Source organism: Leucobacter sp. GX0328 (assembly GCF_053567315.1).
On the sequence record NZ_JBSGPC010000004.1, the window covers coordinates 1 to 56380 of the forward strand.

Sequence of the window (56380 nt, forward strand, 5' to 3'; positions counted from 1 at the left end):
ACCCGGGCCCTGAGGCGCGTGATCGGAGGTGGTGAACATGCTTCCATTGTCCCAGTTCCCACCGACATCCGCACCCCGAAAAATGCTTCTGATCAGGAATTGTGGATAACTCGCCCGATTCAGGCGAATCCGCCCGAAACGCCACCCTGTGGAGGAAGAAGGTCGACCTCCCGGTCGCGGGGTGCGAAGATCCCTGTATGAACACGCGAACCGGCCACCCCTCCGAAAGCGAGCAGATGCCGACGACCGTTGCGCGGGCGATGGCGATCGCGCGGGCGGCTCACGCCTCGCAGCGCGACAAGCAGCATCGCGACTACTTCGACGCGCATCTCACCCCGATCGCGCACGGCGCAGAAGCGCTCGCGACCGCGATCGACGCCGCGAACGCACCGCACCTCGTGGCGGCCGCATGGCTCCACGACGTCGTCGAAGACACCCCGTACACGCCCGATGCGCTGACCGCGCAGGGCATCCACCCGAGCGTCGTCTCCGCCGTCGATTCAGTGACGCGCCGCAACGGCGAACCGTACCCCGATCTCATCACGAGATCGTGCGCGCACCCGCTCGGGCGCCTGGTGAAGCTCGTGGACAACTCGTGGAATCTCGTCTCGAACCCCGACCTGGCCGTGATCGATCCCGAGCGCGCCCGAGCGCTCCGCGAAGAGCGGTACCTCCCCGCGCGCGCCCGTCTGCTCGCCGCAGCCGACCTGACCGAGCGCTCGCCCGCCATGCTCCGCGTACGGGATGCCCTGGTCGGCGAACGCGAGCGCCTCGCACGGTGACCCCGCACGCGAGAAGCTCAGAGCACGCCTCCCGGGCATCCTGCCAGAATGGAACCATGGACCGCGCATTCTTCATGCCCCACGCGCTCGAGGTCGCCCCGCGCCTGCTCGGTTCGGTGCTGCGACTCGACTCCGCGGAGGGGACGGTCGCGATCCGCATCACCGAGGTCGAGGCCTACCACGGCGTCGGAACCCCGGGGCCGTACGACGCGGGCTCCCATTCGAAGGATCGGCGCACCGAACGCAACGCCTCCATGTTCGGCCCGCCCGGACATGCCTACGTCTACTTCAGCTACGGCATGCACTACGCGGTGAACCTCGTCTGCTCCCCCGAGGGCACGGCATCCGGGGTGCTGCTGCGTGCCGGCGAGGTCGTCGAAGGAGCGCCGCTGGCGTTCGAACGCCGCTCGGTGAAGCGCCGCGCGACACCGGTGACGCCCCGCATGCTCGCACGCGGCCCCGGTAATCTCGCCTCCGCACTCGGCATCACGCGCACCGAGCACGACGGCCTCGACCTGTTCGCTCCCCCGTTCACGCTCATCGCACGCGACGGCGAGCCTCCCGCGGTGATGTCCGGCCCGCGCGTCGGCGTCGCGGGTGCCGCCGGCGGCCCCGAGTTCCCGTGGCGCTTCTGGCTGCCGAACGAGTCGTCCGTCTCGGCGTTCAGGCCGGGAAGAGGCGCGGTGATCAGCCCTTCATCGCGACCCCGCGACGCCAGTACCCCATGAATGCGACCTGCGCGCGCGGAATCCCGAGATCCTTCACGAGGTGCCGCCGCAGTTTCGTGACGACCGCGCTCTCGCCGGCGATCCAGAAGGCGTCGTCCGAATGCGCTGCGCCAGGCGCATCCGGCTCATCGACCGTTTCCCCGGCCCCGGAGTAGCTCGGAGTCTCCCAGAGCAGATCCTCGCTGCTCGCACTCGCGGGCCGCGAGGCGTCGGCAGCACCCGGTGAGCGCACCCGATCGGGTGCGACCCCGAGGTGTTCGAGCACCGCCGGCAGCAGACGAGAGCCGTGCGCTTCGCCCGCGCGTGCGAGCCAATGCACCGCGATGCCGACCGGGGCGTCGATCGCGAGGGCGTCGGCGCGCTCCGGCACCTCGATGAACGCCGCGCCGACCGCGTCGCGGGGCAGGTCTTCGAGTATGCTCGCGATCGCCGGGGCCGCGGTCTCATCGCCGGCGAGCAGCAGCCGCCCCGTGCGCTCGGTGTCGAATTCGATGCCGCCGCCGTCGAACCGGCCTCTGCGCGGCGCGACGAGCAGCAGTTCGTGGCCGGCTTCGGCGGCATTCGCCCATGATGAAGCAGGCCCGGTCTCGCCTTCGACCAGATGCAGCACGAAATCGACGACGAGGCGGGTCGTGCCGTCGGGCTCCACCCGCACTTCGCGGATCGAGTAGGTCCGCATCGTGCCGCGCTCGGCCTCGGGCACCGCAAGCCAGGCCGCGTACCAATCGGTCGTGTCGGGCGGCAGTACGGGCGCTCTGCCCGCGGCCGCCGGGAACACGAGTTTGATGCGCTGGTCGAATGTTCGGCCCGGATTCCCGATGCCGCGCAGGGCGTCGCCTGCGAGCACGATTCGCACGAAACTCGGTGACACGCGTTCGACCGCGTCCACGTGCACAACCGCGGCGACGAACGGCGGGGTCTTCTCGAGCATGGTCGCTCCTTCCTCTGCAGGGATCACTCGGCCGACGACCACTCGGCCGACGACATTTCGGGGCGGTACTCTCCGATCGGGATGACCAGCGGAGACGCCGAGACCGGGTCGGGGATGACTCGCGCTTCGAGGCCGAACACCTCGCGCACGAGCGCTTCGTCGAGCACGCTGCGCGGGTCTCCCGCCGCGCGTACCGAGCCGTCGCGCAGCGCGATCAGTTCGTCCGAGTAGCGCGCCGCGAGGTTGAGGTCGTGGAGCACCATGACGACCGTCGTGCCGCGATCGCGGTTGAGCGTGCGCACCAGATCCAAGATCTCGATCTGATGCGCCACATCGAGATAGGTCGTCGGTTCATCGAGCAGCAGTATCCCGGTCTGCTGCGCGAGGGCCATCGCGATCCAGACCCGCTGACGTTGTCCGCCCGACAGCTCGTCGACCGGACGGTCGACGAGGTCGCCGAGCCGCGTCGCCTCGAGCGCCGAGGCGACCGCGGCGTAGTCTGCGGCGGACCATCGGGAGAGCGCCCCCTGGTGAGGGTGCCGCCCACGGCCGACGAGGTCGGCGACGGTGATGCCCTCGGGCGCGATCGGGTGCTGCGGGAGCAGCCCGAGGCGCCGCGCCAGCGCCTTCGTCGGCAGCGCGTCGACGGCTCTTCCGTCGAGCAGTACGGAGCCGCGCGACGGTTTCAACAGGCGCGCGCACGAGCGCAGCAGCGTCGACTTGCCGCTGCCATTCGCGCCGACGATCGATGTCACGCGTCCGGCCGCGAAGGCGATGTCGAGATCGGCGAGGATCGTGCGTTCGCCGTACCCGACGCTGAGCGCCTCGGTGCGGAGCCCGGTTCGGGCTCCGGTTCGGTCGACGGCGTCTGAGGTCTTCGAGGGTGTCATGCGCGGGCCTTGCGATTCATTCGTATCAGGAGGAGGACGAGGTACGGGGCACCGACCGCGCCCGTGATGATGCCGACCGGATAGCGTTCGGCGAGGAGATGCTGCCCGATCAGATCGGCCGCGATCACGAGCAGCGCGCCGACGAGACCGGCCGCGAGCAGCGGCGACCGCGCGCTGCCGATCAGGCGCAGCGCGATCGGCCCGGCCATGAACGACACGAACATGATCGGCCCGCACGCCGACGTCGCGAAGGCGAGAAGCGCCACTGCGGTGACGAGCAGGAGCGCGCGGGTGCGCGCGACCGGAATGCCGAGTGCGGTCGCGGCGCTCGGCCCGAGACGGAGCACCTCGAGTCGCGCGGCCTGCAGCAGCAGGATCGGCACGAGCACGGCGACAGCACCGGCGAGCGGCAGGACGCGCTCCCAGGCCGCGCCGTTGATGCTTCCGCTCAGCCACTGCATCGCCCGTTGCATATCCCACTCGGCCGAACGCGCGACGAGGTACGAGGTCGTGCTCTGCAGCATCGCGGCGAGGCCGACGCCGATCAGTATGAACCGCGTACCAGCGAAGCCGCCGACGCCGGATACGGATGCCGCCTCGCGCCCGCCGAATCCGGAGACCGAGAAGATGACGGCCGCCGTGACGAGAGCACCGATGAGCGCGACGATCGCGGTGGCCGTGTCGTTCCATCCGAGTACGAGGATCGCGAGTACGGCGGCGGTGCCGGCGCCGGCGCTGATGCCGAGGACGTCGGGCGACGCCAGCGGGTTGCCGAGCATGCCCTGGAACGCTGCACCCGCCATGCCGAGCGCGAAACCGCCGAGCACCGCGAGCACTGCTCGGGGAAGCCGGAGCTCGAGCACGGTGAACGAAGCTCCGGGAACGGGCTCGCCGCTCAGCACCTCGACGAGCTCGGCCGGGCCGGTGAAGGTGCGCCCGAGCATCAGATCCGCTGCGAAGCAGAGCACGAGACCCGCGACAACGAACGCGATGCGGAGAGCATGACGGCGTCCATCGCGGCGCCGCACCGCGGCGAGATCCGCCAGAGCGACCGCGATGCTCATAGCGCGCTCACCCGCCCGCGTCGCACGATCCAGATCAGGAACGGGGCGCCGATGAAGGCGGTAATGATGCCGACCTCGATCTCCTCGGGACGGGCGATGACGCGCCCCAGCACATCGGCGCCGACGAGCAGGCACGCGCCCGCCGCCGCCGAGAACGCGAGCAGCCAGCGATGATCCGGCCCCGACAGCGTGCGGCACACGTGGGGCACCACCAGCCCGACGAAGGCGATGGGCCCGGCGACGGCGGTCGCGGCGCCGCAGAGCACCACGGCCCCGAGCGCCGCGACGAGGCGGGTGCGCCCGACCCGTTCGCCGAGCCCGCTGGCGAGGTCGTCTCCGAGGGCGAGCGAGTTCATGCCGCGCGCGAGCGCCGCGCAGACGATGGCGCCGGTGCAGATGAGCGGCAGCGCGAGCGCGACGCTCGACCAGCTCGCACCGCCGATGCTCCCGACGCGCCAGAACTGGAACGTGCGCAGCAGATCGACGCGCGGCAGCATGATCGCGGTCGTCAACGACATGAATGCCGCGGCGCATGCCGCCCCGGCGAGTGCGAGCTTCAACGGATCGGCGGCGCCGCCGATCGCGCCGATGGCGTAGACGAGGGCTGCGGCAGCGGCCGCTCCGGTGATCGCGATGAGCATGAGCGAGAACGGCCGATGCGCGCCGAAGAACGTGATCGCGGCGATGACCGCCAGAGTGGCGCCGCCCGAGATGCCGAGGATGCCGGGTTCGGCGAGCGGATTGCGCGTCACGGCCTGCATCGCGACACCGGAGATGGCGAGCGCCGCGCCGACGATCGCTGCGAGCACGGTGCGCGGGATGCGCTTCGCGACCGCGGCCTCGCCGAAGGAGCCCGCGTCGCCCCGCAGGCCGCCGAAGATCTCGCCGAGGTCGACGCCGCGCGCTCCGAAGGCGACGGATGCGATGCACAGCGCGAGAAGCAGCACGAGCAGCAGGGCGAACCAGGCGCTTCGGTGCAGCGCGCTCCGCTGCAGGGCATGCGACACGGACGGCGCGCTCCCACGGGAGGAACGCGCCGTACCGGCGTCGGCGAGCGTCACGCGCCGCTCTCGGCGGCGGCCTGCGCGAGCACCGCGAAGTACTCCCCGATGCCCCATCCGATCGAGAGCGGTGACGGGTTGGCGGAAGCGGCGAGCGGGGTGTCGTCTTCGAGGATCGCAATGCGCCCCTGCGCTACGGCAGGAATCTGCGAGATCAGCGGGTCGGCCTGGAGCTGCTCGACCAGATCGCCGTCGGCATCTCCGTAGGTGACGAACACATCGACGTCCGAGAAGCGGTCGGCGAGATCGGAGCTGTATTCGATGTAGAACTCGTCGGTGCCGGCCGTCTCCCGTTCGACGGCGTCCGGCTGCGGCAGACCGAGATCCGCGAGGAATCCGGGGCGCGTGTCGTGCACCGTGTAGAAGCCGATCTTCGAGAGATCCGATGGGTTCATGAATGCGAAGAGCGCCTTCGTGCCCGAGAGCTCGGTATGCTCGGCGAGCGCCTGCTCGGTCGTCGAGCGCAGCTCCGCCGTCAGCGCGGCGCCCTCGTCGGCGAGCCCGAGAGCCTCGGAGTTCAGCGCGATCATGTCTTCGAGGCTGGTGGCCCACGGAGTCTCGGGATACGCGACGACCGGGGCGATCTTCGACAGGGTCTCGTACTCCTCCGACGACAGGCCGGAGTAGGCGGCGAGGATCACATCCGGTTCGGTCTCGGCCACGGCCTCGAAGTCGATGCCATCCGTTTCGTCGAAGAGCACCGGCGTCTCGGCGCCGAGCTCGTCGAGCTTCTGTTCGACCCAGGGCAGCACGCCGTCGCCGTCGTCATCGCCCCAGGTCGCCTTGCTCATGCCCACGGGCACGATGCCGAGTGCGAGCGGCACTTCGTGATTCGACCAGGCGACCGTCGCGACGCGTTCGGGCTTCTGCGAGATCGTGGTCGAGCCGAGGGCGTGCTCGATCGTGATGGGGAACCCGGCCCCGCCGTCGCCGCCCGCCGGCTCGGCCGCCCCGGTCGATGAGCATGCGGAGGCGGCAAGCAGCGCGGCGGCCGCGATAACGGCGCCGCAGAGTCGTGAGAAACGCAATTCGTGATCCTTTCGAGAGCAGCCGCGGTGCGGCACGCGCACATGCGACACTTCATCACATGAGACTTAGGCACACCTAAGTTATCATCAGATGAATGGTCGAATGCAAGTGCCGCGCTTCGAGGCACCACGAAATCACCAACGGTCGCGACCCCGAACAGCGGGTTGCGAAGCGTGCGGCAGCCCTCGTCAGGCCGCTTCCGGAGCCGATCGATCGTCGAGGACGGTCTGGCCGGATTGCGGGTGGAACTTCGCGAGGCCGAGCACGCCGATCACCGCGATCGCGCCCGAGACGATGAATACCGCATATGCCCACGTCGGCGCGTATGCCGCCTCGTGCAGCACGATGATGCCGATCAGCACCGCCACGATGGGATCGATGACGGTCAGCCCCGCCACGACGAGGTCGGGAGGGCCCGAAGAGTAGGCGTTCTGCACGAACACCATGCCGAGCAGCGCCCCGACGACGAGTGCGAGCACGCACAGCCAGGTCAGCCACTCGATGTCGTGCTGCTGGAAACGGCCGATCACGGATTTCGCGAACGTCGCGACGAAGCCGTAGAGCACGCCCGCGCCGACGATGTAGATGAGCGCGATACCGCGATGCCGGAACAGGACGAACAGGAGGAGCGCGGCGAAGAGCACGATGGCGAACACGATCAGGATGGTGATGAGCTTCGCATCGGTCACCGGGCGATCCGAAGCCGTGAACGCGGCGACGCTGACGAAGACGACGATGCCGACCACCGCGAGCGAGATCGAGGCGCGTACGCGTTTGCCGAGGCGCACCCCGCTGATGCGGGAGTTCAGCACCGAGGTGATGACGAGCCCGACGACGCCGATCGGCTGCACGATGATGAGCGGCGACAGGGAGAGCGAACCGACCTGGAAGACAACGGCGAGACCGAGCAGCAGCGTGCCGATCACCCACGACGGGCGCCGCAGCATGCTCTTCAGGTGCCGCAGGGACAGCCCCGATCCGGCGCTGCGCCCGAGGAGGCGCTCGACCTTGTTGAGGCCGCGGGATTGGTACTGCGCCCCGAACGCGAGCAGCGCCGCACCGAGCAGCGCGAGCGGGATGCCGAGGAACTGCTGCGGGTTCAGCAGCTGCACGGACTCTGGCACGGCGATCAGCCGCCCTCGGGCCGTTCACCTCGCATGAGCGCGACGAGACGCGCCGCAGCGCGGGGAACCTCGTCGTTGACGATGATCTCGTCGAACTCCGACGCGGATGCGAGTTCGACCTTGGCGGTCTCGAGGCGGCGTGCGCGCTCCTCCGCCCCCTCGGTGCCGCGGCCGACGAGTCTCGACACGAGTTCGTCCCAGCTCGGCGGGGCGAGGAAGACGAGCCGCGCCTCGGGCATGCTCGCGCGGACCTGGCGCGCGCCCTGCAGGTCGATCTCGAGCAGCATCGGCTCGCCGCGCTCGGCGGCCTCGACGACCGGCCCGCGCGGAGTGCCATAGCGGAACTTGTTGTGCACGGTCGCCCACTCGAGCAGGTCGCCGCTCGCGAGCATGCGATCGAACCCCTCGTCGTCGACGAAGAAGTAGTGCTCGCCCTCGTGCTCGCCCGTGCGGGGGGCCCGGGTCGTCGCGGAGACCGAGAGGCGGACCTCGGGGTAGTGCTCGCGGATGTACGCCGCGACCGTGCCCTTGCCCACCGCGGTCGGGCCCGCGAGCACAGTCAGCGGCGGCCGCTCCCCCGACTCCGGGGCGCCGATGCGATCGCGCACGAAGGCTTCGAGCCGCTGTCGCTGGAGCTTGCCGAGCCCGCCGAGCCGCTTGCGATCGGATATCTCGAGCTTCTGCCTGATGCGTTCGGCCTTCACACTGCCGATGGCCGGGAACGAGAGCAGGTAGTCGGTGATGCGGAGGGTGGCCGCGGTATCACCGGGCACCAGCGACTGTTCGAGCACGCGCAGGGGCGAGACTTCACCGCCGCGCAGTCGCCGTTTGAGTTCGGCGCGCGCCCTGCGCGCCTCGACCGCCGCACGGTTCGCGGCGACCCGGTCGACGTCGGGCATGCCCTGCGCGGCCCCCTGCTTGCTGCTCATACGTATTGGCCTCCCAGCCGCCTGACCTAGTTCTCGAGCGCGATCGCCTCAGCGATCGCTGCTGCGCGGGAACGAATCCTGCCGGAGAGCCCCTCGGGCCCCCCGACGAGTATGCTGCGCGACTCGTTCGCGAGTACTGCGTCTCCGATCGTACCGAAGATACTCGCGGCATCCTCGATGCGCGCGCCCTGATGGCCGAATCCCGGTGCGAGCACCGGCAGCGCCGGGCCCGTACGGGGACGGGCGGTGTCGATCCCGAACTCCGGGAGCCGCAGCGTCGCCCCGAGCACGACTCCGATCGAGCCGACGGCCGCATCGGGATGCGCATCGGCGTTCCAGGCGTCGGCATCGTCCACGATCGCCGCTGCGACGGTACTGCCGTCGGCGCGCAGTGCGAGCTGGGTCCCACGTGCCTCCGGGTTCGACGTCGCGGCCAGCACGAAGAGGCCCTTGCCGTGCTCGCGCACGTACGGGAAGGCGCCGGCGAGCGTTCGGAACCCCATATAGGGCGCCGCGGTCAATGCGTCGGCCTCGAGCGGCGAGCCGGGCGAGAGCCACGCCTCCGCATACGCCGCGAACGTCGAGCCGATGTCGCCGCGCTTCGCATCGGCGACGACCATCAGCCCGGCATCCCGCGCATCCGCGAGCACGCGCTCGAGCGCCGCGAAGCCCTGCGAACCGAATCGCTCGAAGAACGACACCTGCGGCTTCACGCAGGCGGCGACCCCGGCTGCGGCCGCGACGACGTCGCGCCCCATGCGCTCGGCCCCGGCCGCGTCGGCCGAGAGGCCCCAGCTGTCGAGCAGCGGCGTATGGGGATCGATGCCGGCGCAGAGGTGCCGGCTCGCCGCGAATTCCGCGGCGAGCCGGTCGCCGAAGGAGGCCCGGCTCATGCCGAGGCCGCCTCCGCGCTCGCCGCGTCGCGGTCGAGCTGGTACTCCTGCAGCGACTTCACGTCGAAGCCGACCTTCTGCGCCGAGATCGCGCCGACCGCCGCCGAGAGCTCGGAGACCGTCGTGAAGATGGGCTTGTCGGCCGCGACCGATGCGGCGCGGATCTCGTACCCGTCGGCGCGGGCCGAGGAGCCCGACGGCGTGTTCACGACCATGTCGACCTCGCCGCGGTTGATCAGGTCGACGATGGTGTCACCCTCCGCCTGCGCCGAGTGCTTGCGCACCGTCTCGGAGTCGATGCCGTTGCGCGCCAGCACGACCTGGGTGCCCTGAGTGGCGAGGATGCGGTATCCGAGCTCCTGCAGGCGCAGCGCCGGCAGCACGATCGAGCGCTTATCGCGGTCGGCGACCGAGAGGAACACCGTGCCCGAGGTCGGCAGCTCGCTACCGGCCGCCGACTGGCTCTTCGCGAATGCGGTCGGGAAGTCGCGATCCATGCCCATGACCTCGCCGGTCGAACGCATTTCTGGCCCGAGCAAGGAATCGACCACGCGGCCGTCGTGCGTGTGGAAGCGCTTGAACGGCAGCACGGCCTCCTTCACGGCGATCGGGGCGTCGATGGCGACGCGCGAACCGTCGCGCTCGGGCAGGATGCCCGCATCGATGAGCTGCTGGATGCTCTCGCCGGCCATGATGCGGGATGCGGCCTTCGCGAGCGGGATGCCGAGCGCCTTCGACACGAACGGCACGGTGCGGCTCGCACGCGGGTTCGCCTCGAGCACGTAGAGCACGCCCTGCGCGATCGCGAACTGCACGTTGAGCAGACCCCGCACGCCGATGCCCTCGGCGATGCCGAGAGTGGCCTCGCGCACACGGCCGATCTCGGCGTGGCCGAGCGTGACGGGCGGCAGCGTGCAGCTCGAGTCGCCCGAGTGCACGCCCGCCTCTTCGATGTGCTCCATCACGCCGCCGACGTAGAGCTGCTCGCCGTCGTAGAGCGCGTCGACGTCGATCTCGATCGCGTCGTCGAGGAAGCGGTCGATGAGCAGCGGGTGGCCGGGGCCGACCAGCGCATGACCGGCGATGCGCTCGAAGTAGCCGTGCAGCGACTCGGTGTCGTAGACGATCTCCATACCGCGGCCGCCGAGCACGAACGACGGGCGCACGAGCACCGGGTAGCCAATCTCCTCGGCGACGCGGATGGCGCCCTCCTCGTCGATCGCGGTGCCGCTGCGCGGAGCGAGGATGCCCGCGCGGTCGAGGATCTCGGCGAAGGCGCCGCGCTCCTCGGCGAGATCGATCGCCTCGGGGGTCGTGCCCAGGATCGGGATGCCCGCATCCTTCAACGGCTGCGCGAGGCCGAGGGCCGTCTGGCCGCCGAGCTGCACGACGACGCCGACGACCTCGCCCGATGCCTGTTCCGCGTGGATGACCTCGAGCACGTCCTCGAGCGTGAGCGGCTCGAAGTAGAGGCGATCGCTCGTGTCGTAGTCGGTCGACACGGTCTCGGGGTTGCAATTGATCATTACGGTCTCGTAGCCCGCCTCGCTCAGCGCGAAGGAGGCGTGCACGCACGAGTAGTCGAACTCGACGCCCTGACCGATGCGGTTCGGGCCCGAACCGAGGATGACGATCTTCTTGCGGTCCGAGGGTTCGACCTCGGTCTCCTGGTCGTACGAGGAGTAGTGGTAAGGCGTGAGCGCCGGGAACTCGCCGGCGCAGGTATCGACGGTCTTGAAGACCGGGCGCAGTCCGAGACCGTGGCGGAGCCCGCGGATCTCGGACTCGCTGACGCCGCGCAGCTGCGCGATCTGCGCATCCGAGAAGCCGTGGTCCTTCGCCTCGTACAGCGCGTCGTAGCTAAGCTGCGACGCCGCTACGATGCGCTCGGCGACCTCGTTGATGAGCACGATCTGGTCGACGAACCAGGGATCGATGGCGGTCGCCTCGAAGATCTGCTCGATGGTCGCGCCGAGGCGCAGGGCCTGCTGGATGTCGACGATGCGGCCGTCGGTCGGGCGGCGCATCGACTCGAGCAGCTCCTCGACCGTGCGGGTCTCGGTGCCCCAGTGGAACGAGGTGCCGCGCTTCTCGAGCGAACGCAACGACTTCTGCAGCGCGGTGGTGAAGTTGCGGCCGATCGCCATCGCCTCGCCGACCGACTTCATGGTCGTGGTGAGCGTGTCGTCGGCGGCCGGGAACTTCTCGAACGCGAAGCGGGGCGTCTTCACGACGACGTAGTCGATCGCGGGCTCGAAGCTCGCCGGCGTCTTCTGCGTGATGTCGTTCGGGATCTCGTCGAGACGGTAGCCCAGGGCGAGCTTCGCGGCGATCTTCGCGATCGGGAAGCCGGTGGCCTTCGAGGCGAGCGCCGACGAGCGCGAGACGCGGGGGTTCATCTCGATCACGATGACGCGGCCGGTCTTCGGGTCGATCGCGAACTGGATGTTGCAGCCGCCGGTATCGACGCCGACCGAGCGGATGATGTCGATCGAGATGTCGCGCAGCTTCTGGTACTCGCGGTCGGTGAGCGTGAGCGCCGGCGCGACGGTGATCGAGTCGCCGGTGTGCACGCCGACGGCGTCGACGTTCTCGATCGAGCAGACGACGACCGAGTTGTCGGCCTGGTCGCGCATGAGCTCGAGCTCGTATTCCTTCCATCCGAGGATCGATTCCTCGAGCAGCACTTCGGTCGTGGTGCTGTAGTGGAGGCCGTCGCGCACGATGCGGACGAGCTCCTCTTCCGTGTAGGCGAAGCCCGAGCCGAGGCCGCCCATGGTGAATGACGGGCGCACGACGAGCGGGTAGCCGAGATCCTTGGCGTATTCGATCGCGTCCTCGACCGTGTTGGCGATGTACGACTTCGCGACGTCGGCGCCGCTCTCGATCACGAGGTCCTTGAAGATCTGACGATCCTCACCGCGCTGGATGGCCTCGGGACGGGCGCCGATGAGCTCGACGTCGTACTTCTCGAGGATGCCCTGCTCGTGCAGCGCCATGGCCGCGTTGAGCGCGGTCTGGCCGCCGAGCGTCGGCAGGATAGCGTCGGGCTTCTCCTTCGCGATGATGGTCTCGATCACCTCGGGGGTGATCGGCTCGACGTAGGTGGCGTCGGCGAAGTCGGGGTCGGTCATGATCGTCGCGGGATTCGAGTTCACGAGGATGACGCGCACGCCCTCCTCGCGGAGCACGCGGCAGGCCTGCGTGCCCGAGTAGTCGAATTCGCACGCCTGGCCGATGACGATCGGCCCGGAGCCGATGACCAGGACGGAGTTGATGTCTGAACGCTTGGGCATAGTGGGTTAGGCCTCCGAGCCGGTGGTGGCGGTAGCGCGGGCCTTGACCAGCTCGCGGAAACGATCGAACAGGTAGAAGGCGTCGTGCGGGCCCGCCGCCGCCTCGGGGTGGAACTGCACCGAGAAGGCCGGGATGTCGAGGCACTCGAGCCCCTCCACGACCTCGTCGTTCAGGCTGTAGTGGCTGACTTGCACGCGCCCGAAGCCCTCGGGCGAATCGGTCTCGCCGTCGATCGGCAGCGAGACGGCGAAGCCGTGGTTCTGCGCGGTGATCTCGACGCGGCCCGAGCGCTTGTCGAGCACCGGCTGGTTGATGCCGCGGTGGCCGAAGGGCAGCTTGTAGGTGTCGAAGCCGAGGGCCCGACCGAGCAGCTGGTTGCCGAAGCAGATGCCGAAGTAGGGCATCCCGTCGCGCAGCAGCTGGCGCAGCAGGGCGACCTGCGCGTCGCTCGCCGCGGGGTCGCCGGGGCCGTTCGAGTAGAAGAGCGCGTCGGGGGCGAGCGCCCGCAGTTCATCGAGCGTCGTCGAGGCGGGCAGCACCGTGACGTCGAAGCCGTGCTCCGAGAGGTACTGCACGGTCGCGCGCTTGATGCCGAGATCGAGCACCGCGATCGACCCGATGCGCTCCGTGTTCTCGGCGGCGGCGACTGCGTAGGCCTCGGGGGTCGTGACCGCGTCCGAGAGGTTCTTACCCGCCATGCCGGCCTGCTCGATGACGAGGCGCAGCTGCTCCTCCTCCGGCAGGTCGAGGTCGGCGCCCGAGAAGATGCCGGCGCGCATCGCGCCGGCCGAGCGGATGTGGCGGGTGATCGCACGCGTGTCGACGCCCGAGATGCCTACGACGTCGTCGGCCACGAGGTCTTCGTCGAGCGAGCGCTCGGCGCGGAAGTTCGAGACGCGGCGGGCGGGGTCTCGCACGACGAAGCCCGAGACCCAGATCTTGCGCGACTCCTTGTCGGTGTCGTTCACGCCGGTGTTGCCGATGTGCGGCGCCGTCATGAGCACGATCTGCCCCGCGTACGAGGGGTCGGTGAGCGTCTCCTGGTAGCCGGTCATGCCCGTCGAGAACACGACCTCGCCCAGGGTGCGCCCGGTGGCGCCGTAGGCGCGGCCTCGGTAGCGTGCGCCGTCCTCGAAGACCAGAACCGCTGCACCCTCGGGGCGTGCGGAAGCCGGCGGTACCGTCACTTCAGTGGTGTTCGTGGTCACGCATCCTCCTGGGTCGTGTGATGGGGTGTGGTGGGATCATGGGGTTCGGCGAGCTCGGCGACCGCGGTCGCGAATCTCAGCTGCTCGGCCGGGTCGTTGAAGCGGAAGCTCGATTCGACGTCGCGCGCCTCCGCGCCGGGGGTCGATGCGGAGGCCCCGGTACGCCAGCGCAGCAGCGAGAGCCCGTCGCGTTCGACGGCCTTGCCGATGCGTGCGTTCGTGGTGCCGCTGCCGATGATGCGCGCGGCCGCGATGCCGACCGGGTGCTCGCCGGTCACGGAGATGACGACGCCGTCGCGGTGCACTTCGACGTCGGCATCGCCCTTGTAGCGCAGGCCCGGCAGCGCGATGCGTTCGAGGGGCGCGTCGGCGAGGGTCGTGGAGACGTAGCCGGCACCCGGGAAGGTCGCGATGAGCTCGCCTGCCAGGACCGGGGCCTCGTCGAGCAGCGCGGCGTCGCGACGGGCGCGGGCGCGCCAGGCGAACCACATGCCGCCGAGCGCCGGGATGGCGAGCGCGCCGAAGACGAGGGCGAGCGCGTACGTGTTCATCGTGCCGCCGCCGCGTTCGCCGCGACCGCATCGCGCTCGACCAGGCGACCGTCGTCGAGGGTGAGGTACCCGTGGCGCACCGTGTACGCGACGCGTCCCGGCAGTTCCATGCCGAGGAACGGCGAGTTCACGCTGAGGCCCTCGAGGCGAGACAGGTCGAATTCGCTCGCGCCGCTCGGGTCGACGAGCGCGATATCGGCGACCTCGCCGACGGTGAGCGCGGTGGGGTGGTCCGCGAGGCGGCCGATCTCGGCCGGCTTCTGCGAGAGCAGCGTTTCGAGCGCCGCCCAGCTCACGTGCCCCTCATTCACGAGCGTGAGCATCGCGATGGGCAGGGCCGATTCGAGACCGACCATGCCGAACGCGGCGGCATCCCACTCGCATTCCTTGGCCTCGGTCGGGTGCGGCGCGTGGTCGGTGGCGATGATATCGATGAGGCCTTCGGCGACTGCGGCGCGCAGTGCCCGTACATCCTCCTCGCGCCGCAGCGGCGGGTTGACCTTGTACCGCGCGTCGTAGCTGCGCACGAGCTCCTCGGTCAGGATGAGGTGATGGGGCGTGACCTCGGCGGTGACCGCGATGCCGCGGGCCTTCGCCCAGCGGATCACCTCGATCGACCCCGCGGTCGAGAGGTGGCAGATGTGCAGGCGCGCCCCGATGTGCTCGGCGAGCAGCACGTCGCGCGCGATGATCGACTCCTCGGCGACGGCGGGCCAGCCCTTGAGGCCGAGTTCGCTGGACAGGGATCCCTCGTTCATCTGCGCGCCCTCGGTCAGACGCGGATCCTGCGCATGCTGCGCGATGACGCCGTCGAAGGTCTTGACGTACTCGAGCGCTCGGCGCATGAGCAGCGGGTCGTGCACGCACTTGCCGTCATCGGAAAACACGCGGACACCCGCGCGCGACTGCGCCATGGCGCCGATCTCGCTGAGCCGCTCTCCCGCGAGGTCTTCGGTGACCGCGCCGATCGGGCGCACCGTCGCGTAGCCCGCGGCATCGCCGAGGGCCTGCACCTGCTCGACGACACCAGCCGTATCCTGCACCGGCATCGTGTTCGCCATGGCGAAGACGCTCGTGAACCCGCCGGCGGCGGCGGCGCGGGTGCCGGTGAGCACCGTCTCGGACTGCTCGAAGCCCGGCTCGCGCAGGTGGGTGTGCAGGTCGACGAGTCCGGTCAGCGCGACGAGGCCGTCGGCGTCGATGACGCGCTCGTCGTCGCGCGCCTCGAGGCCGCCCTCAGACTGCGCGACGCGCTCGACGATGCGCCCCTCTGAGATGCGCAGGTCGACCGGGCCGGCGGTCGAGATATCGGCTCCGGGGGCGGTGAGCTCCGCCGCGATGCGCGCTCCGCGGATCAGGATGTCGGGGTTGCTCATGGAGTCCTCCTCGGGTCGGTCGGCGCTGCAGGGTCGGGGCGTTCGCCGGAGAGCAGCAGGTAGAGCGCGGCCATGCGCACGGAAACGCCGTTCGCGACCTGCTCGAGCACGGTCGACCGAGCGGAGTCGGCGGCCTTCGACGAGATCTCGAGGCCGCGGTTCATCGGGCCGGGGTGCATGACGATGGCGCGCTCCTCGAGCCCCGCGAGGCGCAGGTCGTCGAGGCCCCAGTTGCGGGCGTACTCGCGCTCGTTCGGGAAGAACGCGGCGTGCATGCGCTCGGTCTGGATGCGCAGCAGCATGACCACGTCGGGCTTCTCCTCGCGCAGCGCGGCGTCGAGCGAGTGGTGGATCTTCACGGGCCAGGCGCGCGCGCCGTACGGGAGCAGGGTCTCGGGGGCGACGAACGAGACGTTCGCGCCGAGCGCGTTCAGCAGCCAGAGGTTCGAGCGGGCGACGCGCGAGTGGGCGATGTCGCCGACGATGACGACCGAGACGCCGTCGAGATCGCGACCGCGGCTCTGCCCGCCGAAGAGCCGGCGGCGCATCGTGAACGCGTCGAGCAGGGCCTGCGTCGGGTGCTCGTGGGTGCCGTCGCCGGCGTTCAGCACGCCCGCATCGATCCAGCCACTGCGAGCGAGGCGGTCGGGCGCTCCCGATGCCGGGTGGCGGATGACGACGCCATCGGCGCCGATAGCCTGCAGGGTCTGAGCGGTGTCCTTCAGCGACTCGCCCTTCGAGACCGATGATCCCTTCGCGCTGAAGTTGATGACATCGGCCGAGAGCCGCTTGGCGGCCGCCTCGAACGAGATGCGCGTACGCGTCGAATCCTCGAAGAAAAGGTTCACCACGGTCTTGCCGCGCAGTGCGGGCAGCTTCTTCACGTCGCGCTGCTGCGTGGCGGCCATGTCCTCGGCGGTGTCGAGGATGAGGATGGCCTCGTCGCGGGTGAGGGTGCGGGTGTCGAGCAGGTGCCTCATGCGTCGTCGCCCTCGTTCCCCGAGCCGATGGTCACGGAATCATCGCCGTCGAACTCCTCGAGGCGCACCGAGATGCGCTCGTGCTTCGCGCTCGGGAGGTTCTTGCCGATGTAGTCGGCGCGGATGGGCAGCTCGCGATGCCCGCGGTCGATGAGCGACGCGAGGCGCACGGCGCGCGGGCGGCCGTGGTCGTTCAGGGCATCGAGCGCGGCGCGCACGGTGCGACCGGAGTAGAGCACGTCGTCGACGAGCACGACGGTGGCGTCATCGATGCCCGCGACCGGCATATCGGTCGGCTGCGGCGCCCGCGTCGGGTTCGTCGCGAGATCGTCGCGGTACATGGTGACGTCGAGGCTGCCGACCGGCACGTCCACGCCCTCGATGCGGGCGATGTGGGCGGCGATGCGGTGCGCGAGCAGCGTGCCGCGGGTCGGAATGCCGACCAGCACGAGGTCGTCCACGCCCTTGTTGGCCTCGATGATTTCGTGCGAGATTCGAGTCAGCGCCCGCGAGATCTCGGCACCGTCGAGTACCGTTCGCGTTCCCATATTCGAGCCCCCCTTCTCCGCCTCACGGGACGGGAGTTAAAGAAAAGCTGCAACTCTGCCATCTTAGCGCACGCACGGCGGTATTCCCGCCGAGTGCGGGCTCGAGTTCGTCGACCCGAGTGCCCCGGGCCCCTGCGCTGCCGCGCCGTGGAGCCCCAGGCACCACTCCAGCCCTTCCTATGGTGCACGCGGCTCCACGGTTCCCGGGAACGGCAGAGGGATCGACGTGTTTCACTCGCCCCAGACGGGCGCGAGCAGCTCATCGAGACCGATCCCGAGCGCCTTCGAGAGCTTCAGCCAGGTTTTGAGGTCGCCGAAGTACTTGCCCGAACCGAGGTTCAGGATCGTCTGCCGACTGACCCCGGAGGCCTCGGACAGTTGCTCGATCGTCAGCCCCTCGCGCACGCGCGCTCGCCCGATGATCACCTTGAGTTGAGTCAAATCGGGGCTCGGGGGGATTGGCACCCCTCAAGTCCACAGAGTTTGTCACTCGGTCACAGCACAGGATACTGTGTGAAAAGCACAGGTTCTTGTACTGCGTGCTGAAACATTCTGCCCGTCGTCACCCACCAGTTCGAAGGAATGCACCCATCATGAAGAAGACGATTACTGCGCTGGCGCTGTCCGCGATGATCGCGCTCGGCCTCGCCGCCTGCTCGAACGGCGCGGCTCCAGCCGAGCCCGCCCCCGAGCCGGCGCAGACCGAGGAGACGCCCGCGCCCGCCGAACAGGAGAAGCAGAGCACGGTGCTCTACGAGGTGACCAGCGACGCTGCGACCGCGAGCTCGATCACCTACATGACTCTCGATGACGGCGGAACCGGCCAGGAGATGGCCACCGACGCCGCGGTTCCCTTCTCGAAGGAGATATCCGTGACCCAGGGCGGAACGTTCAACCCGCAGATGTTCACGCTCAGCGCGATGGCGTCACAGGATGCGACGACGATCACCTGCAAGATCACGCACGACGGTGAGGTCATCGCGGAGCAGACCTCGACCGGCCCGCTCAGCATGGTGACCTGCTCGAAGATGTAGGCGGCCGCGGCAATACCGCTTGCGGAGCGCCGCATCCGATGCGACGCCGAGGCCCCCGGGCTCGTCTCAGGACAAGTCCGGGGGCCTTCTCGGCGCACGACGCCGACGCGGCTACGCGCGGGCGTGGTCCGCGATCTTGCCGAGCACGCCGTTGACGAAACGGCTCGAGTCGTCGGTCGAGAACTCCTTCGCGAGTTCCACCGCCTCATCGATCGCAACGGGCGTCGGCACCTCGTCGTTGTAGAGGATCTCCCAGGAGGCGAGGCGCAACAGGGCGCGGTCGACGTTCGGCATGCGCTCGAGCGTCCACCCCACGGCGTAGCTCATGATGAGCTCGTCGATCTCGTCGCGGTGATCGGTGACGCCGTCGACGATCTCGCGGGCGTAGAGCCACGAGGCCATACGGTCGGGCTCGCCCGCGGCGCGCTTCGCCTCGGCGTTGACGATCGTCGAGATCGACTCGTCGCGCACATCGGCCTGGAACAGCATGTCGAGGGCCCGCTTACGGGCCTTGGTGCGTGCAGACAACGGCGATCAGTCGTTCACGCGGCCGAGGTAATCGCCCGTGCGAGTATCGACCTTGACCTTGGTACCCGCCTCGAGGAAGAGCGGAACCTGGATCTCGGCGCCGGTCTCAACGGTCGCCGGCTTGGTGCCGCCCGTCGAACGGTCGCCCTGCAGACCGGGCTCGGTGTAGGTGACCTCGAGCACGACCGATGCCGGCATCTCCAGGTACAGGGGCTCGCCCTCATGCAGACCGATCTGCACGTCCTGGTTCTCGAGCATGAACTTCGCGGCATCGCCGACGACGGTGCCCGAAACGGTGAGCTGGTCGTAGTCGCTCTTATCCATGAAGACGAAGTCAGCGCCGTCCTGGTAGAGGTACTGGAAGTCGCGGCGGTCGACGTTGGCGGTCTCGATCTTCGCGCCCGCATTGTAGGTCTTGTCGATGATCTTGCCCGAAACGACATTCTTCTGCTTGGTGCGCACGAATGCGCCGCCCTTGCCCGGCTTCACGTGCTGGAACTCGACTACGCTCCAGAGCTGACCGTGATCCTTGATGACGGTGCCGTTCTTGATGTCGTTCGAGGTTGCCATACGGGTATTCTCCGGTTCTTCTGGGTTCGGGCGCGAGATATCGGGTGCCGAGTGCGCCGATACAGTCTATACCCCGCCTCCCGTGCATCCTTTGCACGAGGCCGACAAAGCGATCGCCGTGCCGTTGCCCGCTCCCCTAGGCTCACGGTATGCATATGATCTTCCGCACGTTCTGGCACATGCTCTTCGTGGGTCCCCGCGGTTCGAAGATCGGCTTCACCGACGTCACCCGTTCGCGGTTCCGCGTCTGGCCCACCGATCTCGATGTGCTGAACCACATGAACAACGGCAAGTATCTGTCGATCATGGACGTCGCACGGTTCGATCTCATCCAGCGCAACGGCGTCATGGGGCTGTTCAAGCAGGAGGGCTGGTACCCGGTCGTGGTCGGGCAGACCATCTCGTACCGCAAATCGTTGAATCCGTGGAAGCGATTCTGGATCGAATCGAAGATCCTCGGGTTCGACGAGCAGGCCGTCTACATGGAGCAGCGCTTCGTGCGGCCGAACGCGCAGCGCCGCCCCGAGATCTACGCCCGCGCATTCGTGCGCGCGCGCATCCTCCGCCGCGCCGGTGGGGTGGTGCCCGTCGACGAGATCATCGCGAAGAGCGGCGCGAACCCGGACGAGCTCGTCGTGCCCGAAGCGGTGCTGCGGTGGGGGCTCGCGACGAAGCTCCCGTCGCTGCGCGACGAGGCGGTCAGCAGCTGGGGTGCGAACGCCTGATCCCCGTGCGGCAGCCGAGGCTCCTCAGCCGACCGGCGGCCGGGCGCCGAGGTGCGGGCCCTGGCTGCCGACCTCCCGGCAGGTAATGCGTATGGTGCGTTCGCTCGCATCGTAGACGTGGCGCGCGGCGAGCCGACCCTCGGCGAGGCGACCCGCGAGCCAGGTGAAGCTCGACGCGTCCACGAGCGATTCGTCGTCGAGCAGCCGCATGAGCTGCAGCGTCAGCATCTCGGGCAGCGTCGGGTGCGGCCCGTGGGCGAATCCGAGGCCGAGTACCGCGGGCTTCGGCCCGCCGGGGATCGCCCGGAGCGTCCACACCGCGCCCGCGTCGCCGCGCACCGTCGGTGCGCCGGTCGGCGCGGCGTCGAGCAGTTCGAACTCACGCACGGCCTCGCGGGCGAACACGAGAATGGTCTCTTCGTCGGGCACCCGGGCGAAAGCGGCGATCCAGGCGTCCGGCCCGAGCCCGTGCGGCGCGATCACCGGCACGAGCGAAGCGTCCGCGGCGAGCCGTCGTTCGAACTCCGCGATATCGACTCCCGCGTCGAGAAAGGTTTCGGGCTCCGGCAGCGGGATGCCCAGTAGTTCAGCCGCACCGCGGGCGGCCGTGAACGAGCGCTGCAGGCGGGCGGCGACCGCGGGGTCGACGACCTCGTCGAGCCCGGCGCCAGCGCGCACCTCTGCGGCACGTGCATCGAGCCACGAGTCCAGATCGGCGCTCTGCGAAGGCTCGCCGTGCTCCGCGAGCGCAGCGTCGAGGTCGGCGGCGAGCTCGGGGAAGAGCGCGCGCGCCAGCAGCGTACGCTCCGGCATCGATCCCTGCATCATGCCCGCCCCGTTTCCCGTCGTGCCCGTCCGTTCGAGAGCGGCCGCACTTGCGCTCCCTGTTCGATGCTTCTCACGGTAGCTCATCCTCGACGATCGCCTCGAGCGCCCGCGCGAGCTCGCGCGGGTCGAGGATGGTGCGCCCGGTCGGCGCGTAGCGCACCGCGATCTCGTCGCCGCCGACTCCGATGCCGTGCACGCTCACGCCCGCCGCGCGCAGCCGCTGCACTTCTCGTTCTGCAGCGGCGAGGTCGTTCGACCCGCCATCGCTCACGAGGATGGCGATGCGCCGTCGTTCGAGGCCGTCGCGCGAAGCGGGGCCCGAGCCGGCCTGCGCGCCGATGCCGAACTGGTCGGCGGCGAGGCGCAGCGCGGCGCCGTCGTTCGTCGATCCGCGCGGTGAGCGCACGGCGGCCTGCAGGTCGCGTCGCGTCGCGTCGTCGATGCCGTGCGACAGCGGCTTCACCAGATGCGCGTCGCCGTCGAACACGACGAGGCCGGTACGGATGTCGAGATCGAGGTCGACGCCGCCGGCGCGCTCCGCGTGCGCGATGTCGCGGTCCACGCCCGCGAGCGACTCGACGAGCACGAGCATGGCATCGGCCGCGGCCTCGGCGGCGCGGCCCTGCATCGACGCCGAACGGTCGACGAGCAGCAGATAGTCGGTGCTGCCCGCGCGGCGCGTGCGTCGGGAGCGGAGCACCCGCGCCCGGAACGCCCGCGGCTGCGGCACGCCGGCGTGCGCCTCGGCCACTGCGGCGGCGAGAGCGTCGTCGGCGAGGTCCTCCCCCGCCGTGCGCGCATCGCGGCTCGGGGCCCGGCGCTGCGCGATGCGTTCGGCGATGACTCTGGCCCAGAGCGCGCGCATGCGGTCGATCGCCGGCGCGAGCTCGGTCGCGCGCTCGCGGTAGTCGATCGGCGATACCGGGGCGGCCCCTGCCGTGCCGCGGCCGCCGGGGCGATCGTTCGCCGCCTCGCCGGTCGCCTCGGTCGCGCGGTCGAGCATCGCCTCGAGCATGGCGCCATCGGCCGGAAGCGGTGTCGCGAGCACGGTGCCGACGAAGCCGGCCTGCTCCGCCGCGAAGAGGTCGGCCCCCTCGGCGATCTCGCCCCCGTCTCCCGGGCGCGCGCGCTCGTCGGCCCCGGCATCGGGTGCGCCGCCGTCCGTCTCGTCCGCCGGCGGCGTCTCATCGGGCGCATCCCGATCGTCTCCCGCCGCGCTGCTGCCGGTGTCCCCTGCACCCGCTTCATCCCGACCGTCGTCCTCGGCGTCGTCGCCCCCGTCGGGCGCGCCGCCTGCGACCGGGCCCTGCGCCTCTCGCGCGTCGATGGCCAGCAGCCGCGCATACGCGGGCTGCAGGAGCGCATAGGCGCGCTCGAACCTGAGCAACGGGGGTCGACTCCCGTCGGGCGCGAAGACGTGGCGCAGCAGCGCCTCGCTCCCCGATCTGCGGTGCATGCGCCGCCATTCGGCGAGCACCGCGCGGTCGACGGGCAGCTCGGTCGCCGGCTGCTCGGCGGCGAGCAGCAGCACCACCCATTGCAGGTGGCGCGGCAGCACCGAAGGGTCTCGGGGCAGGCCGCGCTCGAGCGCGGCGCCGAGACGCGACCGGAACCCGGGGAACGCCGCGAGCAGCTCGCCGACGGCCTGCATGCGCGCGATCGCCCGGGTCAGCGGAGCCTCGTGCGGGGCCCGGCGTTCGAACGAGTCGCGCCGGCGTGCGCGGTCGGCGGCCACAAGCCGCTCGCGCGGCCCCTCCCATAACTGCAGCGCGGCGAGCGCCATGGCCTCGGCCGAGCCGTGTCCGCGGGCCCCGTACCAGAGCAGGCCGACTTCGAGGCCGCGTCTCGTGAGGCGCCATTCGGCGCCATCGGTGACGATGACCGGCAGACCGAGCAGACCGCCGACGGCGCGCAGCCCGGCGCGTACGTCGATGTCGCCGGCTTCCATCGTCTGCATGCCCTCAGCCTAGACGCAGCACGGTGCCGGCCCGGCGCTTCGAGGGCGGGTGGTAGCGTGGCCGCATGCTCACTTTCGACGCGCAACCGGCGCTCGGCGAGGCCCAGGCGATCGCGCGCGAGATGCGGATCGTGCGCGCGGCCCGCGACCGCGGCCCGGGCACGGAGACGGCGGCCCACGAGCACGATCTCGCGGTGCTGCAGGAGCGCCTCGACGCGCTGCTCGAGGACCCCGCGACGGGGCCCGCGATCCGGGAGGCGCTCGACGCGCGCGCGTCGATCCTGCGCACCGCGGTGCACGCCCGACGCGCCGAGGTGCGCCGGGCCGAGCAGCGGGAACGTGCGGAGCGCGTGGTCGCCGCCGCTGCCGGTGCGGGCAGGGATCTGACCCGCAGCGAACGCGACCGCGTCGGCCAGCTGCGCGACGGGCAGCGCGAGCACGGGGCCGCGACGCGCGACTGGCGCGCAGGCATCACGACCGCGGCCGAGCGAGACGGAGTGCTCGAGGCCCTCGGCGCGCTCCGTCTGCGGGAGGCCCGGGAGCAGCTGCGGCACGGGTTGCTGCTCACCGGCCAGATGCGTCAGATCATCGCGGAGGCGCTACCGGCGGTGCTGCGCGGCGAACCCGTGCTGCTCGTCGGAGAGACCGGCGGAGCGAAGACCGCGCTCGCCGAGCACCTCTCACGGCACGGCGCCGGCCTCGAACCCGAGCTCGTGTCGGGCTACGGCGACATCACAAGCGCGCAGATGCTCGGCGCTCACGAACTGCGGGCCGAGCACGGTGCGACGACGAGCGTCTTCGTACCCGGACCGTTGCTCCGGGCGCTCACCGAGGGTCGGCCGGTCATCCTCGACGAGATCAACGCCATGCCCGCCGAGTTCTTGAAACGTCTCAACCGCATTCTGCAGCTGCGCCCCGGCGATGACTTCGGCGTGCAGGAGGACGTCGGTCGGCGCGTTCGCGTGGCCGAGGGGTTCGCCATCATCGCCACGGCGAACGAGCAGACACCGCATCGCTATCGCGGTCTCGACCGGCTCAGCGCCGAGCTCGTCAATCGCTTCGGCGCGAACGGCTACCGCGTGCACTACCCCGATGCGGGAGTACGGTTCGAAGACTTCCCGGCCGAGAACGGGCTGCTCGCGGCCGCGGCGGTCGCCGACGCGCACGGCCGCCTCCCGTCGACGGTGTCGGTCGACGAGATCGTGCGCGTCGCTCGTGCCGCGTTCATCAGCCAGCAGGTGTTCTCCGGAGCGCACGGAGCCGGATTCGGCGACTACGTGGGTACCGAGCAGGAGATCGACGGGCGCCCCGGCCTCGAGGAGTCGGTGCTCGCTCCGCGCACGCTGGTGGCCGTGCTGCAGAAAGTAGCGGGCAGCGCCGGCGCGGTGACCCTCGACCGCGCGCTCGGCCGCTTCGTCGAGAGCGTGATGCATCGCGAGGATCGCCGGGTGCTCGGCCTGATTCTGGAGGGCCAGGGGTTCTCGCTCGCCTCGAGATGAGCGAGAACCCCTGGCATCAGGCCGCTGCCCAGGCCGCCGCCTGTTCGCGCAGCGATGCGTGGGCGCCACCGAAGGCGCCGAGCGCCGCTGCGCCGAGCAGCCGCTTCGGCACCTTGCAGACCATCGTGTACACGGTGTCGACCACATTCGCGACCGGGCTGAGGTTCGTCTGCGAGACCAGCTGGTAGGCGTCCATGCGGCTGAGATCGAGCAGCTCGGCGACCCACTCCACCATCTCGAGGTTCGCGGCCCGGAAGGCGTCCTCGAGCGGCTTGGTCGACCCCGTCGTCATGAGGTATTCATCCGTTTCGATGCGCGGCCAGACGGGCGCACGACCTTTGATGAGCTCGACGATGAACACCGAGTTCATGGAGCATTCGACGGCGACGCCGCAGGTCTCCCCCTCGCCCTGCCGAGCGTGGCCGTCGCCCAGGGAGAAGAGCGCACCGGGTACGTTGACGCCGATGTAGCAGGTGGCCCCCGCCCGCATCTCGGGCGTATCCATGTTGCCGCCCCAGTTGCCGGGGGCGAGCGCGGAGCGCACTTCGCCGAGCGCCGGAGCCACCCCGACGGTGCCGTGCATCGGATCGAGCGGCAGCGCCAGACTCAGGTCGCTGTCCTGCGCCTGGTACTGCACCGTGCGCGCTTCTGCATCGATGGCGTAGAACCAGGTGTTCTCCTCGAGCGGCGCGTTCAGCAGCGCCGTATCGTGCGTCCCGGTGAGCGCCCCGAAGTATTCGACGGTCGTGCTCACTCCCCAGTCGAAGCGCGGGGAGATGTCGATGAAGTGCACGGCGAGCGTGTCGCCGGGCTCTGCTCCCTCGACGTAGAACGGACCGGTCTGCGGGTTCAGGTACCGCGGGTCGAGCAGCTTCGAGGGCGCCGAACCGGCCTCGGTGATCGCTCCCGCGAAGCAGTCGAGCGTCGACGTCTGCACAACCGTACCGGGCACGATCTGCGCTTTCGCCTCGGCACCGCCGAAGGTGTAGACGAGGCTCGACGGGTCGACATCGGGCGAGACGTCGAATCTGAGGGTTTCCATGTCTGCTAGTCCTTTCTCGATGCTGGTGCCGACTTCGCGGCGATCTTCGCCGCGGCCCGAGCATCATGCTTCTTGCCGAGCGAGGCGCCGAGTTCGATCGTCTCGATGAGCCCACCCGGTTTGTAGGCGAGCATCAGCACGAGCACGATCGCGAGGAGGATCTCGGTCATGCCGACCGTCTCGAACGGCAGCAGGCCGTTGATGCTGAACGTGTTCTCGGTCATGCGCAGCCCCTCGCTCACGATCGTGATGATGAGCACTCCGAGCGCCGTGCCCGTGATCGTCTGCGGCCCGCCGACGATCAGCATGGTCAGTACGGTGAAGGTCATCGTGAGGTAGAAGGCTCCGGGCTGGAACGAGGTGATGAAGTGGGCCCAGAGCGCGCCCGACATCCCGCAGATGAAGGCCGAGATCGTGAAGGCGACCCACCTCGATGCGACCACATCGACCCCGATCGCATCGGCGGCGTGCACGTTGTCGCGCGAAGCGCGCAGCTTCATGCCGAGTGACGACTCCTTGAAGAGGAACGCCAGCACGAGGATGATCATCGCCCAGGTGAACGCGGTCCACATGTCGGTGTACTTGAGCACGCCGAAGAGTGTGCGCGGCCCGTTGGTCATCTCGCCCCACTGCGACAGCACGACGTGCACGATGACCAGCATCGCGAACGTCGCGATCGCCGCGGCCGTATCCGAGAGGCGCATGATCGGCAGCCCGATCACGGCTGCGAACACGGCCGCGACGGCCGCGCCGATGAGCATGGCCGGGAGGAAGCCCATCTCGATTCCGGTGAAGGGCGCGTAGAGGCTCGGGAGGGCCATGCTCTTCTGATCCACAGGGATCGACAGGATCGCCGAGGCGTAGGCGCCGATCCCCATGAACCCGACGTGCGCGAACGAGAGCACCCCCGAGTTGCCCATGAAGAACTGCAGCCCGAGCACCAGGATCAGGTTGATGAACATGACGGTCGAGATGCGGTCGACGAGCGGGATGTTCAGCACGCTGGAGACGAGCGCGACGCAGGTGAACACGGCGACCGTGAGGAGCAGCGGATAGACCTTGCGGCGCGAGATGCGGAAGGATGCCTGTTTCATCAGCCGACTCTTTCTGTCGCGAAACGACCCGTGACGATGCCCTGGGGTCTGAAGACGAGCACGAGGATCACGATGCCGAAGATCACCGCGTCACGGAACGCGAGCAGCTCCTGCGGCAGCAGCAGTTGCAGCGCGATCGTGAGGGTGCCGAGGAAGAAACCGCCGACGACGGCCCCCGACAGACTGCCCATACCGCCCACGACGATCGCGATCAGAGCGACGAGCAGCGGTGCGGCGCCGATGGTCGGGGTGACGGATCCGATGCGTCCGATCCAGAGCACGCCCGCGATTCCCGCGAGCGCACCGCTGATGATGAAGGCCGAGACGATGACCTTGTCCGCCCTGATGCCGAGCAGCTGCAGCATGCGGAAATCGTCCGATGCCGCGCGCAGCGTGATGCCGAGTCGCGTCTTCTTCATGATGAGCATGAGCGCGAGCAGGGTGAGGATGCTCACGCCGATCACGATGAGGTTCGAGACGGAGATCTGCGCGCCGCCCCACGAGACGTTCTTGTGGAACGCCGCCGGCACCTGCACCGCACGTGCGCGGGGCGACACGAACACGAGCGCGGAGTTCTGCAGGAGCGAGCTCACCGCGAACGAGGTGATCAGCATCGCGTTCAGCGAGTTCGAGCGAACGGGTCTGAAGGCGATGCGCTCCGTGAGCACGCTCGCGATGACCGCCATCGCCACCGCGAGCACGATCAGCACGACGAGCGGCAGCCAGGTGCTCTGCAGCACGAACCAGGTGTAGCCGGCGACCATGATGAGCTCGCCGTAGGCGAAGTTCACGAGTTTCAGGATGCCGAAGATGATGATCATGCCGAGCGCGATCAGCGCGTAGAGGCTGCCGAGGCTCAGCGAGTTCAGAACGAACTGGAGGATGTCACCCATGCTCGCTCTCCGTTCCGGTCTGGTGCAGGCCCCCGAGATAGGCGGCCGTGAGGTCGATGGATGCGCGCAGCTCCTGCGGGGTGCCGCTCGCGGTGAGTTTTCCGGTGGTGAGCAGGTACGCGCGGTCGGCGATCTCGAGGGCGCGTGTCACGTTCTGCTCGACGAGCAGGATCGTGACGCCTTCGCGGTGCAGCTGCTCGATGATCTCGAACATGCTGTCGACGAGCGTCGGTGACAGGCCGAGCGACGGCTCGTCGAGCATGAGCAGCCGCGGCCGGGTGAGCACGGCGCGAGCGATGGCGAGCTGCTGCTGCTCGCCGCCCGAGAGCGTGCCCGCGCCCTGATCGGCGCGCTTTTCGAGAATCGGGAAGCGTTGGAAGATCTCGGCGAGCTTCGTCTCGAGCAGGGCAGCGTCCTTCATGAAGTACGACCCCAGTTTGAGGTTCTCCGACACCGTCAGGCTCGGGAAGATGCCGCGGTCCTCTGGCACCAGGGCGATGCCGCGCCGTGCGATCTCAGCGCTCCGTCTGCCGGTAACGGTCTCTCCGTCGAAGGCGACCGTGCCGCTCTGCGGCCGGTGCACGCCTGCGATGGCCGAGAGCGTGGTGGTCTTGCCCGCGCCGTTCGACCCGACGAGCGCGACGAGCTCGCCCTCGTTCACTTCGAGGCTCAGATCGTCGACCGCGGTGATGGCACCGTACTTCACCCGCAGGTGCGCGACTTCGAGCAGGCTCATTCGTCCTCCACAGTTCGTTCGATGTCCTCGGAAGCGAGCCCGGCGGTCGCCTGGCTGCCGAGGTATGCGGCGACGACGGTCGGGTCCGAGCGGATCTCGTCGGGCGTGCCCTCCGCGATCGTCCGGCCCTGGTTCAGCACGTGCAGGCGATGGCAGAGGCGCATGATCAGGTTCATGTCGTGGTCGATGATGAGCAGCCCGCAGCCGTACACCTCGGGGATCGTGGTCAGCTGACCGAGCAGCCGGTCGCTCTCCTCCTCGTTCAGGCCGGCGGCCGGCTCGTCGAGCAGCAGGTACTGGCATTTCGTCGCGAGCGCCCGCAGGATCTCGACGATCCGCTTCTGGCCGTACGAGAGCGCATCGCATTGCGTGTCGCGCAGCGCTGCCACGTCGAACGCCGAGATGAGCTCTTCGGCGATGCGGGTCGCCTCGCCTCGCCGCGATCCGCCTCCGAGTGCGCCGAGCTGCACGTTCTCGAAGACCGTCATCGTTCCGAAGAGGCGCACCGTTTGAAAAGTGCGCACGAGGCCCTCGCGGGCGATCCGCTTCGGTTTGCGCCCCGTGACGTCCTTCCCGTTGATACGCACCGCGCCGTCGCTCGGCTTCAGGGCGCCCGAGAGCACGTTCACGAGGGTCGTCTTGCCCGAGCCGTTGGGGCCGATGAGGCCGACGATCTCGTCTCGTCCGAGTGAGAGGCTCACCGTGTCGAGCGCCCGAAGGCCGGCGAAGTCCATGACGACGCCCTCGGCGGTGAGCCTCTCGCTCATTGCGGTGCTGATCACGGCTCGGGGACCCACTCGGGCATGACCCACTTCAGGAACGACACCTCGCCGCCGGCGACCGTCATGAGCGCGGCCTCCTTCTGCGGAGCATGACCGGTGTCGGCCGAGGACCAGCTGAGATTGCCGGTGAGGAGAGGGAATTCCATTTCGGTCATCTGCTTCGCGAGGGCCGCGCCCTCGGTGGTGCCTGCCGCTTCGATCGCTTCGGCGAGCACGGTCATCGTGTCGTAGCCGTTGGCGACCAGAGCGGTGTCGGGGGCCTCGCCGTGCTTCGCCTTGTACAAGTCGAGGAATGCGGGGACGAGTTCGCTCGCCTGCTCCGAGAGGAACGCATGGCTCGCGTAGGTGACGCCGTTGCCGTACTCGGCGCCGAGCACTTCGAAGAGCTCGGGGTCGTCGTACGAGTCGCCGCCGAGGATCGGCGTGTCGATGCCCGCTGCCCGGATGTCGCGGATGATCAGGCCGAGGTCGGGCATGTACGACGATACGAAGATGACCTCGGCATCGGCCCCTTCGGATTTGAGTCGCTGCAACTGAGCCGAGAAATCCTGGTCGCCCTGGGTGTAGGTGTCGTGGCCGAGGATCTCTCCGCCCTGGTGCTCGAACGATTCGATGAAGTAGTCGCTGAGCGACGTCGTGTAGTCGATGAACTGGTCCGTGACGACGTAGGCCTTCGTGTACCCCTGCTCGCCGTACGCCCACTCGGCTGCGGCGGCGCCCATCGTGGTGTTCCACATCGAGAGCGTGAACTGCTTGTCGCCGAGGGTCTTCGAACCGTAGAGCGGCGATGATGCGCCGGGCGAGATGCCCACGATGCCCGCGGACTGCGCGGCGCGGCTCGCGGGCCCGCCGAAGTCGAAGTCGGCCGGCGTGATCACGACCTCGGCGCCCTGCGAGACGAGCTGCTCGCCGTTGTTGCCGACGACCACCGGGTCGCTCTTGCCGTCGAGGTTGATGAGCTTGACCTGCTTGCCGAGCAGGCCGCCGTTCTCGTTGATCTCGTCGACCTTGAGCTGCACGCCGCGCAGGATCGGCTCGTCGAGCGGCGACTGGATGCCGGTGAGGCACAGTGCGGCGCCGACGATGATCTCATCGCCCGAGTCGGCCTGCGCGTCACCACCGGCCGGACTCGCGTTCGGATCCGCGCCGCAGGCTGACAGGCCCAGCGTCAGAGCAGCAAGAGCGGCTACGCCGAGTAGCTTCTTCTTCATGGTTCTCCTCGTTGAGATGATGCCCACCGGCGGCCCGACCTGCGAGTCTCGCCCGTGCCACGGAAACACCGTGGCCTGCAGCTTGGCATGCAACCACATAGATGTCAACACTGTTGACATCTATGTGGTGAACCTGTTTCATTGTGCCAGTGCCCGGTCGATCCCTGCCGGTCCGCACCCAGCCCGCTCAAAGCAGGCGGATAAACGGACGGGTAGCATTGCGGCAACGGCCGATATCGGGAACGGAGTGGAATTCAGTGCAGGACCCAGAGCAGGTCGCGGGTGAAGCCCGGAGCGGCGCTCCGCACCGCCTCGACCGCGAGAGCATCCTCGAAACCTCGCGCACCATCTTCCACAGAGACGGGCTCGGCGCGCTCACGCTGCGCAAGCTCGGCGCAGAACTCGGCGTCGACGCGACCGCGATGTACCGGCACTTCAAGAACAAGGCCGCCCTGCTGACGGCGCTCATCGACGAGCTCTTCGTCGAGATCCCCGAGCCCGACCCGTCGCTCACCTGGCGCGACAATCTCAAGAATCTCATGATCGCCTGGTGGCGCATCTACCGCGTCAACGAGGGGCTCTCCCAGGCGATGGCGGGGCAGCCCGACGACGAACCCCGCCTCTTCCACCTCACCGAATGGACGGTGCGCGAGCTCATCCGCGCCGGGGTGCCCGCGGACGAGCTCGGCTACTTCCACCAGACGATCTACAATCATGCGGTCGGCAACGGCCTCGTCGCAGCGTTCTCGCCCTGGCTCACGGATCCGGAGCAGCGCGATGCGCAGCGCCGCACCTACGCGGCGCTCGACCCGGCGAAGTTCCCGAGCGCCGCCGCCGCCGCACCCGCGATGTATCCCGAGACCGAGGCCGCCTTCGTCTTCAGCGTCGATCTGCTGCTCGACGCCATCGAGCACCGCGTCGCAGAGCGCGCTTGCACGCTAGAGTCCGGTCAGTTCGAGATCTCCTGATACGCGAACTGCAGCACGGAGTCGTCGACACCGGCCAACACTCGGGGCTTTCCGATCGCGTCGAGCACGATGAAGCGCAGCATGCCGGCGCGGGCCTTCTTGTCGCGCTGCATCGTCGCGAGCAGACCCGGCCAGCGACCCGCCGGGTACGCGAGCGGCAGGGTGAGCGCGGTGAGCACACGGCGGTGGCGATCCACATCGGCGTCCGAGAGCGAGCCCGCCATGCGGCCGAGCTCGGCGGCGTACATCATCCCGATCGAGATGGCGACGCCATGCCGCCACTGGTAGCGCTCGGCGTGCTCGATCGCGTGGCCGAGCGTGTGGCCGTAGTTGAGGATCTCGCGCAGCCCGCCTTCGCGGAAATCTTCCGATACGACGCGCGCCTTCACGCCGATCGCGAGCTCGATCGCCCGCTGGAATTCGGGCGATGCGGGATCGGTGACCCGGGCGACATCGGCCTCGATGAGGTCGAGGATCTCGGGCTCCGCGATGAACCCGCATTTGGCGACCTCGGCGAACCCCGCGAGGATCTCGTTCTTCGGCAGCGTCGCGAGCAGGTCGAGGTCGCAGAGCACCGCGGCCGGAGCGTAGAAGCACCCGACGAGGTTCTTGCCCTCGGCGGTGTTGATGCCGGTCTTGCCGCCCACGGCGGCGTCGACCATGCCGAGCACCGTCGTCGGGATCTGCACGAGGCGCACGCCGCGCAGCCAGGTCGCCGCGACGAAGCCGGCGAGGTCGGTGACGGCTCCGCCGCCGAGGCCGATCACGGCGTCCGTGCGCGTGAAGTCCGCCTGGCCCATGATCTGCCAGCAGAATGCGGCCACCTCGACCCGCTTCGCCGACTCGGCGTCGGGCACCTCCGCGAGCAGCACCTGCGCGTAGTGAGCCGCGAGCGATTCCCGCAGCTCCTCCGCCAGTTTGCCGACCGTCGAGGTGTGCACGATGAGCACCTTCGACGCACGATTGCCGACGGCTTCGGGGACTCGGCCGAGCAGGCCGCGCCCGACCGTCACCGTGTAGTCGGTATCGCCCGTGACCTCGATCGCGGTTTCGCTCATTGCTGCTCCTTCTTCTTGACGTCTGCGCCCGGCTCCGACCCGGGCATCTGCGGGCGCCCCCGGTAGCTGCGCGCCCACTGGGCGACCTTGCGCGCGAGCTGCTCCTTGGTCGCGCGATCGGTGCGGTAGGTCACATCGGCGACCTCTTCGTAGAACGGCCGTCGTGCACGCATGATACGGTTCCACGCCTCGGGGTCGTTGCGCAGCAGCGGCCGCCTCGACAGGTTCGCCGTGCGCAGCACCGACTCCTGCGTCGTCATGAGCAGCACGACCGGATGCCCCTGCAGCAGCGCGCGTGTGCTCTCCGTGATCACCGCGCCGCCGCCGAGAGCGACGATGCGGGTGCCGGGCACTGCGAGCTCCGCGGCGACGACCTCGGCCTCGATGCGACGGAACTCGTCTTCGCCGTGGCGCTCGAAGAACTCGGTGATCGGACCGTACTGCCGCACGATCACGGCATCGGTGTCGACGAACGGCACCCCGAGCTCGCGGGCGACCCGCTTGCCGAGGCTCGTCTTCCCGGCCGCCATCGGCCCGACGAACACGATCGCGCGGCTCGGAAGGCCACCGCCGCGGCGGCCGCGCCGACGACGCCTGCGACGGGGCTTCGCCCCCTGGCCGCTCCGGCCGCCCGGAGCGCCGGTCTCCCCCGCCGTCGGCGGAGGCGAGGGCTTCGGCCGGTGCCCGGGGCCCGGCTCGGCCCCCGAAGCCTCCCGGTCGCCGCTCACGAGTCGATGACGGTCGCGAGGTTCTCGGGGATCTCCGCGAGGTACGATTCGAGGTTGCGCCGGGTCTCGGAGACGCTGTCGCCGCCGAACTTCTCGACGACCGCGTCGGCGAGAATGAGCGCGACCATCGCCTCTGCGACGACGCCCGAGGCGGGCACCGCCGTCACATCGCTGCGCTGGTGGTGCGCCTTCGACTCCTCGCCGGTCGCGACGTCGATCGTGGGCAGCGCGCGGGGCACCGTCGCGATCGGCTTCATCCCCGCGCGCACGCGGAGCACCTGGCCGGTGGTCATGCCGCCCTCGATGCCGCCGGCCCGCGCCGTCTCGCGAGCGATGCGGCCGTCATCGAGGTGCAGCTCGTCGTGGGCCGCGGAGCCGCGACGGCGGGTCGTCTCGAAGCCGTCGCCGACCTCGACCGCCTTGATCGCCTGGATGCCCATGAGCGCGCCGGCGAGACGCGAGTCGAGACGACGGTCCCAGTGCACGTACGAACCGAGCCCGGGCGGCAGGCCGTAGGCGAGCACCTCGACGATGCCGCCGAGCGTGTCGCCCGACTTCTTCGTGTCGTCGACCTCGGCGACCATGCGCGCGCTCGTCTCGGCGTCGAAGCAGCGCAACGGGTCGGCATCGAGCGCGGCCACGTCTTCCGGTCGCGGAAGGGCGGCGCCCTCGGGCACCCGCACATCGCCCATCGACAGCGTGTGGCTCACGAGCCGGATACCGAGTTCGGCGAGGAACGAACGGGCGATCGCTCCGAGCGCGACTCGCGCAGCGGTCTCACGGGCGCTCGCGCGCTCGAGCACCGGCCGGGCCTCGTCGAAGCCGTACTTCTGCATGCCGACCAGATCCGCGTGGCCGGGGCGGGGCCGCGTGAGCGGAGCGCCGCGACCGCGCGACTTCTCGGACAGCTCGGTCTTCTCGGCCGACATCACCTCGGTCCACTTCGGCCACTCGGTGTTGCCGACGCGGATCGCGACGGGGCCGCCGATCGAGACGCCCTGAACGATGCCGCCCGAGAAGTGCAGCTCGTCCTGTTCGAACTTCATGCGCGAGCCGCGGCCGTAGCCGAGCTTGCGCCGCTGCAGATCCTCGCGGACCATGTCGAGCGAAACGGGCACGCCGGCGGGCAGGCCCTCGAGAACGGCAATGAGTTCGGGGCCGTGTGATTCCCCGGCGGTAAGCCAACGCAGCATGCCCACTATCCTCCCACACTCGCCGCACGCATGGCGGCGCGTACGGCGGCCTCGTCGTCCAGCTCGATCGACGGGTCGCCCCCGGCGAAGACGCGCACCTGCACGAGGGCCTGCTCCACGAGCATCTCGGTGCCCGCGCGGGCGACGCCGCCGACCGAGCGCCAGCGCGCCGCGAGCGGTGACGGCCAGGGATCGTAGGCGACGTCGAAGAGCGGAATCGCGGTCCACGCCTCGGGCAGTTCGAGGTCGGCGGTGGCCGGCCCCGGGAGCGTCGAGACGATGAGCGTGGGCCGGGCGATACGAGCATCGACCTCGGACGCCGCCGCGATGGCGGCATCGTCGAGCAGGGCATCGACGTGCGGCAGCACCGTTCCCGAGACATGGAGCGGGCGATCGGCCCCCGGCTCGCCGCTCTCGCCGAAGCGGGCGACGAGATCGCCGATCGCCCGTGCGTTGCGGGCCACGACCTCGACGTGCTGCGCACCGAGCCGGCGCGCGGCGAGGATGGCGGATACCGCCGTCGCCCCCGAGCCGAGCACGACCGTGCTCGTCGCGTCGAGACCGGCGTCCGTGATCGCGGCGGCCAGCCCCGCGACGTCCGTGTTGAAGCCCGCCCAGCGGGGCGCACCGCTCGCGTCGCTCGCGATGCGCAGCAGGGTGTTCACCACGCCGCTCTCCTCGGCGACCGGGTCGAGCACCGTCGAGAGACGATGGGCCTCCTCCTTCAGCGGCATCGTGACGGAGAAGCCCCGCCAGTCGGGCTCCCTCGCCGCGAGAAAGGCCTCGAGATCGGGCGCCTCGAGGCGGAACCGCTCGTACTCCCAATCGAGCGCGAGCGCCGCGTAGGCCGCGCTGTGGATCGCGGGCGACTTCGAATGGGCGATCGGCGAGCCGAGCACGGCGAGCCGCTCGGCGAGCACCTCGCGCTCCGAGATCGGCGTCTCCTGCATCAGCAGCCCCTGCCCGGGTTCGCGGCGCACCATTCGCCCAGCTGCGCGACGGCGGCATCGTGCTCTTCGATAGTGGTCGAGAACGCCGATTCGCCGGTGTCGAGGTTGATCGCCGCGAAGTAGAGCCAGTCGCCCGGCTCGGGGTTCAGCGTCGCCTCGATCGCCGCGCGGCCGGGGCTCGCGATCGGCGAGGCCGGCAACCCCTCATGCGCATACGTGTTCCAGGGATTGTCATCGGCGAGCGCCTCGTCCGACGACCAGACCGAGCCGTCGTGCTGCTGGCCGTACCCGAACTGGGCCGTCGAATCCATCTCGAGCTTCATACCCTGGTCGAGGCGGTTCGAGATCACGCGCGAGACCTTGCCGAAGTCCTCGGCCCGGCCCGCCTCCTTCTCGACGATCGAAGCCCAGGTGAGCACGCGCTCCCGATCCTCGGGGGCGACGCCGAGCTCGTCGAGCACGGCGATCTGATGGCCCACCACCAAGCCCAGCACGTCGGCGGCGGTGCTGCCCGCTTCGAACTCGTAGGTCGCCGGGTAGAGCCAGCCCTCGAGCGAGGTCACCCCTTCGGGCAGGCCGAACTGCGCGGGGTCCGAGGCTGCGGCCTCGAGCTCCTCGAGCGGCACCTGCGCGCCCGCCGAGAGCAGCGGAAGGGTCTGCGAGACCGTGAGCCCCTCGCGCACGACCGCCTTATACTCGGTGCGGTTCGCGGGGTCCTGCAGCATGTCGAGCGCGGCCTGCGAACTCATCTCGAGGCGCAGCGCGTACATTCCCGGCATGAACTCGACCGCGGGATCCTGCGCGAGCAGCAGGCGGGTGAAGGCCTCCGACGTCTTGACGACCCCCGCCTCCTCGAGCGAGACCGCGACGTCCTCGCCGATCTCGCCGGGAACGATGGCGATGCTCGTCTCCCCGTGGCCCGTGCCCTCGAAGTCGTCGGTCTTCCAGCCGAGCTCAAGCGCGATGCGGTCGCCGATCTGCGGGAAGAGCGAGAACACGGCGGCGCCGAGCCCGCCGAACAGCACGATGGCGACCACGAGAGTGATCGCCACCCGCTTCGCACGCGTGCGGCGCCTGGCCCGCTTCTCCTCCGGATTCAGATAGTTCATGCTGATCGTCTCCCCTGGGTCATCCGGCGTCAGCGCCGGTTCCTTCCGCTGTCGTCGCCTGCGGCACCGCGATACCGGGCGCGTCTCCCCGCGAGCGCTCGATATCGAGCGCGTGCTGCAGAATCACGACGGCGGCCGCCTGGTCGATGATCGACCGGCTCTGCTTCGTCTTCTTGCCGACCTGATGCAGTTGGCTCTGCGCCGACACCGTCGAGAGCCGCTCGTCGACGAGGCGCACCGCGACGCCCGCGGCGGCGAGACGCATGGCGAGCCGATCGGCGAAGCCCTCGGCGTCGGCGGTCGACGGCGTACGCTCGCCGCGCATGTTGAGCGGCAGGCCGACGATCGCTTCCATCGCCTCCAGTTCGGCCGCGATCGCCGCGATCCGCTCGAGATCGGCGGTGCCGCGCGCTTCCCGCGGCACGGTCTCGACGGGAGTCGCGATCATGCCGTGCGGGTCGCTGCGGGCCACGCCGATGCGGGCCTTGCCCACGTCGATGCCGAGACGAACACCGACGCGCACTAGACCGCCAGGCTCTGACGGATCTCGGCGAGGGCATCGCCGATCTTCGCGACATCGGCGCCGCCGCCCTGCGCCAGATCGGGCTTGCCGCCGCCGCCGCCGCCGAGCACCTTCGCGCCGAGCTTCGCGAGGTCGCCCGCGCGCACGCCATGGGTGCGCGCGGCTTCATTGGTCGCGGCGATCACGAGCGGCTTCTCGCCCGCTTCGGACGCCACGGTGCCCGCGAGCACGACCACGCCGGCCTCCGAGCCGAGCCGCTCGCGCAGCTGCAGAGCGAGGCCGCGCAGATCGTCGGCGGAAGCCACCGAACCGACCGATTCGAGCACGGCGCGCACGGAGCCGACCGACTCGGCGCCGGCAAGGAGCTCGGGCACGCGCTGAGAGAGCTTCTCGGCTTCGAGCGAGGCGATCCTCTTCTCCGCGGCGCGCAGCTGCGCACCGAGATCCTGCACCCTGCCGATGAGATCGGCACGGGGCACCTTGAGGCCACTGGTGAGCTGCTGCACGATCGCGCGCTCGGCTGCGAACTCGCGGAACGCCTCCATGCCCACGAGCGACTCCACGCGGCGGTTCGTCGACCCGACCGAGCTCTCCGAGATCAGGCTGATCATGCCGATCTCGGACGAGCTCGACACGTGGGTGCCGGCGCACAGCTCGCGCGACCACGGGCCGCCGATGTCCACCATGCGCACCCGGTCGCCGTACTTCTCGCCGAAGAGCGCCATCGCGCCGAGCGCCTTGGCCTCGGCGATGGGCATCTCGCGGGTGACGACCTCGTAGTCCGATCGGATCGCGAGATTCGAGATCTCCTCGATCTCGCTCTTCGTCGCGGCCGAGAGCGCCTCGCCGTGCGTGAAGTCGAGGCGCAGGTAGCCCGCCTTGTTGTACGAACCCGCCTGATGCGCGTTCGCACCGAGCACCTGACGCAGCGCCGCATGCACGACGTGCGTGCCCGAGTGCGCCTGCGCGGCACCGCGGCGGTAGTCGGCGTCGACACGGGTCTCGGCGCGCGCATCGATCGCTACGGTGCCCACGACCACGCGCACGGTGTGCACGATGAGCCCGGGCACGGGCTTCTGCACGTCGAGCACCTCGGCTTCGAAGCCATCGCCGACGATGAGGCCCTGGTCGGCGTCCTGGCCGCCCGACTCGGCCCAGAGGGCGGTCTCGGCGAGCACGACCTCGGCGATCTCGCCCTCGTGCGCCTCGGCCACCGGCGCACCGTCGACGAGCAGACCGAGAATCCGGCTCTCGTGCTGCAGCTCGTCGTAGCCGACGAAGGCGGTCTCGCCGAGGCCGCGCAGCTCCGTGTAGACCGACAGGTCGGCGCGCTGGCCCTTCTTCGCCTTTGCGTCGGCCTTCGCGCGATCGCGCTGCTCCTGCATCAGGGTCGTGAAGACGTCGCGGTCGACGGTGACGCCGGCCTCTTCGGCGAGCTCGAGCGAGAGCTCGATCGGGAAACCCATGGTGTCGTGCAGCAGGAAGGCGGTGTCGCCCGGAACCGCCGCGTTCGCGCTCTTCGCCGTGCCGATCGCCTCGTCGAGGATCTCGATGCCCGACGCGAGGGTGCGCAGGAAGGTCTTCTCCTCGTTGTACGCGGCGCGCGAGATGAAATCGAAGTCGCGTTCGACCGCGGGGTACGCAGATTTCATGGCGTCGCGCGACACCGGGAAGAGCTGGTCGAAGCACGGGCCGTCGACGCCGAGCAGACGCATCGAGAGCGTGACCCGCCGCAGCAGGCGGCGCAGAATGTACCCGCGGCCCTCGTTCGACGGCGTCACGCCGTCGGCGATGAGCATGAGCGCGCTGCGCACGTGATCGGCGATGACGCGCAGACGGACATCGTCGTCGTGGTTCGCGCCGTAGGTCTTGCCCGCGAGCGTTGCCGCGCGGTCGAGCACGGGGCGCACCTGGTCGATCTCGTACATGTTGTCGACGCCCTGCTTGATGAAGGCGACGCGCTCGAGCCCCATGCCGGTGTCGATGTTCTGCTTCGGCAGCGGGCCGACGATCGTGAAGTCGGTCTTCGAGGTCACGTCCGCGATCTGGTACTGCATGAACACGAGGTTCCAGATCTCGACGTAGCGGTCGTCATCGGTGGCGGGGCCGCCGTCGATGCCGTACTCGGGGCCGCGGTCGAAGAAGATCTCGCTGCAGGGGCCGGCCGGGCCGGGCTGACCGGTCGACCAGTAGTTCGTGTCCATGCCGAGGCGCTGGATGCGCTCATCGGGCAGTGTAGAGTGCTGCTTCCACAGCGCGATCGCCTCGTCGTCGTCCTCGTAGACCGTGACCCAGAGATCCTTCGCGTCGAAGCCGAGGCCGCCGTCGGCCTCGCTCGTCGTCAAGAGCTCCCAGGCGAACTTGATGGCGCCTTCCTTGAAGTAGTCGCCGAACGAGAAGTTGCCGCACATCTGGAAGAAGGTGCCGTGGCGGGGGGTCTTGCCGACCTCCTCGATGTCGTTCGTGCGGATGCACTTCTGCACGCTCGTGGCGCGCGGGTACGGGGCGGGCACGATGCCCGAGAGGTACGGCACGAACGGCACCATGCCGGCCACCGTGAACATGAGGCTGGGGTCGTCGCTCACGAGCGACGCCGAGGGCACGACGGTGTGGCCGCGCTTCTCGAAGAAGTCGAGCCAGCGGCGATGGATTTCAGCGGTCTGCATCGTGGTCCTTACATGATCCGTCTGCGGTGGATGCGCCGGGGCGCGAGAAAGTGGGCGGGCGGCCCGGGCTACAGCGCGCGCTCGGGCGACGTACCGGGCTCGGCGTCGCCGGCCTCGGTGTCGTGGTAGCCGGCGGCGAAGGCGCGACCGAACTCGTCGAGGCCGCGGTTCACCCGGTCGAAGAAGCGCCGCCCCTCGGTCGTCTGGTTGACGAAGTGGGCAGCGATGAATCCGATCATCGCGCCGCTCAACAGCCACATCAGCTTGCGCATGCCACGCTCCTCCTCCTGCTCCGCGGTCGCGCGCGGGTGCGCGGCGCCGAAAACACCACTCAAGCTTAGCGCCCCGGGCATGGCGGTTCTGGGATTCTCGCCAGGGATCGCCGGGCCCGTGAACGCGAGAAGGGCGCCGGAGAATATCTCCGACGCCCTTCTCGCGTATTACTACTTAGCGAGCTGCGTAGCAGGCCGCCGCTTGCGCGGCCGCCTGAAACGCTGTACTCATCACGAGTACTCCGCAGCTCTTAGCGAGCTGCGTAGTACTCGACCACGAGCTGCACTTCGCAGGTCACCGGGACCTCGGCGCGCTTCGGGCGGCGCACGAGGCGCGCCTGGAGCTTGTCGAGCTCGACCTCGAGGTAGCCGGGAACGTTCGGCAGCACCTCGGCGTGGCCGCCGGCAGCGGCGACCTGGAACGGCTCGAGAGCCTCCGAGCGCTCCTTGACGTGGATGAGCTGACCCGGCTTCACGCGGAACGACGGGCGGTCGACGAGCTTGCCGTCGACGAGGATGTGGCGGTGCACGACGAGCTGGCGCGCCTGCGCGGTGGTGCGGGCGAAGCCGGCGCGCAGCACGAGCGCGTCGAGGCGCATCTCGAGCAGCTCGACCAGGTTCTCACCGGTCAGGCCGTCCTGGCGGCGGGCCTCGTTGAAGGCGATGACGAGCTGCTTCTCGCGGATGCCGTACTGGGCGCGCAGACGCTGCTTCTCGCGCAGACGGACGGCGTAGTCGCTATCGCTCTTGCGCTTGGTGCGGCCGTGCTGGCCGGGGCCGTAGGGGCGCTTCTCGAGGTAGCGCGCAGCCTTCGGAGTGAGGGCGATGCCGAGCGAGCGGCTCAGGCGGGTCTTGGAACGGGTACGCGACGTAGTCGACACGTGGATCCTTTCGGGTTTCTGACTGATGTGGTTGGGGGCGCGCGGTGCGCGATCCCGTTGTTCTCCCGGCCGTGCTGCATCCGCGTGGAGTCTCTCCACGCACGCGACGCAGCGAACCGCGACAGGCGAGAGGGCCTCTCGCGGTGAGGGAACGACCATTGCAGAAACCCGGCTACAGGGCGCCTGCCACCGGTCCTCCGCATGCAGCCTGCGGCGAAGGGGGTGTTGGCCAGCGTCTAGACTATCAGACTTTCGGCCGCCGACGCGGCATCGTGCCTCATGACCGGCCTCGGCTGATGCGGCGGATCTTCTCGAGGCGCTCGGAGACCTCGCGCTCGTTGCCGTGCGTCGTCGGCGAGTAGTAGATGCGCTCCTCGAGCTCGTCGGGCAGGTACTGCTGCGTCGAGACGCCGCGCGGGTCGTGGTGCGGGTAGATATACCCCTTGCCGTGCCCCATCTTCTTCGCTCCCGGGTAGTGCGCATCGCGGAGGTGGGGCGGCACGAGGCCGAAGCGCCCGGCGCGCACGTCGGCGATGGCCGAATCGATGGCCGTGATGACCGCATTCGACTTCGGCGCGGTGGCGATGTAGATCGTCGCCTCGGCGAGCGGGATGCGCGCCTCGGGGAGGCCGATGAGCTGCGTGGCCTCGGCGGCCGCCACGGCGACCGAGAGCGCCTGTGGGTCGGCCAGGCCGACGTCCTCGGCCGCATGGACCATGAGCCGGCGCGCGATGAAGCGCGGGTCCTCCCCCGCCTCGATCATGCGGGCGAGGTAGTGCAGCGCGGCATCGGGGTCCGAGCCGCGCATCGACTTGATGAAGGCGCTCGTGACGTCGTAGTGCTGGTCGCCGTTCCGGTCGTAGCGCAGGAGCGCCCGGTCGACCGAGGCCGCCACGATCTCCGCGGTGATCGCGACCGGGCCGACAGGCGATCCCTGCGCGACATCGCCCGCGTCGTCATCGGCATCGTCGGCCGCCTCGGGATCGCCTTCGACCTCGGCATCGTTCGCACCACTCGCCTCATCGGCGTCGTGCGCGGCGGCCAGGGCCGACATGGCGGCCGCCTCGAGGCTCGTGAGCGCCCGCCGCGCATCGCCCGAGGCGAGCTGCACGAGCGCGTCGAGCGCGCCGTCTTCGAGCGCGACCGCTCCGGCGAGACCGCGGGGGTCGGCCACCGCCCGTTCGAGCAACAGGCTCAGGTCGTCATCGGTGAGCGGTTCGAGGGTGAGCAGCAGCGATCGCGACAGCAGCGGACTGATCACGGAGAACGACGGGTTCTCGGTCGTCGCGGCGACGAGGGTGACCCACCCGTTCTCGACGCCCGGCAGCAGCGCATCCTGCTGCGCCTTGGTGAACCGGTGGATCTCGTCGAGGAAGAGCACCGTCGACACGTCGAACAGGTCGCGGTCGTTCAGCGCCTTCTCCATCACCGTGCGCACATCCTTGATGCCGGCGGTCACGGCCGAGAGCTCGACGAAACGGCGCCCGCTCGAGTGCGCGATCGCCTGCGCGATCGTCGTCTTCCCGGTGCCCGGCGGGCCCCACAGGATGATGGACACGGCTCCCGAGCCGGTCTCGCCCGCCGCGAGCACCCGCAACGGCGAACCGCGTCGCAGCAGATGCTGCTGGCCGACGACCTCGTCCAGGGATCGCGGGCGCATGCGCACCGCCAGCGGGGCGGTGCTCGAGGCCATCGGATTCGAACTCACACCACAACCCTAATCGAGCGCTGCCCACACCCGCCTGTGGCATAGTGGAGGGGTCTATTCCGTACGGTCGGTCAGCCGACCCGAACCACGACAGGTGAAACTACCGTGAGTGCTGCCAACGAGAACCCCTGGGGCCGCGTCGACGACGACCGCACCGTCTACGTGCGCGAAGGCGACGGCGAACGCGCTGTCGGCTCCTTCCCCGACGGAACCCCCGAAGAGGCGCTCGCCTACTTCGAACGCAAGTTCAGCGACCTGGCTGGGCAGATCACCCTGCTCGAGGCCCGCATCGCCCGCGGCACCGCCGATGCCTCGGCCGCCGAGACCGTCGCGAAGCTGCAGGAGCAGCTCGTGGAGCCCGCGGCCGTCGGCGACATCGCCGCCCTGCGCGCACGCGTCGAGAAGCTCTCGGGCAAGACCGCCGAGCTGAGCGAGAAGCAGCAGGCCGAACGCGACGCCGCCCGCCAGGAGGCCGTCTCGAAGCGCGAGGCGATCGTCGCCGAGGCCGAGCGCCTCGCCGCGCAGCCCGAGGCCTCGATCCGGTGGAAGGATACGAGCCAGGCGTTCGAACAGCTCTTCACCGATTGGCAGAGCTCGCAGCGCACCGGCCCCCAGATCCCGAAGTCGCAGGCGGATGCGCTCTGGAAGCGCTTCCGCTCGGCGCGCCAGACCTTCGATTCGGCCCGTCGTTCGCACTTCGCCCAGATGGACGCGAACAACAAGGACGTGAAGCAGCGCAAGGAGCGCATCATCGCCGCGGCCGAGGCGCTCGCCCCGCGCGGCATCGAGGGCATCCCCGCTTACCGCGGCCTGCTCGACGACTGGAAGGCCGCCGGTCGCGCGAGCCGCAAGCTCGACGACCAGCTCTGGGCGCGCTTCAAGGCCGCAGGCGATCTGCTCTACGCGGCGAAGGCCGAGGAGGCGGCGCAGTCGAACGAGGAGCAGAACGCGAACCTCGCCGCGAAGCAGCAGCTGCTCGACGAGGCCGCTCCGATCGCCGAGGAGCGCGACCATGCGAAGGCCCGCAAGCTCATCACCGCGATCCAGCTGAAGTGGGACGAGATCGGACGCGTCCCGCGTGAGGCCCTGCGCGACGTCGAGGGGCGTCTGCGCAAGATCGAGGACCACGTCAAGCAGCTGGAGGACGAGCACTGGCGCAAGACGAACCCCGAGACGAAGGCGCGCAGCGAAGGTCTGCGCGGTCAGCTCGAGGCCTCGATCGCGGAGCTCGAGAGCGAGCTCGCGACGGCTCAGGCCGGTGGCAACGCGAAGGCAGTGCAGGAGGCCGAATCGGCGCTCGCCACCCAGCGCTCGTGGCTCGCCGCCCTCGGCGACTGAGTCGACGGGAGTTCGGCCCCGGCCGACTTATCCACAGATGCTTCGAGGCCCTGGCGCATTCCGCGCCGGGGCCTCAGCCTTGAGGCATGCGCCATCCTTCCCCGACGAGGGCACCGCTCCCGCCGATACCGCCGCGTCTGCACGATTGGCCGGTCGCCGTGCGATCGGCGGCGCTGCTGCGCGGCATCGCCGTGCGCTGCGGCCCGGGCATCCGACTCGTCTCCTGGCCCGACACGCCGTCGGTGCGCGCGGCCGCGATCGGCGATGCCTTCACCATCGATCGCGTGGCGGCGCACCGCACCGCGGCATGGATCTGGGGCGCCGTGCGAGGCCCCGGCGCACGGCTGTCGTTCATCGTGACACGAGGGCGTCCGAATAATCTCGGTTCGGAGACCGGCGTCGCTCTCCACCAGTATCGGCTCGGAGCGAGCGAGGTCGTCGCCATCGGTCCGTACGCGGCGACCAGCCCGCGCCGCACGCTCTACGACCTGCTGCGCGGGGCCGAGTTCTCGAACGAGCACCGGCTCGCCTGTCGCATGCTGCTCACGCACGCGATCGGGAGCCGCGAAAGCTCCCTCGCCGAGCTGCCGATGCGACGCCGGCCGAACGAGCGCCGCATCATCGCGAGGCTGCGAGAGCTCTAGACGACCGGTCGACGGGCGTCAGTTGGTGATGCGGTAGACGTCGTACACGCCCTCAATGCGGCGTATCGCGCCGAGCACATGGTCGAGGTGCGTCGCGTTCGCCATCTCGAAGAGGAACTTGCTGATCGCGAGGCGAGAGCTCGAGGTGTTGACCGAGGCCGAGAGGATGTTGACGTGATGCTCGGAGAGCGTGCGGGTGACGTCCGAGAGCAGCCCGGAGCGATCGAGCGCCTCGACCTGCACCTGTACGAGGAAGAGGCTCTTCGACGTCGGCGCCCACTCGACTTCGACGACGCGGTCCTGCTGCGACTTGAGGCTCTGGAAGTTGTGGCAGTCGACGCGGTGCACCGACACGCCCTGGCCCTTGGTGACGAAGCCGAGAACCTCATCGCCGGGCACCGGGGTGCAGCACTTCGCGAGCTTCGCGAGCACGTCGGACGCGCCGGTGACGATGACACCGCTCGCGCTCGTCGCCTTCGGCGCACGCGGCGCCTCGAGGATCGAGAACTCGGCGACCGCCGGCTCGGTCGACGACTGATCGATCGCGTTGATCGCGCTGACCTTCTCGATCACCGACTGCGCGGAGATCTGGCCCTCGCCGACGGCCGCGTACAGCGCGGTGACGTCGACGTGGTTCAGCTGGAGGGCGACCTGCTGCAGCGCCTCCGAGTTCAGCACCTGATGCAGCGGCATGCCGACCTTGCGCAGCGCCTTCGTGATCTCGACCTTGCCGGTCTCAGCGGCCTCTTCGCGCCGCTCCTTCGTGAACCACTGGCGGATCTTGTTCTGCGCCCGCTTGCTCTTGACGAACTGCAGCCAGTCCTTGTTGGGCCCGGAATTCGGATCCTTGGAGGTGAACACCTCGACCACGTCGCCGTTCTGCAGACGCGTCTCGAGGGGCACGAGGCGGCCGTTCACACGAGCGCCCATCGTCCGGTGGCCGACCTCGGTGTGCACCGCATAGGCGAAGTCGACGGTGGTGCCCCCTTCGGGCAGCCCGATCACACGCCCCTTCGGCGTGAAGACGTAGACCTCCTTCGCTCCGATCTCGAAACGCAGCGCGTCGAGGAACTCGCTCGGATCCTCGGTCTCGGCCTGCCAGTCGGAGATGTGCGCGAGCCACGCCATATCGTTCGAACTCGGCCCCGCGGGCGCCTGCCGCTGCTTGTACTTCCAGTGGGCGGCGACGCCGTACTCGGCGCGCTGATGCATCTCGACGGTGCGGATCTGGATCTCGACGGCCCGGCCGTCGGGCCCGATCACCGTCGTGTGCAGCGACTGGTACAGGTTGAACTTCGGCGTCGCGATGTAGTCCTTGAACCGGCCGGGGATGGGGGTCCACCGTGCGTGGACCGCGCCGAGCACCGCGTAGCAGTCGCGGATCGAATTGACGAGCACGCGGATGCCGACCAGGTCGTAGATCTCGTCGAAGTCGCGTCCGCGCACGATCATCTTCTGGTAGATCGAGTACAGCTCCTTCGGCCGACCGGTCACCTCTCCGCGAATGCGCGCATCGCGCAGGTCGGTCTCGATCGAGCTGATGACCACGCCGACGAGCTCGTCGCGCTGCGGGTTGCGCTGCGACACGAGGTTCTCGATCTCGGCGTAGAGCTTGGGCTTCAGCACGGCGAACGAGAGGTCCTCGAGCTCGGACTTCAGCGACTGGATGCCGAGCCTGTGCGCCAGCGGCGCGTAGATCTCGAGCGTCTCCTGCGCCTTGCGCTTCGCCGAGTCGCTCGGCACGAAGCCCCAGGTGCGCGCATTGTGCAGGCGGTCCGCGAGCTTGATCACGAGCACGCGGATGTCCTTCGACATCGCGACGACCATCTTGCGCACGGTCTCGGCCTGGGCCGAATCCCCGTACTTCACCTTGTCGAGCTTCGTGACGCCGTCGACGAGCATCGCGATCTCTTCGCCGTAGTCGTCGGTGAGCTGCTGCAGCGTGTAGTCGGTGTCCTCGACCGTATCGTGCAGCAGTGCGGCCGCGATCGCCACCGGTGCGATGCCGAGTTCGGCGAGGATCTGCGCGACGGCGATCGGGTGCGTGATGTACGGCTCGCCGCTGCGGCGCTTCTGCCCGCGATGCGCGCGCTCCGCCGTCGCGTACGCCCGCTCGATGAGCGAGAGGTCGGCGCGCGGGTAGTTCCCGCGCACCGTCCGTATCAGCTGATCGACCGCGCCCGGGGCGCTGCCGCGCGAGAAGATGCGCGGCACGAGGCGGCGCAGGGAGACAGTACTGCCTGTATCCGTATCATGATGCGCCATGCCACCTCCTCGTATGGATTCAAGCTACACCTTCTGGGGCACGCTCTGCGAATCGAGCTGCTCCTCGCGCGCCCGCGCCTTCAGTACCGACGTATCGTGCTTCTTCACGCCCGCATCGCCCGAGCGCAGGTGCGCGTATGCCGGTGCCGCGATGAAGATCGTCGAGTAGGCGCCGACGAAAATGCCGATGAAGAGCGCGAGCGAGATGTCGCGCAGGGTGCCCGCACCGAGCACGAAGGCGCCGATGAACAGGATCGAGCCGACCGGCAGCAGCGCCACGACCGACGTGTTGATGGAGCGCACGAGCGTCTGGTTGACGCCGAGGTTGACGGCCTCGGCGAAGGTGCGGCTGCCGATCTCGTCGGGCGAGGTGTTCTCGCGGATCTTGTCGAACACCACGACGGTGTCGTAGAGCGAGTAGCCGAGGATCGTGAGGAAGCCGATCATGGCGGCCGGCGTGACCTCGAAGCCCGAGATGCCGTAGATGCCCGCGGTGATGATGAGGTCGTGGAAGAGCGCCGCGAGCGCCGACACCGACATCTTCCAGGTGCGGAAGTAGAGCGCCATCACCAGCGCCGAGATCAAGATGAACACGACGAGCGCGATGATCGCCTGCTTGGTGATGTCCTGACCCCAGGCCGGGCCGATGTAGGAGTAGGTGACCTCCGCCTCGTCGATGCCGTAGCCCTCGGCGAGCGCGGCCGTCACGGCCTGGTTGTCGGCGTCGCTCAACGCCTCGGTCTGCACGCGGATGTCGGTCGGGCCGAGCTGCGAGATGCGGGGAGCGCTCGAGGGGAGCACTTCAGCGACGGCGTCCTGCGCGATCGCAGGATCGCGATCCTGCGATGACGAGAGGTGCACCTGGAACTGGCTGCCGCCCGTGAACTCGATGCCGAAGGCGAACCCGCCGCGCAGGAACGGCCCGACGATGGCGATGATGATGAGCACCGCCGAGATCATGTACCACGTCTTGCGGCGACCCACGAAGTCGATCGACTTCTCTCCGGTGTGGAGCGCGTTGCCGAATTCGGCGAATGAACGAGCCATCTCTAGCTCTCCTTTCCGGCAGCAGCGGCGTCTTCGACGATGGAGGCGTTCTCCCCCGCCGCCTCGGCGGCCTTGCGCTCGGCGATCGTCTGGCGGCGCTCGGCCTCCTTGCGGCTGCGGGCGTTCTTCTTGCCTGCGCCGGTCGCAGTGATGACCGGCGCCCGGAACTGCATGCGGCCGCGGTAGACGGCGCCGAGCTGGCGCGGGTCGAGCCCCGACAAGCGGTGCCCCTCGCGGTAGAAGCGCGTGCGCGCGAGCAGTACCAGCATCGGGTGGGTGAAGAACGCGACGACGATGACGTCGACGATGGTCGTGAGACCGAGCGTGAACGCGAAGCCGCGCACGTTGCCGACCGCGAGCACAAACAGGATCACCGCGGCGAGCAGATTCACGCCGTCGGACGCGAGCACCGTGCGGATCGCGCGCTTCCATCCGTTCTCGACGGCGCCCTCGATCGAATAGCCGTCGCGCAGGGCATCCCTGATGCGCTCGAAGTAGACGATGAACGAGTCGGCGGTGAAGCCGACCGCGACGATGATGCCCGCGACGCCCGCGAGCGAGAGCCGGTAGCCCTGGCGCCACGAGAAGAAGGTGAGCAGCAGGTACGTGAGCACCGCCGCGATCACGAGCGACATGATCGTCACCGAGGCGAGCGCCCGGTACTGGAACAGCGAGTAGATCACGACGAGCAGCAGACCGATCAGGCCTGCGAGCAGACCCGCCTGCAGCTGGTTCGAACCGAGCGTCGCCGAGATGTCCTCCTGGCTCTGCACCGTGAAGCCGATCGGCAATGCGCCGAACTTCAGCTGGTCGGCGAGCAGCTGCGAGGTCTCCTGCGTGTAGCCGCCGGTGATCGACGGGCGGCCGTCGAGGATCTGGCCCTGCATCTGCGGGGCCGCGAGCACGCGGCCGTCGAGCACGAAGGCGAACTGATCCTGCGGCTGCGGTGCGCCGTAGAGGCGCGTGCTGATCTTGCCGAAGGTCTCGGTGCCGGCCTTGTTCAGAGTGAGCTGCACGGCCCATTCGCCGGTCGTCGCGCCGGTCGACGTGGTCGCCATCTGCGCGGTGGCATCGGAGATCGTGTCGCCCTTGAGCTCGACCGGGCCGAGGATGTACTTCAGCTGACCCGAGTTGTCGCAGGTGATGAGCGGGCGATCCGCTTTCGCGTTGCGGGTGTCGAGCGCGGCGTCGGAGTCGCAGCTGAACGCCGCGAACTGCTCCTGCAGCGCGGGCGTCAGCCATTCGAGATCGCCCGCGCCCTTCGGCAGCGGGTCCGGGTAGAGATCGGCCGGTTCCTCGGCGGTCTTCGCGTCGGCGTCGGCGGAATCGGTCTTCTTCGACTCCTGCTTCGCAGTCTCGTCCTTCGCGGCGTCCTTGCTCGCGGTGTCCTGCTTCGCAGTGTCTTCCTTCGCGGCGTCCCCGGCGGTCGCGTCCGCGTCGCCGGCTGCGGCCGTGTCGGCCGAGGCATCGGCGGAGGCGTCCGGGTTCGGCGTCGAGTAGTCCATGGCGAGCACGGGACGGAAGTCCAGCTGCGCCGAGGCCTCGATGCGCTGCAGCGTCGCGTCGTCGACCTTGCCCGGAATCGAGACCGAGATGTTCTGGCTGCCCTGCGTGGTGATCTCGGCCTCCGAGACGCCCGCCGCATCGATGCGCTGCCGGATGATCGACACCGCCTGCTGCAGCTGCTCGCCGCTGACGGCCTTGCCGTCGGTCTGCTCGGCCGCGAGCAGCACCTGGGTGCCGCCCTGCAGGTCGAGGGCGAGTTTCGGGGTCCAGGTCGCATCGCTGCGCTGCACGCCGAGGGCGATCAGGCCGGTGATGCCGACGATGATCACTAACAGGAAGACCAGGGATCGACGCGCTTTGCGCACGGCTGGTGTGGAGGCCAAAACGTAACTGCTTTCTCTACTGACGAACAGGAGCCCCCGCGGATCGCGGGGGCGCCGACTCAGGCCTGGGGCTTGGTCCCGTTGCCGTCCTCGTCGTTCGTCTCCTCGGGCTGCACGCCCTCGGCCTCGACTGCGTCGCTCGCGGCGTCTTCGATCTTCTCCGATTCGGCGTTCAGGCGCTCGCCGAACTCGGGGTCGTCATCGGGAGCGAGCTGCGGCTCGGCGCTCTCCGCGGGCGCCTCGGCGCCGGCGATGACCTGGCTGATCGCACTGCGGTGCACGACGATCGTCGAGGTGCCGCTCATGACGGTGGCGCGGTTGCTCTCCTCATCGATCGATTCGATCGTGCCGAAGATGCCCGACTGCAGCATGACCTCGGCGCCGGGGCGCAGCGAGTTCTGCAGCTCCTGCTGGGCCTGCTGACGCTTCTTGCCGTTGCGGAACATGAAGAAGATCAGCACGGCGATCAGGCCGAACATGACGAGAGTAATCGGGTCCACTATGGTCCTTTCGAGGAAGCGATGTGCCTGCGGCACAGACCCCTCAACTCTACCGTGCGGATTCCTCGATTCGCGCCGTGAACGAGAATTCCGGGGTCACACGGAGAAAAGGTGCTCCGGGATCGGGGCTCCGACGTGCTGCCAGCCGAGCTTCGTGGCCATGCGACCGCGCGAAGTCCGGGTGAGGAGCCCGGCGCGCACCAGGAACGGTTCGACGACCGCTTCGATCGTCTCGGCCTCTTCACCGACCGACACGGCGAGGTTCGCGAGCCCGACGGGGCCGCCGCCGAAGCGCTCGACGACGGCCGCGAGCACCTCCCGGTCGAGCCGGTCGAGGCCGTGCCGATCGACGTCGTAGAGCGTGAGCGCTGCATGCACCGTCTCGGTATCGCCCGGAGCGCCGTGCACGAGGCCGTAGTCGCGCACGCGACGCAGGAGACGGTTCGCGATGCGCGGCGTACCGCGCGAACGGCCGGCGATCTCGTCCACGCCCTCGTCCGAGAGGTCGAAACCGAGCAGCCCCGCGGCGCGCCTGATGACGCTCGCGAGCTCGTCGTCCGAATAGAACTCGAGGTGGGCGGTGAACCCGAAGCGGTCGCGCAGCGGGTTCGGCAGGAGCCCCGCACGGGTCGTCGCCCCGACGAGCGTGAACGGCGCGAGCTCGAGCGGCACCGACGTCGCCCCCGCCCCCTTGCCGACCATGATGTCGATCTTGAAGTCCTCCATCGCGAGGTACAGCATCTCTTCGGCGCTGCGCGCCATACGGTGGATCTCGTCGATGAAGAGCACCTCCCCCGGCGTGAGCGCCGAGAGCACGGCGGCGAGATCGCCGGCGTGCTGGATTGCGGGGCCCGACGTCTGGTGCAGCGGCTTGTCGAGCTCGGACGCCACGATCATCGAGAGCGTGGTCTTGCCGAGTCCGGGAGGGCCCGCGAGCAGAATGTGGTCGGGGGTGTGATCTCTGAGCGTCGCCGCTTCGAGCAGCAGCCCGAGCTGACCGCGCACTTTCGCCTGCCCGACGAACTCCGCCAGGCGCGTGGGCCTGAGGGCGCCCTCGAATCCCTGCTCCGACGGTGCGGCCTGCGGTGACAGCTCCCCCGTCATCGCGCGGCCCTCGAGCCGGCCCGGCCGGCCTGCAGCAGCACGAGCGCGGCGCGCAGCAACCCGGAGCTCTCGGCGGGCGCACCGGCGTCGAGCGCGTCCCGCACCGCCTGCTCGGCGTCGGCTTCGCGCCAGCCGAGGCCGACGAGCCCCTCGCTCACGCTCGCGGCGACCTGTTCCTCAGGGCTCGAGGCGGGTACCGCGGAATCGCTCTCGATCGCGTACTGCGCCAGCTTGCCGGCCAGCGATACGGTGATGAGCTTCGCCGTCTTCGGGCCGATGCCCGAGACCTTGCGGAACGGCTTCTCGTCCTCGGCCGCCACCGCGCGGGCGATCTCGCCCGGGCTCAGCGCCGACAGCACTCCGAGGGCGCTGCGCGGGCCGACCCCCGACACGCCGATCAGGTGTCCGAACACCTCCAGGTCGTCTGCTCCCGTGAAGCCGAAGAGCGTCAGCGAATCCTCGCGCACCACGAGCGACGTGTGCAACCGCACCTCGTCCCCCGGCACGAATTGCGCGACACGTCCGCTCGGCACTTCGACTCGCATCCCGACGCCGCCGATCTCGACGACCACCCAACCGGCACCCGCCGCCTGCACCTGTCCGCGCACTGAAGCAATCACAGCATCAGCCTAGAATGCACGGCCGAGAAACCGAGCCCGCCACACCGACCATTCGAAACTATCTACGAACGATCGGTGCGGCGGGCGGGTCGGTGCGAACGCCTACGCGGTGACGGTCTCCGGCGAATGCTCTGCATTCGCGTTCCGCACTGCTACCCCGCGCTACGCTCCGTGGGCTGCCGCCGTGTGCGGCACGGCAGTGCTGGGCGAATGCTCTGCATTCGCGTTCCGCACTGCCCTATTGACCGAGGAGACGATGGCCTTCAGCGTGGCGCGAGACGTGTCGGGGTCGATGCCGACGCCCCAGAGACGCTGGCCGTCGACCTCGAGATCGACGTAGGCCGCGGCGACCGCGTCGCCGCCCGAGCTCATCGCGTGCTCGACGTAGTCGAAGAGCGTAACCGCGCGGCCTTCGGCGTTCAGCGCATTGATGAACGCGTCGACGGGCCCGTTGCCTCGGGCCGTCATCGAGCTCTCGGCCGCGCCGTCGCGGTAGTCGACCTCGAGTTCGGTGACGCCGTCGCCCGCGCTCGACGTCGCGGTGCGGAACAGCTCGTAGCGCCCCCAGCGATCGGACGACGGGTCGGAGCTCGGCAGGTACTCGTCCTGGAAGATGCGCCAGATCTCGTCGCTCGACACCTCGCCGCCCTCGGAATCGGTGACGCCCTGCACGACCGCGCTGAACTCGATCTGCAGACGGCGCGGCAGATCGAGGCTGTGGTCGGTCTTCAGCAGGTACGAGACGCCGCCCTTGCCCGACTGCGAGTTCACGCGGATGACGGCCTCGTACGAACGGCCCAGATCCTTCGGGTCGACGGGAAGGTAGGGTACTGCCCATTCGACCTCGTCGATCGACTTCTCCGCCGCATCCGCGTCGGCCTGCATGCGCTCGAAGCCCTTCTTGATCGCATCCTGATGCGATCCCGAGAAGGCGGTGTAGACGAGGTCGCCGGCCCACGGGCTGCGCTCGGGCACGCGCAGCTGGTTGCAGTACTCGGCGGTGCGGCGCACCTCGTCGAGGCGCGAGAAGTCGATCTGGGGGTCGATGCCCTGCGTGAACATGTTGATGCCGAGCGCGACCAGGTCGACGTTGCCGGTGCGCTCGCCGTTGCCGAAGAGGCAGCCTTCGATACGGTCGGCCCCCGCCATGTAGCCCAGCTCGGCCGCGGCGATGGCGGTGCCGCGGTCGTTGTGCGGGTGCAGCGACAGGATCACGTTCTCGCGGTGCGCCAGGTTGCGGCTCATCCATTCGATCGAGTCGGCGTAGACGTTCGGCGTGGCCATCTCGACGGTGGCGGGCAGGTTGATGATGACCTTGCGCTCGGGCGTCGGCTCGAAGATCTCGAGCACCTCGTTGCAGACCTCCACGGCGTACTCCAGTTCGGTGCCGGTGTACGACTCGGGCGAGTACTCGTAGAAGACCTCGGTGTCGGGGCAGATGGCCTCGGATTCGCGGCACAGTCTCGCGCCGTCGAGCGCGATCTGCTTGATGCCGTCGCGATCCTGGCGGAAGACGACATCGCGCTGCAGAATGCTCGTCGAGTTGTACAGGTGCACGATCGCCTGCTTCGCGCCGATGATCGACTCGTAGGTGCGCTTGATGAGGTGCTCGCGCGCCTGGGTCAGCACCTGAATGGTGACATCGGCAGGGATCGCGTCTTCCTCGATCAGCTGGCGCACGAAGTCGAAATCGGTCTGGCTGGCCGACGGGAACCCGACCTCGATCTCCTTGTAGCCCATCTTCACGAGCAGGTCGAACATGATGCGCTTGCGCTCGGGGCTCATCGGGTCGATGAGCGCCTGGTTGCCGTCGCGCAGGTCGACCGCGCACCAGCGGGGCGCCTCGGTGATGCGCTTCGCCGGCCAGGTGCGGTCCGGGAGCTCGACCGTGATGATCTCGTTGAACGGACGGTAGCGATGGATCGGCATGCCCGAGGGCTGCTGCATGTTCTTCATGGGCTCGAATCTTTCTCGTCGAATACTTTGCTCAGCCAAACACGAACGCCGCGACGAGGGAGGCCTCAGATTAGGACTCGTCGCGGCAGCTAAGGAGAAGCGAGCCGAACAGCATGCTCCGATCCTAACACGCCGCCCGCCGCGCCCGTGTTCCCTAGAGTGGTCTGCATGGAAACGATCAGACGCGTCCATCCGATCCGCGCCCTCGTCCTCGCTCTGCTCGCCCTCGGGAGCATCCTCCTCGGCATCGCGCTCCCGAGCGTCGCCGCCTCGGCGAACGCGCAGATGTTCGGATACGAGAGCTGGAACGTGCGCTACGAGATCGGCGTCGACGCGGAGGGCCGCGCCGTCGCGCACGTGAGCGAGACGATCACGGCCAGGTTCCCCGATTTCGACCAGAATCGCGGCATCGTACGGGGGCTCCCGATCGACTACGAGGGCTCGCCGACCGATCCGCGCGACTTCACCGTGACCGACGCGAACGGCGCGCCCGTTCCGTTCGCGGTGGAGCGGGAGGACGGGTTCGTGGCCGTGCTCACCGGAGATGACGCATACGTGCACGGACGTCAGACCTATGTGATCGAGTACACCCTCAGCGACGTCGTGCTGGCGCGCGAGGATGGCCGCGCCGACGAGTTCTACTGGGACGTCATGGACTCCGAGCATGCGCAGTCGGTCGACTCGTTCACGGCCGAGATCGCGTTCTCGCCCGAGCTCGCCGACCGCATGAACGGCGACCTGCGCTGCTATACGGGCTCGGCCGGGTCGAACGCCGAATGCTCGATCTCCGAGCACGACGCGGAGTTCGCCGTGCCGTCGCTCCGCCTGCTCCCCCGCCAGGGCGTGACCGTCGCGATCGGGCTCGAACCCGGAAGCGTCGTGCAACCGCCGCGGCGCCTGCAGAATGCAGCGCTCGACTGGGGGCCGCTCGCGCTCACGGCCGGCGCAGGCGCCGTCGGCGTCGCAGGTCTCATCGTCGTCGGTCGACACGGTGCGCGCCGCAAGCAGTACCGGGGCACGGTCGTCGCCCAGTACGAGGTGCCGCCCGAGCTCCCGCCGCTCATCGCGGGCTCCATCGTCGGGAGCACGGGTCGGGCCGCCGCCGCCGAGATCGTCCACCTCGCGGTGAACGGCGCCATCCGCATCGAAGAGGGCGAGGATCAGGGCGTCTTCGGCCGCGGCGCGCCGCGGCCGATGCTCCGCGTGCTCGACGGGTTCCGCGCGCCCGACATGCTCGACAAGGCGATGCTGCAGTTGCTCTTCGACGAGATCGCTCCGGGCGAGACGTTCGTCGTCCCGAAGTCGAGCGAGCATTTCTCGGCCCGGATGCGCAGGCTCGGCGAGACCGCCGACGCCGAGGCCCTGAAACGCGGATTCTTCACGAAGGAGCGCACCCCCGCCGCGCGCGTGCTCGGCTTCGTGGGCCTGGGGCTCGCGGTCGTCGGACTCGCGGCGACGGCCGTCGCACTGGTCTCGCGCAACATCGGCCCGCAGCCGATCATCGCCGCCGCGGTGGGCGCCGTGGGGCTCGTCCTCGCACTGGTCTGCCTGTCGAAGCATCGCGTGCACACGCCGCTCGGCGCCGAGTGGCGGGAGCATCTCGAAGGGGTGAAGCTCTTCATCCGCGTCGCCGAGCAGGAGCGATTGCAGATGCTGCAGTCGTATACGGGGGCGGAGCGCTTCGACGACGGCAGCGTGAACGTGATCCACATCTACGAGAAGCTGCTGCCCTATGCCGTGCTCTTCAAGCTCGAGAAGGAGTGGGCGCGCACGCTCGAGGTCACCTATGCGACGTACGGAACCGCGACAGATATCGGCCCGGCATGGTATCCGGGGCTCGGTCTGCACGGCACTGCGGAGATCGGCGGCACGATCTCCCAGTTCACGAGCGCCATGACGTCGGCGACGAGCTACACCTCGAGCAGCTCGGGCGGTTCGAGCGGCGGGGGGTCCGTCGGCGGCGGAGGCGGAGGCGGCTTCAGCGGCGGAAGATGAGCATAGGGCGGGCCTTCGAGTAGGTGCCCCTACCTCCGCGGCCGGTAGCCTGCGCTGCCGAAGCCGAGGATGAGGTAGCCGATCACCGAGAACACCCACAGCAGGAAGAACGAGAACGCGCCTCCCTTGCCGAAGCGGTCGCCGGTGCGGATCGCGACGAAGATCGAGAAGACGATGTTCACGATCGGGATCAGGTAGAGCAGGGTCATCCACGCCGAATAGCCGGCGACCTTGACGAGGATGAAGACGTTCACGATGGGGATGATCGCAAGAATGCCGGGATACCCGGCCTTCGAGAACACCCGCCAGAGCGCGATGGCGACGATGACGTACCAGGCGATCGCGAAGATGCCGTAATTCTGGGAGAGCGCGGTGATCTGGGCCTGATCGGTGATGTCGACGAGTGCGTGCATGGCTCGAATTCTAGTCGGTTCAGAAGCCGAGCCGGCCGAGCGCCTTCGGGTCCCGCTGCCATTCCTTGAGCACCTTCACACGCAGTGAGAGGTAGACCCGGCGGCCGAGCAGCGCTTCGATCTCGCGGCGCGCATTCTTGCCGATCTCGCGGAGCCTCGACCCGCCGGCTCCGATGACGATGCCCTTCTGGCTGTCGCGTTCGACGTAGATCGACGCGTAGATCTCGAGAAGACCGGGCCCATCGTCCTCCGGCTCGCGCTCT

The 56380-nt window shown here is 69.1% G+C and carries 52 protein-coding genes and 1 pseudogene (1 of these 53 cut by a window edge); 9 read left to right on the forward strand and 44 right to left on the reverse strand.

Going from position 1 to position 56380, the window contains the following annotated elements; all coding sequences use genetic code 11:
* Window positions 1-197 precede the first annotated feature (197 nt).
* Both ACUYTF_RS12410 and ACUYTF_RS12415 read left to right on the forward strand, forming a co-directional pair.
* Window positions 198-782 carry a hypothetical protein gene (locus ACUYTF_RS12410; protein ID WP_449279863.1) on the forward strand — a complete coding sequence of 195 codons (585 nt, stop codon included), beginning with the start codon at window positions 198-200 and terminating at the stop codon, window positions 780-782.
* 56 nt (window positions 783-838) lie between these two features.
* Window positions 839-1510 (forward strand): DNA-3-methyladenine glycosylase, encoded by a 672-nt coding sequence (locus ACUYTF_RS12415; protein ID WP_449279864.1) that lies wholly within the window; start codon window positions 839-841, stop codon window positions 1508-1510.
* Here the strand turns inward: ACUYTF_RS12415 and ACUYTF_RS12420 are convergent.
* From ACUYTF_RS12420 to ACUYTF_RS12490, 15 genes and pseudogenes are all read right to left on the reverse strand, one after another.
* Window positions 1470-2441 carry a siderophore-interacting protein gene (locus ACUYTF_RS12420; protein ID WP_449279865.1) on the reverse strand — a complete coding sequence of 324 codons (972 nt, stop codon included), beginning with the start codon at window positions 2439-2441 and terminating at the stop codon, window positions 1470-1472. The two genes, ACUYTF_RS12415 and ACUYTF_RS12420, sit on opposite strands and share 41 nt — an antisense overlap.
* A 23-nt stretch (window positions 2442-2464) precedes the next feature.
* Entirely contained in the window at window positions 2465-3331 is an 867-nt protein-coding gene (locus ACUYTF_RS12425) for an ATP-binding cassette domain-containing protein (RefSeq protein WP_434143924.1), read from the reverse strand.
* A complete protein-coding gene (locus tag ACUYTF_RS12430) occupies window positions 3328-4395 on the reverse strand; it encodes a FecCD family ABC transporter permease (protein ID WP_449279866.1) in 1068 nt (355 codons plus the stop codon). The genes ACUYTF_RS12425 and ACUYTF_RS12430 overlap by 4 nt, the downstream gene beginning before the upstream one ends.
* The gene (locus ACUYTF_RS12435; RefSeq protein ID WP_449279867.1) at window positions 4392-5402 is read right to left on the reverse strand and encodes a FecCD family ABC transporter permease; all 1011 of its coding nucleotides are present in this window, start codon (window positions 5400-5402) and stop codon (window positions 4392-4394) included. The genes ACUYTF_RS12430 and ACUYTF_RS12435 overlap by 4 nt, the downstream gene beginning before the upstream one ends.
* 50 nt (window positions 5403-5452) lie before the next feature.
* Complete coding sequence (locus ACUYTF_RS12440; protein ID WP_449279868.1) at window positions 5453-6484, reverse strand: iron-siderophore ABC transporter substrate-binding protein; 1032 nt, start codon at window positions 6482-6484, stop codon at window positions 5453-5455.
* A 189-nt stretch (window positions 6485-6673) separates the two neighbouring features.
* Window positions 6674-7609 (reverse strand): DMT family transporter, encoded by a 936-nt coding sequence (locus ACUYTF_RS12445; RefSeq protein WP_449279869.1) that lies wholly within the window; start codon window positions 7607-7609, stop codon window positions 6674-6676.
* Between the two features lie 5 nt (window positions 7610-7614).
* The gene (gene gmk, locus ACUYTF_RS12450; protein ID WP_449279870.1) at window positions 7615-8538 is read right to left on the reverse strand and encodes a guanylate kinase; all 924 of its coding nucleotides are present in this window, start codon (window positions 8536-8538) and stop codon (window positions 7615-7617) included.
* Window positions 8539-8564: 26 nt separating this feature from the next.
* Window positions 8565-9431 carry an orotidine-5'-phosphate decarboxylase gene (gene pyrF, locus ACUYTF_RS12455; RefSeq protein ID WP_449279871.1) on the reverse strand — a complete coding sequence of 289 codons (867 nt, stop codon included), beginning with the start codon at window positions 9429-9431 and terminating at the stop codon, window positions 8565-8567.
* The gene (gene carB, locus ACUYTF_RS12460) at window positions 9428-12727 is read right to left on the reverse strand and encodes a carbamoyl-phosphate synthase large subunit (protein ID WP_449279872.1); all 3300 of its coding nucleotides are present in this window, start codon (window positions 12725-12727) and stop codon (window positions 9428-9430) included. The genes pyrF and carB overlap by 4 nt, the downstream gene beginning before the upstream one ends.
* A gap of 6 nt (window positions 12728-12733) precedes the next feature.
* Window positions 12734-13936 (reverse strand): glutamine-hydrolyzing carbamoyl-phosphate synthase small subunit, encoded by a 1203-nt coding sequence (gene carA / locus ACUYTF_RS12465; protein WP_434143912.1) that lies wholly within the window; start codon window positions 13934-13936, stop codon window positions 12734-12736.
* Window positions 13933-14487, reverse strand: coding sequence for a PH-like domain-containing protein (locus ACUYTF_RS12470; protein ID WP_449279873.1), 555 nt, complete (start codon window positions 14485-14487; stop codon window positions 13933-13935). The genes carA and ACUYTF_RS12470 overlap by 4 nt, the downstream gene beginning before the upstream one ends.
* Window positions 14484-15863, reverse strand: coding sequence for a dihydroorotase (locus ACUYTF_RS12475; protein WP_449279874.1), 1380 nt, complete (start codon window positions 15861-15863; stop codon window positions 14484-14486). The genes ACUYTF_RS12470 and ACUYTF_RS12475 overlap by 4 nt, the downstream gene beginning before the upstream one ends.
* On the reverse strand, window positions 15860-16843 hold the full coding sequence (locus ACUYTF_RS12480) for an aspartate carbamoyltransferase catalytic subunit (RefSeq protein ID WP_434143907.1): 984 nt from the start codon (window positions 16841-16843) through the stop codon (window positions 15860-15862). The genes ACUYTF_RS12475 and ACUYTF_RS12480 overlap by 4 nt, the downstream gene beginning before the upstream one ends.
* Window positions 16840-17397: pseudogene (gene pyrR / locus ACUYTF_RS12485) on the reverse strand (bifunctional pyr operon transcriptional regulator/uracil phosphoribosyltransferase PyrR); the annotation flags it as partial. The gene ACUYTF_RS12480 and the pseudogene pyrR, both read right to left, overlap by 4 nt.
* 225 nt (window positions 17398-17622) lie before the next feature.
* Window positions 17623-17817, reverse strand: coding sequence for a helix-turn-helix domain-containing protein (locus tag ACUYTF_RS12490; RefSeq protein WP_434143905.1), 195 nt, complete (start codon window positions 17815-17817; stop codon window positions 17623-17625).
* A gap of 167 nt (window positions 17818-17984) precedes the next feature.
* On the opposite strand from ACUYTF_RS12490, the gene ACUYTF_RS12495 reads away from it, so the two are divergent.
* Window positions 17985-18425: an MmpS family transport accessory protein gene (locus ACUYTF_RS12495; RefSeq protein ID WP_434143904.1), complete on the forward strand. Its 441-nt coding sequence runs from the start codon at window positions 17985-17987 to the stop codon at window positions 18423-18425.
* A gap of 111 nt (window positions 18426-18536) precedes the next feature.
* Here ACUYTF_RS12495 and nusB read toward each other — a convergent pair whose 3' ends face one another.
* Window positions 18537-18953 carry a transcription antitermination factor NusB gene (gene nusB / locus ACUYTF_RS12500; RefSeq protein WP_434143902.1) on the reverse strand — a complete coding sequence of 139 codons (417 nt, stop codon included), beginning with the start codon at window positions 18951-18953 and terminating at the stop codon, window positions 18537-18539.
* Window positions 18954-18959: 6 nt separating this feature from the next.
* Window positions 18960-19523 carry an elongation factor P gene (efp, locus tag ACUYTF_RS12505; protein WP_434143900.1) on the reverse strand — a complete coding sequence of 188 codons (564 nt, stop codon included), beginning with the start codon at window positions 19521-19523 and terminating at the stop codon, window positions 18960-18962.
* A gap of 149 nt (window positions 19524-19672) precedes the next feature.
* Between efp and ACUYTF_RS12510 the strand changes: the two genes are divergently transcribed.
* On the forward strand, window positions 19673-20248 hold the full coding sequence (locus ACUYTF_RS12510; RefSeq protein WP_434143898.1) for a thioesterase family protein: 576 nt from the start codon (window positions 19673-19675) through the stop codon (window positions 20246-20248).
* Between the two features lie 24 nt (window positions 20249-20272).
* Here the strand turns inward: ACUYTF_RS12510 and ACUYTF_RS12515 are convergent, their stop codons facing one another.
* Together ACUYTF_RS12515 and ACUYTF_RS12520 are read right to left on the reverse strand one after the other, a co-directional pair.
* Window positions 20273-21076, reverse strand: a complete 804-nt coding sequence (locus ACUYTF_RS12515) for a hypothetical protein (RefSeq protein WP_434143896.1) — start codon at window positions 21074-21076, stop codon at window positions 20273-20275.
* A gap of 70 nt (window positions 21077-21146) precedes the next feature.
* The gene (locus tag ACUYTF_RS12520; RefSeq protein ID WP_449279875.1) at window positions 21147-23033 is read right to left on the reverse strand and encodes a VWA domain-containing protein; all 1887 of its coding nucleotides are present in this window, start codon (window positions 23031-23033) and stop codon (window positions 21147-21149) included.
* Between the two features lie 65 nt (window positions 23034-23098).
* Between ACUYTF_RS12520 and ACUYTF_RS12525 the strand changes: the two genes are divergently transcribed.
* The gene (locus tag ACUYTF_RS12525; protein ID WP_434143892.1) at window positions 23099-24532 is read left to right on the forward strand and encodes an AAA family ATPase; all 1434 of its coding nucleotides are present in this window, start codon (window positions 23099-23101) and stop codon (window positions 24530-24532) included.
* A gap of 16 nt (window positions 24533-24548) precedes the next feature.
* Here the strand turns inward: ACUYTF_RS12525 and ACUYTF_RS12530 are convergent, their stop codons facing one another.
* The 6 genes from ACUYTF_RS12530 to ACUYTF_RS12555 are packed head-to-tail and all read right to left on the reverse strand — an operon-like array spanning window position 24549 to window position 30290.
* The gene (locus tag ACUYTF_RS12530; RefSeq protein ID WP_434143891.1) at window positions 24549-25574 is read right to left on the reverse strand and encodes an acetamidase/formamidase family protein; all 1026 of its coding nucleotides are present in this window, start codon (window positions 25572-25574) and stop codon (window positions 24549-24551) included.
* Window positions 25575-25579: 5 nt separating this feature from the next.
* Complete coding sequence (locus tag ACUYTF_RS12535) at window positions 25580-26668, reverse strand: ABC transporter permease subunit (RefSeq protein WP_434143889.1); 1089 nt, start codon at window positions 26666-26668, stop codon at window positions 25580-25582.
* Complete coding sequence (locus ACUYTF_RS12540; protein ID WP_434143887.1) at window positions 26668-27561, reverse strand: ABC transporter permease subunit; 894 nt, start codon at window positions 27559-27561, stop codon at window positions 26668-26670. The genes ACUYTF_RS12535 and ACUYTF_RS12540 overlap by 1 nt, the downstream gene beginning before the upstream one ends.
* Window positions 27554-28297, reverse strand: coding sequence for an ATP-binding cassette domain-containing protein (locus ACUYTF_RS12545; protein WP_434143885.1), 744 nt, complete (start codon window positions 28295-28297; stop codon window positions 27554-27556). Before ACUYTF_RS12545 ends, ACUYTF_RS12540 begins: the two co-directional genes overlap by 8 nt.
* Window positions 28294-29064, reverse strand: coding sequence for an ATP-binding cassette domain-containing protein (locus ACUYTF_RS12550; RefSeq protein ID WP_434143883.1), 771 nt, complete (start codon window positions 29062-29064; stop codon window positions 28294-28296). The genes ACUYTF_RS12545 and ACUYTF_RS12550 overlap by 4 nt, the downstream gene beginning before the upstream one ends.
* Window positions 29065-29075: 11 nt before the next feature.
* The gene (locus tag ACUYTF_RS12555; protein ID WP_434143881.1) at window positions 29076-30290 is read right to left on the reverse strand and encodes an ABC transporter substrate-binding protein; all 1215 of its coding nucleotides are present in this window, start codon (window positions 30288-30290) and stop codon (window positions 29076-29078) included.
* A gap of 257 nt (window positions 30291-30547) precedes the next feature.
* On the opposite strand from ACUYTF_RS12555, the gene ACUYTF_RS12560 reads away from it, so the two are divergent.
* On the forward strand, window positions 30548-31258 hold the full coding sequence (locus tag ACUYTF_RS12560) for a TetR family transcriptional regulator (RefSeq protein WP_434143879.1): 711 nt from the start codon (window positions 30548-30550) through the stop codon (window positions 31256-31258).
* Here ACUYTF_RS12560 and aroB read toward each other — a convergent pair.
* The 10 genes from aroB to ACUYTF_RS12610 all read right to left on the reverse strand — a co-directional run bounded on the left by aroB (window position 31240) and on the right by ACUYTF_RS12610 (window position 42331).
* On the reverse strand, window positions 31240-32316 hold the full coding sequence (aroB, locus tag ACUYTF_RS12565; protein WP_434143877.1) for a 3-dehydroquinate synthase: 1077 nt from the start codon (window positions 32314-32316) through the stop codon (window positions 31240-31242). The genes ACUYTF_RS12560 and aroB overlap by 19 nt on opposite strands.
* Window positions 32313-33044: a shikimate kinase gene (locus tag ACUYTF_RS12570; RefSeq protein WP_434143875.1), complete on the reverse strand. Its 732-nt coding sequence runs from the start codon at window positions 33042-33044 to the stop codon at window positions 32313-32315. The genes aroB and ACUYTF_RS12570 overlap by 4 nt, the downstream gene beginning before the upstream one ends.
* Window positions 33041-34237, reverse strand: a complete 1197-nt coding sequence (gene aroC / locus ACUYTF_RS12575) for a chorismate synthase (protein ID WP_434143873.1) — start codon at window positions 34235-34237, stop codon at window positions 33041-33043. The genes ACUYTF_RS12570 and aroC overlap by 4 nt, the downstream gene beginning before the upstream one ends.
* A gap of 5 nt (window positions 34238-34242) precedes the next feature.
* Window positions 34243-35220, reverse strand: a complete 978-nt coding sequence (locus ACUYTF_RS12580; protein ID WP_434143871.1) for a shikimate dehydrogenase family protein — start codon at window positions 35218-35220, stop codon at window positions 34243-34245.
* Complete coding sequence (gene mltG, locus ACUYTF_RS12585; protein WP_434143869.1) at window positions 35187-36296, reverse strand: endolytic transglycosylase MltG; 1110 nt, start codon at window positions 36294-36296, stop codon at window positions 35187-35189. Before mltG ends, ACUYTF_RS12580 begins: the two co-directional genes overlap by 34 nt.
* Before the next feature lie 19 nt (window positions 36297-36315).
* Window positions 36316-36819: a Holliday junction resolvase RuvX gene (gene ruvX / locus ACUYTF_RS12590; protein WP_434143867.1), complete on the reverse strand. Its 504-nt coding sequence runs from the start codon at window positions 36817-36819 to the stop codon at window positions 36316-36318.
* Window positions 36819-39485, reverse strand: a complete 2667-nt coding sequence (gene alaS, locus ACUYTF_RS12595; RefSeq protein WP_434143865.1) for an alanine--tRNA ligase — start codon at window positions 39483-39485, stop codon at window positions 36819-36821. The genes ruvX and alaS overlap by 1 nt, the downstream gene beginning before the upstream one ends.
* Window positions 39486-39553: 68 nt before the next feature.
* Window positions 39554-39757: a hypothetical protein gene (locus ACUYTF_RS12600; RefSeq protein WP_434143863.1), complete on the reverse strand. Its 204-nt coding sequence runs from the start codon at window positions 39755-39757 to the stop codon at window positions 39554-39556.
* A 251-nt stretch (window positions 39758-40008) separates the two neighbouring features.
* Complete coding sequence (gene rpsD / locus ACUYTF_RS12605; protein ID WP_434143861.1) at window positions 40009-40638, reverse strand: 30S ribosomal protein S4; 630 nt, start codon at window positions 40636-40638, stop codon at window positions 40009-40011.
* Window positions 40639-40915: 277 nt separating this feature from the next.
* On the reverse strand, window positions 40916-42331 hold the full coding sequence (locus ACUYTF_RS12610; protein ID WP_449279905.1) for a replication-associated recombination protein A: 1416 nt from the start codon (window positions 42329-42331) through the stop codon (window positions 40916-40918).
* A 120-nt stretch (window positions 42332-42451) separates the two neighbouring features.
* On the opposite strand from ACUYTF_RS12610, the gene ACUYTF_RS12615 reads away from it, so the two are divergent.
* On the forward strand, window positions 42452-43684 hold the full coding sequence (locus ACUYTF_RS12615; protein WP_434143860.1) for a DUF349 domain-containing protein: 1233 nt from the start codon (window positions 42452-42454) through the stop codon (window positions 43682-43684).
* Between the two features lie 86 nt (window positions 43685-43770).
* On the forward strand, window positions 43771-44328 hold the full coding sequence (locus tag ACUYTF_RS12620; RefSeq protein ID WP_449279876.1) for a hypothetical protein: 558 nt from the start codon (window positions 43771-43773) through the stop codon (window positions 44326-44328).
* 18 nt (window positions 44329-44346) lie between these two features.
* On the opposite strand, the gene ACUYTF_RS12625 is transcribed toward ACUYTF_RS12620, so the two are convergent.
* The 7 genes from ACUYTF_RS12625 to leuA all read right to left on the reverse strand — a co-directional run bounded on the left by ACUYTF_RS12625 (window position 44347) and on the right by leuA (window position 53709).
* Window positions 44347-46593: a RelA/SpoT family protein gene (locus tag ACUYTF_RS12625; protein ID WP_434143857.1), complete on the reverse strand. Its 2247-nt coding sequence runs from the start codon at window positions 46591-46593 to the stop codon at window positions 44347-44349.
* Between the two features lie 24 nt (window positions 46594-46617).
* Window positions 46618-47640 carry a protein translocase subunit SecF gene (secF, locus tag ACUYTF_RS12630; RefSeq protein ID WP_434143855.1) on the reverse strand — a complete coding sequence of 341 codons (1023 nt, stop codon included), beginning with the start codon at window positions 47638-47640 and terminating at the stop codon, window positions 46618-46620.
* A gap of 2 nt (window positions 47641-47642) precedes the next feature.
* Window positions 47643-49529, reverse strand: coding sequence for a protein translocase subunit SecD (gene secD / locus ACUYTF_RS12635; protein ID WP_434143853.1), 1887 nt, complete (start codon window positions 49527-49529; stop codon window positions 47643-47645).
* A 59-nt stretch (window positions 49530-49588) separates the two neighbouring features.
* Window positions 49589-50029 (reverse strand): preprotein translocase subunit YajC, encoded by a 441-nt coding sequence (yajC, locus tag ACUYTF_RS12640; RefSeq protein WP_449279877.1) that lies wholly within the window; start codon window positions 50027-50029, stop codon window positions 49589-49591.
* Window positions 50030-50125: 96 nt separating this feature from the next.
* On the reverse strand, window positions 50126-51133 hold the full coding sequence (ruvB, locus tag ACUYTF_RS12645; RefSeq protein WP_434143850.1) for a Holliday junction branch migration DNA helicase RuvB: 1008 nt from the start codon (window positions 51131-51133) through the stop codon (window positions 50126-50128).
* Window positions 51130-51753, reverse strand: a complete 624-nt coding sequence (gene ruvA / locus ACUYTF_RS12650) for a Holliday junction branch migration protein RuvA (protein ID WP_449279878.1) — start codon at window positions 51751-51753, stop codon at window positions 51130-51132. The genes ruvB and ruvA overlap by 4 nt, the downstream gene beginning before the upstream one ends.
* A gap of 162 nt (window positions 51754-51915) precedes the next feature.
* A complete protein-coding gene (gene leuA, locus ACUYTF_RS12655; protein ID WP_434143846.1) occupies window positions 51916-53709 on the reverse strand; it encodes a 2-isopropylmalate synthase in 1794 nt (597 codons plus the stop codon).
* Between the two features lie 168 nt (window positions 53710-53877).
* Here leuA and ACUYTF_RS12660 point away from each other — a divergent pair, with 168 nt between their 5' ends.
* Window positions 53878-55704, forward strand: coding sequence for a DUF2207 domain-containing protein (locus ACUYTF_RS12660; protein WP_449279879.1), 1827 nt, complete (start codon window positions 53878-53880; stop codon window positions 55702-55704).
* A gap of 29 nt (window positions 55705-55733) precedes the next feature.
* On the opposite strand, the gene ACUYTF_RS12665 is transcribed toward ACUYTF_RS12660, so the two are convergent.
* Both ACUYTF_RS12665 and era read right to left on the reverse strand, forming a co-directional pair.
* A complete protein-coding gene (locus tag ACUYTF_RS12665; protein WP_434143843.1) occupies window positions 55734-56117 on the reverse strand; it encodes a DUF5684 domain-containing protein in 384 nt (127 codons plus the stop codon).
* Between the two features lie 19 nt (window positions 56118-56136).
* A protein-coding gene (gene era, locus ACUYTF_RS12670; protein ID WP_434143841.1) for a GTPase Era crosses the window boundary here: on the reverse strand, window positions 56137-56380 show its 3' portion. Its footprint extends 674 nt past the window's final position; the window shows 244 of its 918 coding nt (coding positions 675-918); its start codon lies off the right edge, out of view; the stop codon is at window positions 56137-56139.

Coding starts and splice junctions, on each gene's coding strand:
- ACUYTF_RS12410 (WP_449279863.1), top strand. CDS start 198: ATGAACACGCGAACCGGCCACCCCTCCGAAAGCGAGCAGATGCCGACG.
- ACUYTF_RS12415 (WP_449279864.1), top strand. CDS start 839: ATGGACCGCGCATTCTTCATGCCCCACGCGCTCGAGGTCGCCCCGCGC.
- ACUYTF_RS12420 (WP_449279865.1), bottom strand. CDS start 2,441: ATGCTCGAGAAGACCCCGCCGTTCGTCGCCGCGGTTGTGCACGTGGAC.
- ACUYTF_RS12425 (WP_434143924.1), bottom strand. CDS start 3,331: ATGACACCCTCGAAGACCTCAGACGCCGTCGACCGAACCGGAGCCCGA.
- ACUYTF_RS12430 (WP_449279866.1), bottom strand. CDS start 4,395: ATGAGCATCGCGGTCGCTCTGGCGGATCTCGCCGCGGTGCGGCGCCGC.
- gmk (WP_449279870.1), bottom strand. CDS start 8,538: ATGAGCAGCAAGCAGGGGGCCGCGCAGGGCATGCCCGACGTCGACCGG.
- pyrF (WP_449279871.1), bottom strand. CDS start 9,431: ATGAGCCGGGCCTCCTTCGGCGACCGGCTCGCCGCGGAATTCGCGGCG.
- carB (WP_449279872.1), bottom strand. CDS start 12,727: ATGCCCAAGCGTTCAGACATCAACTCCGTCCTGGTCATCGGCTCCGGG.
- ACUYTF_RS12470 (WP_449279873.1), bottom strand. CDS start 14,487: ATGAACACGTACGCGCTCGCCCTCGTCTTCGGCGCGCTCGCCATCCCG.
- ACUYTF_RS12475 (WP_449279874.1), bottom strand. CDS start 15,863: ATGAGCAACCCCGACATCCTGATCCGCGGAGCGCGCATCGCGGCGGAG.
- ACUYTF_RS12480 (WP_434143907.1), bottom strand. CDS start 16,843: ATGAGGCACCTGCTCGACACCCGCACCCTCACCCGCGACGAGGCCATC.
- ACUYTF_RS12495 (WP_434143904.1), top strand. CDS start 17,985: ATGAAGAAGACGATTACTGCGCTGGCGCTGTCCGCGATGATCGCGCTC.
- efp (WP_434143900.1), bottom strand. CDS start 19,523: ATGGCAACCTCGAACGACATCAAGAACGGCACCGTCATCAAGGATCAC.
- ACUYTF_RS12510 (WP_434143898.1), top strand. CDS start 19,673: ATGCATATGATCTTCCGCACGTTCTGGCACATGCTCTTCGTGGGTCCC.
- ACUYTF_RS12515 (WP_434143896.1), bottom strand. CDS start 21,076: ATGATGCAGGGATCGATGCCGGAGCGTACGCTGCTGGCGCGCGCGCTC.
- ACUYTF_RS12520 (WP_449279875.1), bottom strand. CDS start 23,033: ATGCAGACGATGGAAGCCGGCGACATCGACGTACGCGCCGGGCTGCGC.
- ACUYTF_RS12525 (WP_434143892.1), top strand. CDS start 23,099: ATGCTCACTTTCGACGCGCAACCGGCGCTCGGCGAGGCCCAGGCGATC.
- ACUYTF_RS12530 (WP_434143891.1), bottom strand. CDS start 25,574: ATGGAAACCCTCAGATTCGACGTCTCGCCCGATGTCGACCCGTCGAGC.
- ACUYTF_RS12535 (WP_434143889.1), bottom strand. CDS start 26,668: ATGAAACAGGCATCCTTCCGCATCTCGCGCCGCAAGGTCTATCCGCTG.
- ACUYTF_RS12540 (WP_434143887.1), bottom strand. CDS start 27,561: ATGGGTGACATCCTCCAGTTCGTTCTGAACTCGCTGAGCCTCGGCAGC.
- ACUYTF_RS12545 (WP_434143885.1), bottom strand. CDS start 28,297: ATGAGCCTGCTCGAAGTCGCGCACCTGCGGGTGAAGTACGGTGCCATC.
- ACUYTF_RS12550 (WP_434143883.1), bottom strand. CDS start 29,064: ATGAGCGAGAGGCTCACCGCCGAGGGCGTCGTCATGGACTTCGCCGGC.
- ACUYTF_RS12555 (WP_434143881.1), bottom strand. CDS start 30,290: ATGAAGAAGAAGCTACTCGGCGTAGCCGCTCTTGCTGCTCTGACGCTG.
- aroB (WP_434143877.1), bottom strand. CDS start 32,316: ATGAGCGAAACCGCGATCGAGGTCACGGGCGATACCGACTACACGGTG.
- aroC (WP_434143873.1), bottom strand. CDS start 34,237: ATGCTGCGTTGGCTTACCGCCGGGGAATCACACGGCCCCGAACTCATT.
- ACUYTF_RS12580 (WP_434143871.1), bottom strand. CDS start 35,220: ATGGTGCGCCGCGAACCCGGGCAGGGGCTGCTGATGCAGGAGACGCCG.
- mltG (WP_434143869.1), bottom strand. CDS start 36,296: ATGAACTATCTGAATCCGGAGGAGAAGCGGGCCAGGCGCCGCACGCGT.
- alaS (WP_434143865.1), bottom strand. CDS start 39,485: ATGCAGACCGCTGAAATCCATCGCCGCTGGCTCGACTTCTTCGAGAAG.
- ACUYTF_RS12600 (WP_434143863.1), bottom strand. CDS start 39,757: ATGCGCAAGCTGATGTGGCTGTTGAGCGGCGCGATGATCGGATTCATC.
- ACUYTF_RS12610 (WP_449279905.1), bottom strand. CDS start 42,331: ATGGCCTCGAGCACCGCCCCGCTGGCGGTGCGCATGCGCCCGCGATCC.
- ACUYTF_RS12620 (WP_449279876.1), top strand. CDS start 43,771: ATGCGCCATCCTTCCCCGACGAGGGCACCGCTCCCGCCGATACCGCCG.
- ACUYTF_RS12625 (WP_434143857.1), bottom strand. CDS start 46,593: ATGGCGCATCATGATACGGATACAGGCAGTACTGTCTCCCTGCGCCGC.
- secF (WP_434143855.1), bottom strand. CDS start 47,640: ATGGCTCGTTCATTCGCCGAATTCGGCAACGCGCTCCACACCGGAGAG.
- ruvB (WP_434143850.1), bottom strand. CDS start 51,133: ATGACGGGGGAGCTGTCACCGCAGGCCGCACCGTCGGAGCAGGGATTC.
- leuA (WP_434143846.1), bottom strand. CDS start 53,709: ATGAAGAACATGCAGCAGCCCTCGGGCATGCCGATCCATCGCTACCGT.
- ACUYTF_RS12660 (WP_449279879.1), top strand. CDS start 53,878: ATGGAAACGATCAGACGCGTCCATCCGATCCGCGCCCTCGTCCTCGCT.
- ACUYTF_RS12665 (WP_434143843.1), bottom strand. CDS start 56,117: ATGCACGCACTCGTCGACATCACCGATCAGGCCCAGATCACCGCGCTC.